Raw genomic sequence first — 56592 nt, 5'->3', positions numbered from 1 at the left:
GTGCACGGGGATGTAGGCCCCGACGGCGGCCAGGCCGTGCCGGGTGAACAGGGCGGCGGTCTCGGCCGGGGTGCCGAAGAACCCGGGCGGGCCCAACTCGCTTCCCGCGTAACCGGCTTCGGCCATCGAGGCGAGCAGGGCCTCGGGCGAGGTGCCGGCGCCGCCGGCGGCTTCGCCGTAGACGCCGTAGCTGACGGGGGCGTTGCCGATCCGCAGGGCGGGGCCGGAGGGTCGGGTCGTGATCATCGGGCGTCACCTTCCACGAGGGCGGCCTCGCCGCCGACGCGCACGTCGGCGCGGCGGGCGATCGCCGCGATCAGCGCCTGGAGGCAGCGCACGTCCTCGGCGGCCCCGCTCGCGGTCGAGCGCACCGGCGCGCCGTGCGTGATCGACGCGGCGAACTCGGCCAGTTGTACGACGAATCCGGTGTCGTAGCCGGAGCGCACGAGCGAGTCGCGGCTGGCCCCGTCGTGGGCGCGCTCGACCCGCAACGTGCTGCGCACGTCCACGAGGTAGGGCGCGGCCATGTCCAGGCGCAGCCGGCCGTCGCGGGCGAGCACGGCGACCTCCTCGCCGTATTCGGGGTGGTCGGGCAGCCAGTTCCAGTTGAGCACCAGGCGCGCGGCCCCGTCGACACCCAGCGGCGCGGACGCCAGCAGGCACGGCGGTTCGCCCTCGACGGGCCACGGCCACAGGTCGGCGGTGTCGAAGGAGGTCGGCAGGGTGAAGCCGAGCGCGCGCAGCAGCGAGAGTTCGTGGATCACCGAGCCGTTGAGCACCTCGCGGTAGTAGCGGCCGAGTTCGGCCGGGACCTCGCCGAGGGCGTCGAGCGTGCGGTCGGCCTCGTAGCGGATCGCCTCGGCGATCACCGCGCCGTCCGCGTCGTCGGCCGGCGGCGGCATCCGCAGGTGCGCGACCTGGGGCTCGTCGGCCGGGTGCAGCACGGTCACGCGCACGGTGCGCGGGGTGTCGAGGGTGTCCAGCTCGGCGGCGGCGAGCGCGGTGATCGGGTCGTACATCTTCATGTAGCCGACCTGGAGCACCAGGTTGCGCTCGGCGGCCAGCGCGCCGAGTTCGTCGGCCTCGGCGACGGTCAGGCACAGCGGCTTCTCGGCGAGCACGTGCTTGCCGGCGAGCAGGGCGGCCTTGGCGTCGCGGGCGTGGGTGCCGGGGGTGGCCAGCAGTACGGCGTCCACGTCGGGATCGGCCAGGACCCGGGCGTAGTCGGTTTCGGCCCGCACGCCGGCGCCGGTCCCGGCGGCGACGGATGCCGCGCGGGAGGGGGACAGGTCGCACACGACCGCGGTGGTGACGACGTCGCCGAGGCGCCGGATCGCGGGCAGGTGCACCGACTGGGTGATCGTCCCGGCACCGACGACGGCGAGACGGACGGGTTCGCTTACCGGCATTGAGGGTTCCTTGCGCGTCGTGGGTGTGGCAGAAGCCGTCCACAGTGGACAGAACATCCATATCGGACGGGCTGCTCGTAACGGACAGGAGGGGGTCGTCGGAGTGACGGGTTCCGCTTGTCGCTTCTTCCCGGATCATGACCTACGGCAGACCAGTTAGTCCAGAGATTGGACCAGATTCGCATCTGGTCTGACTATTGGTTCTTCTGGTATGTTCTCGCGCTGTGACAGTCAGCGACGATCTCCCCGCCGCCGCGGGACCGGCCGTGCAACTCGCCTACCGGGCACTGGCCCAGGCGTTGGACCGGCGCGAATTCCCCGCGGGCAGCCGCCTGCCCGGCGAGCGCGCGCTCGCCCAACGGTTGGGGGTCAGCCGCAGCAGCCTGCGCCTGGCCCTGGCCGGTCTGGAGCGCGACGGCCGGGTGCACGCCTCCGCCCAACGCGGGTGGTACGTCTCCACCGACGTGGTCAGCGAACCGCCGAGCCTGCTGCGCAGCTTCACCGACGTCGCGCGGGACCGCGGACTCACCGCCACCGCGCGGCTGCTGACCCGGCGGGTGCGGCCGGCGAGCTATGAGGAGGCGGTACGGCTGCGCGTCGCGCCCGCCTCCGAGGTGGTGGAGATCACCCGCGTGCGCGGCCTGGACAGCGTTCCCGTCTGCCTGGACACCACCGTGCTGGTCCGCGACCGGGCGCGGGCGCTGGAGACGGCGGAGCTGGAGAACCGTTCGTTGTTCGCGCTCCTGGAGGAGACGGGCGTACACATCCTGCGCAGCCAGTACACCGCGCACGCGGACGCCGCCGACGCGTCCACCGCCGAGCTGCTGCGGGTGCCCGTGGGCTCGCCGGTGCTGATCGGCGAGGAGGTCACCTTCGATCGCGGCGAGGCGCCGGTGTTGCTGGGGCGGGCGGTGTATCGCGGGGACGCGTATCGATTCGAGGCCACGCTGCATCGGGGGACCGAGTAGGGCGGCCGGCGGGACCTCGCGCCGCGTACGACCGATGAGCAAGCCATCGTGGGAGAACCCTTGAGCACCTTCGTCACCGCGGCCCTGGACGTGGGCGGCACCAAGATCGCCGCCGCGCTCGTCACGGCCGACGGAACCGTCCTGCACCGCGACGAGCGCCCCACCGTCACCGCCGGGCGGCTGCGCGACCCCGGGCTCGCCGGCACCCGGGCGGCGGCGGTCGACCTGCTCGCGGCGGCACGACGCCTGGGGCTGACGGTGACCGGGCTGGGCGCCGGTTTCCCCGAATACGTGGCCGCCGACGGGCTGTTGACCAGCCGCGAGGTGTTGGCGTGGGACAAACAACCGCTCGACGTGCTGTCCGCGCTCGCGCTCGACGTTCCGTGCGCGGTGGGGTCGGACGTGCGCTGCGGCGCGCTCGGCGAGGCCCGGCACGGCGCCGGTCGGGAGCTGGACGGCTTCTTCTACGTCTCGCTCGGCACCGGCCTGTCCTCGACGTTCGTGCTCGACGGTACGCCCGTGACCGGCGCGCGGGGTGAGGCGATCGCGCTCGGCGAGTTCGAGGTGCCGGGTTCGGTGGACCCGAACTGGCCGGGGAACCTGGAGAGTTACGCCTCCGGGCGCGGCATCGGCGAGCGTTTCGGGGTGGCCGGGACCCGCGAGGTGCTCGCCGAGGGCGGGCCCGAGGCGGCGGCCGTGCTGGACTCCGCCGGCCGCGCGTTGGGTACGGTCCTGGCGGCGGTGGTGCGACTGCTCGATCCGGCCGCGATCGTGGTGGGCGGTGGGCTGGGCAGCGCCGCCGGACCGGTGCGCGCGGCGATGGAGCGCGCCTACGCCGAACACACGGCCGCGCGCCCGGCGGCCCCGCCGCTGCTGACGGCCACACTCGGCGCGGACGCCGGACTCGTGGGCGCCGCGGCGCTGGTGTGAACACCGGTGCGAGGTGCCCCCGCCCGCGGTCGGGCGCCGCGGGCCGGGGGAGGGGACAGGAGCGGCGGAGCCGGGTCAGGTGGGTTGCTTGGTGGTGAGGTACTCCTCCCAGGTCCGGACGCCCACCGCGTGCTCCCGCGTGACCAGCCCTCCGGCGCGGAACCCGGCGCCCGCCTTGCCCGGGATGCGTACCGGCACGACCCTTCGCCGCCTGCCCATTGCCTTGAGCCAGGAACGTGCCAGGTCAGCCGCCTCGTAGACGCGCGGCCCGCCCATGTCCGGGACCCGCCCGGCCGGCGCACCCAGCGCCAACTCCACCAGGCGGTCGGCCACTTCACCCTGGTCCACGGGTTGGCACTCGGTCTTCGACGGCACGAGGACGACGGGTGCCTTGGCCAGCACGCCGAACGCCCTGTGCAGCAACTCGGGGAACTGCGTCGCGCGCAGGTTCGTCCACGGGATGCCCGACTCGGCCAGCAACCGCTCACCCTCGACCTTGATCCGGTAGTACGAGTACGGGATCCGGTCCACGCCGACGATCGAGATGTTCACGATGTGCCCGACTCCGGCCCGCCGCGCCGCGTCCAACAGGTGTCGCCAGCCGGGGATGTCGTGCTTCGGCCGCCGCGTATCCGACGCGCAGTGGATGATCGTCGCGACACCGTCGAACGCCGCGCCGAGGCCCGTACCCGTCTGCAGGTCGGCGGTCATCCAGGCCACCCCCGGATCGTCGGGCAGCGCCGTCCGGCGGGTCATCGCCCGCACCGGCACGCCGGCCCGCCGTGCCCGGTCCAGCACCTCACGCCCCAGCACACCGGTCGCGCCCGTCACCAGGATCACGTTCTCGCTCATCGGTCCTCCTCGCCACGGGGACGCCGCACCTCCGCGACGTCGCCCTCGTCAGCAAGGAACCGAACGGCTACGCGTTACGTGACAACTCTCGGCATTGTTCTTCGAGGAATTTCAGCTTCTCCGGATTCCGGACCATCCGCACGCCCGCTATGCCCTGCGCGCCGACCTCCACCACCGCGGCCGTCGTGAGCGCTCCGCCCTCCCAGCCCAACAGCGCCGTGTCGCCGTTGACCTCGGCGAAGCCGAACTCCATACCGGAGGCGAATCGGGCCATCAGGCCCAGGAGGAACCGGGCCACCTTGTCCCGACCGAAGACCGGGCGCGTGGACGCGGTGACCTTGCCGCCCCCGTCGGACCACGCCACGACATCGTCCGCGAGCAGCGCCTCCAGTTCGTCGAGCGCTCCCTCGGCCGCCGCCGCGAGGAAGCGCGCCAACAGATCGGACCGCACCGCCGCGGGAGCCTCGAAACGCGGCCGCCCGGACGCGAGGCGCAGCCCGGCCCGCCGATGGGTCTGCCGGGAATGGGCCTCCGACCAGTCCAGCACCTCGGCGATCTCCCGATGGCTGTACCCGAACGCGTCCCGCAACACCACGACCGCCCGCTCCGGCGGCGACAACCGCTCCAGCAGCACGAGCATCGCCATCGACACCGCGTCCCGCTGCTCGGCGGTCTCCAACGGCCCGAGCACCCCGGTGTCCGTCCGCACCGGCTCGGGCAACCACGGTCCGACGTACTCCTCGCGCCGGGCCCGCGCGGACGTCAGCCGGTTGAGGCACAGATTGGTCAGCACCTTGGCCAACCACGCCCCCGGCGCGTCGATGTGTCCCCGCTCGGCCGCGTGCCAGCGCAGATACGTGTCCTGCACCGCGTCCTCGGCCTCGGCCGCCGAGCCCAACATCCGATACGCGATCCCGAACAGCCGCCCCCGCTGCGCCTCGAACTCGGCGGTCGGATCGGGAAACGGGTCGACGGTCACGAAACCCACCGTACAAGCCGCACCCCCACACACCCGCCGGCACCTCGGGACGAGCGGGTCGAGGGAGGTCCGAGCCCGGGGAACATGCGGCGACCCGTCGAGAGCATGTGCTGATGCGCCGTCCCCGAACTGTGCCGGGTGCGCTCCGAAGCCGCGCCGGCCCGGCCCGAGCATCCGCCCCGGGCCCGGGGCGGGCCGTCGGAGTCCCCGGTCAGGTCAGCGCGTCCCGCCGGGCGAGTACGCCGCCCAGGGCGGTCGCCGCGGCGCGCAGCGCGGCCACGTGCGCCTCGGGGCGGAAACGGGTGCTGGGCCCGGCCACGCTGATCGCCGCGACCGGCTCGTCGTCCGGACCCAGGACGGGCGCGGCCACGCACACCAGACCGAGCGCGGACTCCTCGTACTCGAACGCGACACCGCTCTCCAGCACCGCGTCCAGCCGGCGGCGCAACAACCCGGGCGCGACCACCGTGTGCGGGGTACGCCGCTCCAGCACACCGGAGAGCACGGTGCGGCGCAGTTCCTCGTCGCCGTGCGCGAGCAGCGTCTTGCCGATCGCGGTGCAGTGCATCGGCATCCGGCCGCCCACCCGGGAGGGGCTGCGGGCCTGCCGATGCCCGCCGATCTTGGCGACGTAGACCACGTCCGTGCCCTCGCGCACGCCCAGGTGCACGATCTCGTGGGTGCGTTCGTACAGGTCCTGAAGGAACGGCATGGCCAGTTCGAGCAGTCCGCGCTCGACGGACGCCCGCATGCCCAGCTCGAACAGGGTGCCGCTGAGCCGATAACCCCCCGGCAGCCGGTCGAGCAGCCGCAGTGCCACCAGCTCCCCGGTGAGCCGGTGCACGGTGGCCTTGTGCAGGCCCGTACGGCGCACCAGTTCGGCGAGCGCGACGGTGCGGTCGTCGACGGTGAACGCCTCCAGGATGGCGGTCGCCTTGCTCAGGACGCTGTTGCGGTCGGGGGCTTGGTCGAGGGCTCGGTCGGGGGCTCGGTCTGCGGAGTCGGGCACCCGGCCAGCGTATCGCTGAGCGAGACGCTTTGGTTGTGGGTGATCGGCGAGGGTCGCGACGATGCCGCCATGACCAGTACTTCCCCCCACGGCGAGGACGCGGTGCGCGCAGCGGCCGAACGGCTGCTCGACGCCGCCGCGACCGGCGTCGCCTGCGCCCCGGTCCGCGACCTGATCGGTCCGGGCGACCTGGCCGCGGCGTACGCCGTCCAGCGCCGGATCGTCGACGACCGGCTGGCCCGCGGCGCCCGGGTCGTCGGCCGCAAGATCGGCCTCACCTCCACCGCCGTCCAGCGGCAACTGGGCGTCGACCGGCCCGACTTCGGTGTGCTCTTCGACGACATGGGCCATGCCGACGGGGACGTGGTCCCGTACCGTGCGGTGCTGCAACCGCGCGTCGAGGCGGAGGTGGCGTTCGTGCTCGGCGCCGATCTCGCCGACGGGCCGCTCGACCTCGCCCAGGTGCACGATGCCATCGACCACGCGGTCGCGGCCCTGGAGATCTGCGGCAGCCGGGTGCGCGACTGGGACATCCGCTTCGCCGACACCGTGGCCGACAACGCCTCGTCGGGCGCGTACGTCCTGGGCACCGTGCGCAGGGGCCTGGACGAATTCGTGCCGCGCGAGGTGCGGATGACCATGACGGTCGGGGGAGAGGCGGTCTCCACCGGCACCGGCGCCGCCTGCCTGGGCGACCCGATCGAGGCGGTGGCCTGGCTGGCCCGGCAGGCGCGCGACCTCGGCGATCCGCTGCGCGCCGGGCAACTCGTGCTCTCCGGTGCGCTGGGGCCGATGCACCCCGTGGCGCCCGGGGACAGCGTCCGCGCCGACATCACCGGGCTCGGCACGGTCGCGATCGACTTCGGCCCGGACTTCGACGAGGAGGGTTCATGACCAGGACCAAGGTCGCCGTCATCGGATCGGGCAACATCGGCACCGATTTGATGATCAAGGTGCTGCGCACCGCCGAACACCTGGAGATGGGTGCGATGGTCGGCATCGACGCCGACTCCGACGGCCTGGCCCGCGCCCGCCGGCTCGGCGTCCCGACCACCCACGACGGGGTCGAGGGGCTGATCGCGATGCCCGGATTCGACGAGATCGGGATCGTCTTCGACGCCACCTCGGCCAAGGCGCACGCCCACAACGCGGCCCGGCTGCGCCCGTACGGCAAACGGCTGATCGACCTCACGCCCGCGGCGCTGGGGCCGTACGTCATTCCGGCGGTCAACCTCGAACAGCACCTCGACGCCGACAACGTCAACATGGTCACCTGCGGCGGACAGGCCACCATCCCGGTGGTCGCCGCGATCGGCGCGGTGGCCCCGGTCGCGTACGCCGAGATCGTCGCGTCCATCGCCTCGAAGTCCGCCGGACCGGGCACCCGTGCCAACATCGACGAGTTCACCGAGACCACCTCGGCCGCGATCGTCGAGGTCGGCGGCGCCCGGCGCGGCAAGGCGATCATCGTGCTCAACCCCGCCGAGCCGCCGCTGATCATGCGCGACACCGTCCTGGCGCTGGTGCGCGCGCCCGGCCCCGACACGGCGGAGCGGATCCGGGAGGCGGTGGCCACGATGGTCGCCGCCGTCGCCGAGTACGTGCCCGGCTACCGGCTCAAGCAGGAGGTCCAGGTGACCCCCGTCCCCGCCGACCAACCGCTGGAGACCCTGCTCGCCCCCGGCACGGACCGGCCCACGCACCAGGTCTCGGTGTTCCTGGAGGTCGAGGGCGCCGCCCACTACCTGCCCGCCTACGCCGGAAACCTCGACATCATGACCTCGGCCGCGCTCCGCGTCGGCGAACGGATGGCGGCCCGCGACGCGGCCCGCGGCCCGGACGCCGGCAACGACCGCGGCACCACCCGCCCGCACGTGGAGGCCGCCTCGTGAGCACCCCCATCTTCGTCCAGGACGTCACCTTGCGGGACGGCATGCACGCCGTACGGCACCGGATCACCCCCGCCGACGTCGCGCGGATCGTCACCGCCCTCGACCGGGCCGGCGTGGATGCCATCGAAGTGGCGCACGGCGACGGCCTCGCGGGCGGTTCGCTCAACTACGGCCCCGGCTCGCACAGCGACTGGGCCTGGATCGAGGCCGCCGCCTCCGTCCTGGAGCGCGCCCGGCTGACCACGCTGCTGCTGCCGGGCGTCGGCACCATCCACGATCTGCGCCGCGCCTACGACCTGGGGGTGCGCTCGGTCCGCGTCGCCACGCACTGCACCGAGGCCGACATCTCCGCGCAGCACATCGCCGCGGCGCGCGAACTCGGCATGGACGTCTCCGGATTCCTGATGCTCTCGCACATGGCCCCGCCGGAGGCACTTGCCCGGCAGGCCCGACTGATGGAGTCGTACGGCGCGCACTGCGTCTACGTCACCGACTCCGGCGGCCGGCTCACCATGAACGACGTCGCCGCCCGGGTGCGTGCGTATCGGGACGTGCTGCGGCCGGAGACCGAGATCGGGATCCACGCGCACGAGAACCTCTCGCTCTCGGTGGCCAATTCGGTGGTCGCGGTGGAGAACGGCTGCTTCCGCGTGGACGCCTCCCTGGCCGGGCACGGCGCGGGCGCCGGGAACTGTCCGCTGGAGGCGTTCATCGCGGTCGCCGACCTGTCGGGCTTCGACCACGGCTGCGACCTGTTCGCCCTCCAGGACGCCGCCGACGACCTGGTCCGTCCGCTCCAGGACCGCCCCGTCCGGGTCGACCGCGAAACCCTCACCCTGGGCTACGCGGGCGTCTACTCGTCCTTCCTGCGCCATGCCGAAGCCGCCTCCGCGCGCTACGGCGTGGACGTGCGCGACCTTCTCATGGAGTGCGGCCGACGAGGCCTGGTCGGTGGCCAGGAGGACATGATCGTCGACATCGCGCTGACCCTGTCCGCCTGACGGGCGCCGCCGGCGCGCATGCTCGCCCGTGTTGTGCGGGTACCGGTCGTGGAGGGTCTTCCGGGAAATCGTGAGGTGACACCGTGACCACCGTGCAGGACTACAAGGAACTGTGTGGCGGGATCGCCGCGCATCACCGCGAGCGGCTGGACGCGGTGTTCGCGGGCGAGGCCGAGCCGGGCGCGCCGGCACCACCCGAGTGGGCAAGACCGTTGGGCCACGTGCCCCCGGACGGCCTGCCCCCGAACCTCGGGCCCGCGACCGACGCGTACGGGCGGTGCGGGATGCGCGCCCTGGAGGGCCGACGGGCGGACGTCGCGCGGATCCTGGGGGAGTTCCGGGAAAGGAGGATCACCCAGGAGTGCGCGGAGGAGTGGAACAGGGAGTCCGCGACGGCCCGGAAGCGGGAACAGCAAAAAGGGGACGACGAGTACCTCGAGGAGATCGTCCGGGCGATCGACGCGGCCGGTGACGACGAGGACGTCATCGCCAGGACCGTCGAGATCTACACCGCGGCGTCCGACGCACTCGTCGGGGCGTGGGCGGTCGTCGGCGAGTGTCTGCGCGATTGGCTGACGGCACGCGTCGAGGACATCGACTCCTGCTTCGAACGCGCGATCGGAACCGAACCGGAGGCGGAAACCCCGGAGCAGGCCCCTGCGCCCGTCCCGGCCGTGGGCTCGGGGTAGGTGTCAAGTCGGTCGCCGGCCACGGCGACGGCCGACGATTCGTTGAAGCAGCGGGTGAGGCGAACCGAAGCGACGGTGTGCCTCGGGATGCGCAGGTCGAAGAACGCGCCCGAACGCAGCCGGAGTTCGTCCGGGGTGACGACGTGTGGGCGGGTCACCCAGGTGGCGGCCACGGCGACGGCGGTGAATATCGAGTAGACGTCCACGACCAGGAAGGCGCGCCGGAGGATCGGCGGCGCGCCGCGCCGAACGGGGCCCGCCCGCCGTCCGGTGAGGGACGGCGGGCGGGCCTCGGTGCCACGCCGCGCCGTCAGCGCGGAGCGTGCGGTGCGGCCCGGACGGGGGACACGTGGGCACGGGTCCGTTCGGCGTCGTCGGGCGGCGGGCCGTCGGGTGCGGTGGGTCGGCCGTACCAGTCCAGGCAGACGATCAGGGCGTCGTCGTCGGGGATGGGGCGCCCGCGGTGGCCGGTGAGTTCGCGCAGCACCGCGCGGGGCATCTCGGCGGGCGGCAGCAGTCGGGTGGCGCTGATCGCCCGAGCCAGCGCGCGATCGCCGTAGGCTTCGCCGGTCGGCGAGGCGACCGCGTGGACACCGTCGCTGACGAAGACCAGCCGGTCCCCGGGACGGACCCGGAATTCCTGCGCGCTGTAGTCGGTCTCCTCGAACATGCCCAGGGGCAGCTGCGCGTCGAAGTCGATCGGACTCACCGTTCCCGCGCGCAGGAGCAGCAGGCGTGGGGAACCGGCATCGATCACCTGCACCCGTCCGGTGGCCAGTTCGAAGTCCAGCAGCAGGACGGACAGGTAGGCGTCGCCGCGGTACCGGGCATAGACGGCCTGGTCGGCGAGGGCCGCCTGGTCGGCGAGCGGGATGCCGGCGCGTCGGGCGTTGCGCAGGGCGTTGATCGTGAGGTTGCTGAGGAGGGAGGCGTCGATGCCCTCGCCCATGCCGTCGGTCACCGTCAGCGTGAGACGGTCGGCGGTGGCGGACCAGTCGAAGTTGTCGCCGTGGACGGCGTAGGCGGGTTCGAGCTGGGCGCCGATGGCGTATTCGTCGCGTCGGCAGGCGTGACCGGGCAGGAGTTGCCACTGCATCTCGGCCGCGAGGGTCAGCCGGTCCTTGCGTCGGGCCCGGAGGTAGAGGTCGGTGTCGCGTTCGGCGACGGTGACCGCGTGGGCGAGCATCTCGGCGATGTCCACGAGTTCGGACCGGACGGCCGGTGAACAGGCGTCGGTCGGGAGGGTGACGGAGAGGACACCGAGACGGTCGCCGCGTACCGTCACCGGGAGGTGTACGACCGTGTCCGCTCCGCGTTGCTCGTGCGCGGGTTCCTGTGCGCCGAAGACCCGCCCCTGAGGGCTGTTGTCGATGGAGAGGTGTTCGGTGGCCGCAGCGAGCGCGGACACCGACAGCAGGACGGTCAGGCTGTAGTCGGCCATCAGCAGGTCGACGGCTCCTGCCCGGCAGTGCCGCGTGAGCACGCCGCGGATGGCGTCCAGCAGCCCGGGCGCGGGTGCGGAGCGCAGCGCACGCTCGGCTTCCTCGTATACGTTCACAGTTTGTCTTCAGCCGTTCTCTGCGGATGCGGTACGGGGCACCCTCATGGCGTGTTCGGCGAACGGCCGGACGGCCAGTCGAATCAATCGCCTTTATAGCGTCTATTGTGGTGACGGCACGGCTGTCGGAGAGGCGGCCGTATCGGGCGTCGGAGTAAGGCGGTGAGCGGGGTTACCTTCTCTCGACACGACCAGTCGGACGAGACGGCGCGCGTGGCGACCGCGGCGGCCGAGTTGCTCGAGATGTTGTTGGGGCGTGCGTCCACGGCACCCGTTTCGCCGTCACAGCTGCGCGTGCTGTTTCTGCTGGAGCGGCACGAGGGCATCAACCTGCGTACATTGGCCGACGGTCTTCGGTCGACGCCCTCCTCGACCAGTCGCCTGTGCGACCGCCTCCAGGCGGTGGGTTTCGTCGAACGCCTGCCCAGTGCCAACAGCCGCCGTGAACTCCAGTTGCGGCTGAGTGGGCGGGGCTGCGCCTTCCTGGCGGATCTGCGGGCCCGCCGTGAGCAGGAACTGGCGGTCGTCACGGCGCGCATGTCGGGCGAGTCCCGGGCGATGCTGCTGAAGGGCCTCGAATCCCTGCGCAACGCCGCCGGGCCGGTCATGGACGAGGCGACGGGCGACGCGTCCTCCCTCTCCTCGCGTGCGCGAACCGCCTGAGGCGATCGGCCGCTTCGGGTGACAGGCGCGGTGTGCCCGCTCCACCGCGTGCGGGGAGCGCGAGGTACGAGAGCGCGGTCCACGGGAGCGCGAAGTACGTGGGCCGGACACGTGCCGAGCGTACGTCGGCCGACGTCGATCTCCCATGGCGGCGCCCCCTTTCGTCGGATGAGCGAGCGGTGGCGCTCGGTTGCAAGCCGGCGATGCGCGCGTCACGTCGATGTCGTTCCCTGACGTCGACGGCTTTGCCCTGCCCCCGGCGTCCCGATGCGAAGCGTATCGAATTATTGCCTGATGACAAATGTTGCGGCCAGACATGTATCCCGGGGTCGATGTGAACGATCCGCCGTCGTGTCCCGACGCCCGGCCGACGTCCCGCCGACCATCAAGGGGAGGGTGCGGACCGGCCTTCGTCGCCGCTTGCGGCGAAGCCGCGCCCATCCGTGTCGGTGGGCCCGGTGAGGTATCCGCCGACGCCGGTGATGTCGAGCAGGCGGGTCAGTCGCACGGGTTGACGGTGCAGATGCAGGGCGATCCCGGCGGCGTGTGTGCGGCGGCGCAGGCCGATCAGGACGGACAACCCGCCGCAGTCGATGGCGGTCAGGCCCGCCCAGTCCAGGTGCAGATGACGCAGCGCCGGCCCGTACCGCCGCAGATGCGTGTCCAGCGCCGCGTTCACCCGCTCGGTGAACGCGGCGCCGGTGTCGTACTCGAGGTCGCCCCGGATGGCCAGACGCAGCGACCGGGTGTCGCCGGCCTGAACGTCGACGGAGAACTCGACGGGCGTGGGGGAGCTCATGTCGTTCCCGGGCCGGAGTGGGTGGATGCCGTGGGCAGGGTGTCGGTCGCGACGCGCACGAAGCCGAGCGCGCGGGGAAAGTCGCGCAGTTGTTCGGCCAGGATGTCCAGCCCCAGGCGCAAACCGGCCGCGGGCACGTGGCGGGCGGTGAGTATGTCCCTGGTCCAGTCGACGAAGGAGGTGAACAGGTCCGCCTCGTCGACGTACAGGGCTGTCGCGAGAAAGTCCACGATGTGGGCCAGGTCCTCGGCGGTTCGCTCGCGCTGGGCGGCGCTGTACGCGCGCGTGCCGGGCCCGCGCTCGTCGAGGGCGGCCAGGCACTGCCGCACCAGGGTGGCGCGGTTGGACTTGACGAACGTGTACTCCTGATCGGCCAGATGGGGCAGATCGTCGATCTCGTGGCGTCGCTCGGCGTGCCGGGCGGTGATCCCCCGGGCCAGCCGGTCCGCGGCGCCTCGCGCGTCGGGGGCCCAGGCGTCGGCGCCCAACAGACGCGCGTAGCGGCCGTCCGCGCCGAAGGCGGCGCCGCCGACCATGACCGGGACGCCCAGCGACTGCACGGCGGTCACCGCCTGGTGGGCGGTGGGCAGGTGAGTGGGCAGCGAGGCCGAGAGCAGGGCGGCGGCCGGGTTGCTCTGATGCACGTGCGCGACCAGGTGCGGAGTCGGGGTGTGGGCACCGAGGAAGTCCACCCGCCAGCCGCGCCCGGTGAGGGTCTCGGCCAGCAACCGGGCGGGCAGGGAATGCCATTCGCCATCCACACACGCGACCGTGATGCTGCCCCGCGTCGGCGACGGAGGCGGTGCGGGGTGGTGGGCGAGGACGGCGATGACGCGGTCGATGATCGCGGTGGCCGCGTGCTCCTCGGCGACCCCGATCCGGTTCGCCGCCCATTCGAGCCCGACGCGACGCTGCACGGCGGCCACGACGTCCAGCAGCAGGGTCTCACCGTCGGCCCCGGCGTCGGCCGCCGCGGTGGCCAGTGCCATCGCGCCCGGCTCGTCCCGGCCGATCACGGCCGTCCACAGTCGCTCCGCGAGATCGCGGGGTGTGCCCGGGGCCGAGGCGTCCGCCCTCCCCTTGCCCGTCTTCACGGTGCCCGTCGTGACAGTGTTCGCCTTCACAGTGCTCGTCATCACGGTTCCCGCCGTCGTGGCTCGTGGCCCTCGCGGTGGTCCGCGACAGGGAATCCGTCGACACCGCCGGCCGGATTGGTGATCGCCAGCGTGGCCATGTCGTCGTGACGACCGCCACCCAGCCACTGGGTCGCCAGCATCTGTACCCGCTCGACCACGGCCTCCGCCGGCATCCGCGCACACTCCCGCAGAGCCTCCCGCAGCCGCTCCTCGCCGTAGAAGTCGTCACCCAGCGGCCCGCCGCGCGCCTCGGTGATCCCGTCCGTGTACAGCAGGCAGGTCTCGCCGGGTGCCAGCGCCACGTCCACGCTCCGCGTCCGGACGTCGGGCAGCGCCCCCACGAGGGTGCCGCCGGTCGCGGCTTCCTCCACGCGCCCGTCGGCGCGGACGATCAGCGGCGGCAGATGTCCGGCGCTGGTCAACCGCAACAACACCTGCCCCGCGCTGCGCCGCACCGAGGCCAGCACCAGGGTCGCGAACCGGGTGTGGTGGGAGTTCATCAACGCGTCGTTGAGCAGGACGAGGACCTGCTGGTGATCACCGGACAGCGGCACCAGCGCGTGCAGGACACTGCGGATCTTTCCGGTCAGGACGGCGGCCTCCAGGCCCTTGCCCGCCACGTCGCCCAGTACGACGAACGTCTCCCGGGACGCGTCCGCACCGGGATGGACGTCATAGAAGTCACCGCCGACCCGCTCGTGGTCCTGCGAGGCCCGATAGACGCCGGCGTACTCCACGCCGTGCACCCGCTCCAGCCGCGGCGGCAGCAACTCCCGCAGCAGCGTGGTCGTGATCGAGGCCTGCTCCGCGTACAGCCGTGCCGCGGACAGGGCGGCGCCGGCCCGTGCGGCGAACAGCCGCGCGAACACCTCCTCGCCGTCCGTGAACGCCCGGTGCGTGCTCGCGCGCAGCAGGATCAGCACCCCGGCCGGCACTCCGTGTCCGGGCAGCGGGGTGACGATCACCGAGCCGATCGGACCGGCGAAACCGGGCGGCACGCTCCAGTCGGGAATGTCCTCCGGGTCGATCCACCGGGTCGGTACCGGTGGGAATCCCTGCAACGCCTCCGCCAGTCCGGGAACCGTGCGCGGATCGATCGACGCCACCGTACGCGTGATGCCGGCGCCGGCCTGCGCGTAGGTCAGCGCGTGCCGGCGACCCTGGGCCGGGACGATGACGACCGCGGCGTCGGCCAGGTGATCCGCGGCCATCCGCGCCGTCACCTCCGCGCATCGTTCGAGGTTCAGCGACGACAGCAGCGCGCCGGAGACGTCCGCCAACAGCTCGGCGCGTTCACGCTCGTTGCGCAGTGCCTGCTCGGCTCGACGGAGATCGGTGTCCTCCACGAGCCACCACACCACATCCCCGTTCTCGATCCGCGAGGGATGCGCTGCGAATGTCCGACCCACCACGGCGCCCGACACCACCTCCCGCGGCGTCGCGGCCGAGCGCAGGCGGCGGTGGTGCGCCCGCGCGAGCCAGTGCGGCAGGCCGCCCGGGGTCAGACCTTCGCCGACCGCCTCGGCGTGCGCGAACAGCCGGCGCGCTCCTTCGTTGGATCCGATGACGTCCCCGTCGGGGTCGACGACGAGAACGGGACAGGGGGCGCTGTTCCATATCGAGCCGACGTGAACGTCACCATCGCGCGGAATCTTGGGTGTACCCGAAGTACGGATCACAAGCCGGGGAACGCATCGCGCGCACCCCACCACCTCTCTGTCGCTGGACAACAGTTGTCTTCCTGCAACCGTGTCCTATGCTCCAGCCATACGCAACACCAGGAATGAAACGGGCAATTCTCCATCTAAGCCGCATAAATGCCGCCCTGTCGGGCCTGCCCCAGCGTCGAGGAGGTCGACCATCACCGGAAAGGCCGATGCCGGCATGTCCAAAACCACGTGTCCGTGTTCGTCGGGTTCGCCGACCGCATGTCGTCGGGTGAGCGCGTGGCGAGGGTGTGCGGGGGTTCCGCAGAATAGGGGCGAATTCCCGGGGGCCGGCGATCGAGGTGAGGGTGGATCACATGACCGATGACGCGGACACCGGGCTCGTGCCTCCCGCGCGGACGCGACACGAGACGGACGTCGTGGGCAACGCCGAACTGCGCCGCCTGCTGGCCGGTCTGACCGCCGTACGCGACGGCGACTTCGGCGGCCGACTACCCGACGACGGGGACGGCCTGCTCGGGGAGATCGCCGGGGTGTTCAACGGCATGGTCGACCAGCTGGCGCTGTTCACCTCCGAGGTCACCCGGGTGGCACGCGAGGTCGGGTCGGAGGGCACCCTCGGCGGTCAGGCGCTCGTGCCGGGCGTGTCCGGGACGTGGGCCGATCTGACCGACTCGGTGAACGCGATGGCCGGGAACCTCACCACCCAGGTCCGCGACATCGCCCAGGTCGCCACGGCCGTGGCGCGCGGCGATCTGTCGCAAAAGATCGACGTGGACGCGCGCGGCGAGATCCTGGAGTTGAAGGAGACCGTCAACACGATGGTCGACCAGCTCTCCTCCTTCGCCGCCGAGGTCACCCGGGTGGCGCGCGAGGTCGGCAGCGAGGGGCGTCTGGGCGGACAGGCGCAGGTGCCCGGCGTCGGCGGGGTCTGGCGCGACCTGACCGACTCGGTGAACTTCATGGCCGGGAACCTCACCGATCAGGTGCGCAACGTCGCGCAGGTGACGACGGCGGTCGCGCTGGGGGACCTGTCGCAGAAGATCACCGTGGACGCGCGCGGCGAGATCCTGGAGCTGAAGAACACCATCAATACGATGGTCGACCAGCTCTCGGCGTTCGCCGACGAGGTCACCCGGGTCGCCCGGGAGGTGGGTACCGACGGGCGTCTGGGCGGTCAGGCCGACGTCAAGGGCGTCTCCGGCACCTGGCGCGACCTGACCGACTCGGTGAACTTCATGGCCGGCAACCTCACGTCCCAGGTACGGTCCATCGCCCAGGTCGCCACGGCGGTGGCGCGCGGCGACCTGTCGCAGAAGGTCCGGGTGGACGCGCGCGGCGAGATCCTGGAGTTGAAGGAGACCATCAATACGATGGTCGACCAGCTCTCGGCGTTCGCCGACGAGGTCACCCGGGTCGCCCGGGAGGTGGGTACCGACGGGCGTCTGGGCGGCCAGGCCGACGTCAAGGGCGTCTCCGGCACGTGGAAGGACCTGACCGAGTCCGTCAACGTGATGGCGGAGAACCTGACCGCGCAGGTGCGCTCCATCGCCCAGGTGACCACCGCCGTCGCGCAGGGCGACCTGTCGCAGAAGATCCGAGTGGACGCGCGCGGCGAGATCCTGGAGTTGAAGGAGACCATCAACACGATGGTCGACCAGCTCTCCGCGTTCGCCGACGAGGTCACCCGCGTCGCCCGCGAGGTCGGCACCGAGGGCAACCTCGGCGGGCAGGCGACCGTGCGCGGCGCGTCCGGCACCTGGAAGGACCTCACCGACAACGTCAACGTGATGGCGTCCAACCTCACCGGCCAGGTGCGTTCCATCGCCCAGGTCGCCACCGCCGTGGCGCGTGGCGACCTCTCCCGCAAGATCACCGTCGAGGCCAAGGGCGAGGTGGCCGCCCTCGCCGAGGTGATCAACACCATGGTCGACACCCTGTCCGCGTTCGCCGACGAGGTCACCAGGGTCGCCCGCGAGGTCGGCACCGAGGGCATCCTCGGCGGTCAGGCCCGCGTACCCAACGTCGCCGGGACCTGGAAGGACCTGACCGACAACGTCAACTCGATGGCGAACAACCTCACCGGCCAGGTCCGCAACATCGCCCTGGTCACCACCGCGGTGGCCAACGGCGACCTGTCGAAGAAGATCGACGTGGACGCGCGCGGCGAGATCCTGGAGCTCAAGACCACCATCAACACGATGGTCGACCAACTCTCCTCCTTCGCCGCCGAGGTCACCCGGGTGGCGCGCGAGGTCGGCAGCGAGGGACGACTCGGCGGACAGGCCGAGGTCGAGGGCGTCTCGGGCACCTGGAAACGCCTGACCGAGAACGTCAACGAACTCGCCGGCAACCTCACCCGCCAGGTCCGCGCCATCGCCGAGGTCGCCAGCGCCGTCGCCGAAGGCGACCTGACCCGCTCGATCACCGTCGACGCCTCCGGCGAGGTCGCCGAACTCAAGGACAACATCAACGCGATGGTCGGCTCGCTGCGCGAGACCACCCGCGCCAACGAGGAACAGGACTGGCTCAAGTCCAACCTCGCCCGCGTGTCCGCGCTCATGCAGGGCCACCGCGACCTGGCCGTCGTCGCCGAACTCGTGATGGACGAACTCACCCCCCTGGTCGGCGCCCAGTACGGTGCCTTCTACCTCGCCGAGGACGGCGCGACCGGAACGGGGCTGCGCCTGATCGGCTCGTACGGGCTCGGCGCGGACGACGGCCACGCGACGCACATCCCGCCCGGGCGCACCCTGGTGGGCCAGGCCGCCCGCAGTCGGCGCACCATCGCCGTCGACGACGTCCCCACCGACTACGTGGTCTCCTCCGGACTCGGCCGCGCCGCGCCCACCGCGCTGATCGTGCTGCCGATCGTGGTCGAGGACCAGGTGCTCGGCGTCATCGAACTCGCGTCGATCACCGCGTTCACCCCCGCACATCGCGACTTCCTCGACCAGTTGATGGAAAACGTCGGCGTCAACGTCAACACCATCGTCGCCAACGCGCGCACCGACGAACTCCTCGCCGAATCCCAGCGCCTGGCCGGCGAATTGAGCGTGCGCTCCGAGGAACTGCAGCACCAGCAGGAGGAACTCCAGCACTCCAACGAGGAACTGGAGGAAAAGGCCGCGCTCCTCGCGACGCAGAACCGCGACATCGAGGCCAAGAACCTCCAGATCGAACAGGCCCGGCAGGAACTCGAGGACCGCGCCCGCCAGTTGACCCTCGCCTCGAAGTACAAGTCGGAGTTCCTGGCGAACATGAGCCACGAACTGCGCACACCCCTCAACAGCCTGCTCATCCTCGCCCAACTCCTCGCCCAGAACCCCACCCGCAACCTCAGCCCCAAACAGGTCGAATACGCCGGCATCATCCACTCCGCCGGTTCCGACCTGCTGCAACTGATCAACGACGTCCTCGATTTGTCCAAGGTCGAGGCCGGCAAGATGGACGTACACACCGAACGTGTGTCGCTGCGCCGACTCCTCGACTACGTCGAGGCGACGTTCCGGCCGATGACCACACAAAAGAGTCTGACCTTCGACATCACCATCGGCCCCGGCGTACCGGCCGACCTGCTCACCGACGACTCACGCCTGCGGCAGATCCTGCGCAACCTGCTGTCGAACGCGGTCAAGTTCACCGACCGCGGCCACATCGCGCTGCGCATCGAACCGGCCACCGAGCACGAGGTCCCCGCCGGCGTACCGCGCGGTGACGCCGTCGTGGCCTTCCGCGTGCGCGACACCGGGGTGGGCATCGCCGAGCACCAACTCGAGACGATCTTCGGCGCGTTCCAACAGGCCGACGGCACCACCAGCCGCAAATACGGCGGAACCGGCCTCGGACTGTCGATCAGCCGCGAGATCGCCAACCTGCTCGGCGGCGCCATCACCGCCGAGAGCACCCCCGGACAGGGCAGCGTCTTCACCCTGTACCTGCCCGCCGTACACACCGCCGCCGCCGCCGCCACCGCCGCCGTCGGCCCGGCGTTCGTCACACACCCCCCGGCCCTCGACGCCTCCGGTACCGACGCCGATCCGCAGCCGCGCTCCCTCGAACCCGCCGCGCCACCCGCCCGGCGGCGCGTACTCGTGCTGGAGGAACGCCCACAGGGTTTGTTGAGCCTGGTCACGCAAAGCGCCGTGGCCGACATCGCGACCGGCGGACACGACGGTGCCGGCGGGCCGGGCGTCGACGTCCTGACCGTCGTGGACGCCCAGGAAGCCGCCGCCACCCTCGCCGCCGCACCCTGTCACTGCGTCGTCCTGGACCTGGACATGCCCGACGGCCAGGCACTGACCCTCCTGGACGCCCTCGACGCCGACAGCGCCTCCGCGAACGTGCCCGTCCTGGCCCACAACACCCGTCGCCTGCCCCGGGAACAGACCCGCGCCCTCCAGACCCGCGCCGACACCAAACCCCTGGAACTGCTCGCGGGCCTGGACGAACTCCGCGAACGCATCACCCTGCACCTGTCCGCCGAACAGCCCGGTGACGTGCTGCCCCTGGTCCACGCCACCGAACGCACCCACCACGCGGCACCGACCCTCGACGCCGCCCTCGCCGACCGCACCGTCCTGATCGTCGACGACGACACCCGTAACCTGTACGCCCTCAGCAGCATCCTCGAACTCCACGCCGTCAACGTCCTCCACGCCGAGAACGGCCGCGAGGGCATCACCACCCTCGTCGAACACCCCGAGGTCGACCTGGTCCTGATGGACGTGATGATGCCCGAGATGGACGGCTACGCCGCCACCGCCGAAATCCGCCGCATGCCCCGCTACACCGACCTGCCGATCATCGCCGTCACCGCCAAGGCCATGCCGGGCGATCGCGACAAGAGCCTGGCCGCCGGGGCCAGCGACTACGTCACCAAACCCGTCGACACCGACCACCTGCTCGCAGTCCTCCGCCGCCACCTGCTCCCCTCCTGAGAGCACCCCGCCGGTCGACCCCGCCCGACGTCCTCGCCTTCGGGAGTGAACCCATCGTGAGCAACACCGCACCCCCACCCGAGACATCCCACCGGGAGGACGGCGACGCCCCGACGGGCCCGCACACCGTCACCGGGAACGAGATCGCCGCCGTACCACCGCGCGGCGAGAGCGCCCCGGACCACACGTCCGCCGTGGGCCGCCTCGCCGCGACCGTCGAACGCCTGCGCCACGAGATCCGCGCCGCACACGCCCAAGCGGACGGTCGCGCCCTGATCGAGACGGCCAAGGGCATCCTCATCGAACGCCTGCACTGCAGCCCCACCGAAGCCGCCCGACAACTCGCCACCCTGGCCGACCACGCGGGCGTGAGCGTGATGGAACTCGCCGCCGACATCCTCGACCGCACCGCCGCGGACCGCCTCACCGAAGCCGCCTGCGACTTCGTCACCGAAACCGCCGCCCCCGCCACACCCCCCGACGGCAAGACCGTGAGCATGCGCCTGCGTACCGCGGAAAGCGGCGCCTGTGCCGCCGACGACACCCAGGCCGTGGCCCGATCCCTGCTCGAACACGCCCTCGCGCCCCTGGGCGCCACCGCCGTCGCCGTATGGGCCATCGCCTCCGACGCCTCCCTCACCCTCGCGGGCAGCGCCGGATTCACCGACCACGAGGCCACCCGCTGGCGACACGTCCCACCCGGAGTGGCGACCTTCGCCCGCCAGGCGCTCGCCGATCTCGACTGGACCTGGACCTCCGACCTGTCCCGGTCCGGAACACCCTCCATCGGCCGACACGACCTCACCGGCGCCCGAGCCGCCGCCCCGGCGGGCACCGGCGGCCGGATCCACGGCATCCTGGAAATCTGCTGGCCGAATCCGCTGCCCGAACAACCCCCGCGCCTGCGCCGCCAGATCGAGGCACTGGCCGAACTGTGCGCGCACACCCTCGAAACCCACCCGGTCCCCGGCGACCCCACCGTCACACACCCCGCCACGATCGACCTCGTCGAGATCGCCGACTGCCTCCACGACCCCGCCCTGGTGCTCGTCCCGCACGTGGACGAGCACCGGCAACTCGTCGACTTCCGGGTGCACCACGTCAACGCGCGCTTCCTCGACCCCGCCGGACGCCCGGCCAATCTGATCCACGGCGCCCTGCTCCTGGAGGCCTACCCCCTCGCCGCGACCCCCGGCGGGCTGTACGACATCGTCGAGCGTGTCCACGCCACCGGCGAGTCCTACCGCGCCGAAAGCGTCACGCTCACCGCCCTCGTCGACGACGTCCGCCTCGACGCGATCGCCGACGTCGCCGTCAGCCGCCACGCCAACGCCATCCTGCTCGTCTGGCGCATCGAACACGAGGCGGCCCGCCTGGCCCGGCTGCTCCAACACGCCCAACGACTGGGCCGCATCGGCGGCTTCGAGGAAGACCTCGCCACCGGCGCCGTCACCTGGAACGACTCCCTGTTCGCGCTGCACGGCCTACCGACCACCGCCCTCCCCGTGGCTCTGGCCGACCTGCCGAACCACGCACACCCCGACGACACCGCCGCGCTCGCCCGATTCCTGCACACCCTGGTCCACCGCCGCCGCCACGCCACCGTGTCCTTCCGCCTGGAACGCACCGACGGTGTCACCCGACGCATCCGGATCGTCGCCGAACCGGTCCTGGACTCCGACGACCGCCTGCTGGCCATCCGCGGCGCCTACCAGGACGTCTCCGCCCAACACTGGACCGAGGTCGCCCTCGCCGCGACCCGCGACCGCCTTGCGCACAGCGAACAACAGGTGGGCGAACAAAACCGCCTCGCCCGGCAGCTTCAGCACGCGATCATGCCGTCCACCCCCACCCCGCTGAACGTCGAAGGACTCCAGGTGGCCGTGCGCTACCGCCCCGCCGAATCCGACACCGCCGTCGGCGGCGACTGGTACGACGCCCTCGTCCTGCCGTCCAAGAAGATCCTGCTGTGTGTCGGCGACGTCGCCGGACACGGCATCCACGCCGCGACCAGCATGATCGTGCTGCGCAACGCGCTACGCGGCCTGGCCATCACCGGCGCCGGCCCCGCGCAGCTGCTCACCTGGCTCAACACCGTGACGCACCATCTGACCGACCAGGTCACCGCCACCGTCGTGTGCGCCCTGTACGACCCGAGCACGCGCACGATGCGGTGGGCCCGTGCCGGCCACCTGCCCCCGGTGTGGATCCGCGACGACACGACGCAACGCCTGTCCCTGCTCGACGGCCCCCTCCTCGGTGCCTTCGCCGAGGCCGGCTACGCCGAGGAAGAGATCCACCTCGCCCTGGGCGACACACTGCTGCTCTACACCGACGGCCTGATCGAACGCCGCGACCACTGCCTCGAAAGCTCCCTCGACCAACTCCTGGCCGCCGCACGCGCCGTCACCGCCACCCTGGACGAACGCCTCGACCGACTCCTCACCCACAGCCGGGCGGACACCGACGACGACACGTGCGTGGTGGGCATCCAGATCACCTGACCCGACGCGTGGGCCGGGGCGGTCGTGTGGAGGTGCGAATGACTCCCGCATTCTTCACGGCCGTCCCGGCTTGTTTCACTCCTACCCGGAGAGTTGGTTTTCATTTCGGGGTGCGGTGGTGTTTTCAGGTTTTCCGACGGGCGAGTGCCGCCTCGGACGCATAGGGAAAAGGGTGGGGTGTGGGTCGACCCCGATTTATCGGGTCGACCCACACCCCACCCTGTCGATGACACGGTGGGAACCATGTCGTTGCCGGGGTCTACCAGCGGTACCACCGGCCGCGCCGGCCGCCGGTGCCCGCGGAGCGGAATATGAAGCCCAGGGCCCACACGACCAGGACGATCACGGCTATCCACCACAGGGCCTGGAGAGCGAAGCCGGCGCCGAAAAGGATCAGGGCGAGAAGCAGGACGACCAAAAGGGGAATCATTGTTTTACCTCCGCCCCACGTCTGCCCCACCCTGGAGGGCGCATTCCCCGGAATAGGCGCGTTTCGCGGGGTCTTTCCCGGAAAGGATCCGCCGTTCGCTCCGTCTCGTCGGCCCGGCGGGCGGGCGGGTGTCGCGCGGCGTCAGGTGCGGATGTCGACATGGATGCTCTTGCCGTGCGGGTGGTATTCGACGGTCCACCCGGGGGCGAGGGTGTCGAGGACACGCAACCCGTGCCCGCCGTCGGGGCCGGGGGTGCGGCGGACGGGCGGGTTCGAGGATGTGTCGGTGACGGTCAGGCGTACGCCGTGAGGGATGGGCGTCAGGGTGAGCACGGCGCCGGCGTCGGTGTGGCGCAGCGCGTTGCCGACGAGTTCGGAGGTCACCCACATGGCGGTGTGGATACGTTCATGGGCCCAGCCCCAGTCGGTGAGGGAGTCACGGACCGCGTGACGGACCAGGCGTAAGGCGCCCGGTTCGGGCGGCACGTTCCAACGGATCGTCTCGCGAAGGCGGGGTGATGCGGGTGGTTCGTCGACCATGTCGATCTCCGGCGGTGGCCTCGGCGTCGAGGGACGGAGCATCCCTGCCCACAATCGACGATCCCAACTGCCCGGGACGGACGGCCTTCATCCCCCTTCGCCGGCCGCCGTGTCACCGGGCCCCTTCGGGGTTCGTCGCCGCGGTCACGGCAGGGAGGCGCCCTCGTATGCGCACAGCACCGCGCGTACCGACCGCCTCGCGGCGCATCCGCCACGATGCCCGCGCAGCAGGTTCCACGCGAAGCAGACCACCATCGCGCCCGCGATGACGCCCAGGATCGCGACGGCCATCATCGGACTGTAGGCGACGGAGGTCATCGCGCATGCGATGGCGATCGTCACGAGACCCCACCCGCCGGCCCGCAACACCGCCCACCACCCGACGCTTCCGGGATGCCGGCCCCGCCGCTCCTCGGCGAAGACGTGCCGCCCGGTGGCGCACAGCGTGTTGTCGACCCTGTCCAACTGCGTCATGGCCGCTCCCCCTCGCGAGTGCCCGCTGGTACGACCGAGTATCGGCGTGCCCTCCGCCCCGGGACGCACCGCCACAATCCTGTTACGCGCTGTCACACGATCGTGACGAGCGCACCGGACGGTACCTGGCAGGATGCCGGGCATGACGGGAGCCGAGGAGCCGGAAGAAGTTCGTCGGGCACGGTCGTTCGGGGCCGCGGCGGACGCCTACGAGCGTGGCCGCCCGCCCTACCCGCCGGAGGCGGTGGCCTGGCGGGTGCCCCGGGACGCGCGAACCGTGGTCGACGTCGGCGCGGGTACGGGCAAGCCGACCCGGGCGCTGCGGGCCGCGGGCCGGGAGGTCGTCGCGGTGGAGCCCTCGGCCGGGATGCGCGAGCAGTTCTCGCACGTGCTTCCCGACGTGCGGGTCCTGGACGGGACCGGGGAGTCGATCCCGCTTCCGGATTCGAGCGTGGACGTTGGACGAGCGACCGCCGTCAGTGCTCGCCGCTCCTGGTGAGGGGGAGGCCGGCGAGGATGCGTTCGCGGAGGACGGCGCCGCGGACGCCGATGTCGGTGAAGTCGTCGGGCTCCGGTGTACCGGTGACGAGTAGTTCGGGGACCAGGAGGTCGGCGAGCGGGGCGTCGGGGGTCGGGTCGACGAGGCCGCCGATGTCCTCGGCAGCGAGGTCCAGGTAGGCGGGGGCGAGGGTCCGGCCGTACAGGGTGCCGCCGATCAGGTCGGGGCAGAACTCGTTGCGGAAGATCGACACGGTCGCGCGTACGTCGCCGTGGATCATCACGAGTTTGTCGGTCATGTCGCCGGTGACGGAGTCGGCGGTCACGTCGCCGAGGACGATCAGTTTCGTGTCGCCCGCCAGGTAGATGTCCCGTGCCCGCAGATTCCCCAGGACGATCAGGGCGGCGTTGCCGGCATCGATGTCGACTATGGCGCCGTCGACGGTCAAGTCGCCGTCGATGATGTATCCGGTCGCCGCCTCGGGCGCACCCTGTGCCCACGGCGTGCGCTCATGCTCGTCCAGGGGAAGTTCCCCGGTCACCGTGGCGGGGCCCGAGACGAGGATGTACTCCTCCTCGTACAGGTTCTCGTACGTGCTCTCCGGCAGCCCTCGGCGCTCGAACAGGGCCACGGCGTCGTCCCAAGGCAGGTATTCGCATCGCATGCGCCGAACCGTAGTACGGGGTTCCGACAGCCGCGCGCGGGCGCTCACCGTGTGACGAGTGCCCCCGCGCGGCCGTCGCCTCGTCAGCCGGTCGCGCGTACCGCTTCGCGGATCAGGTCGGCGACCTCCTTGGGGCGGGACACGGCCACGGCGTGCGAGGCGCCCTCGATCTCGACGATCGTCGCCCCGGCCCGCTGGGCTCCGAAGCGCTCGACCTCGGGGTTGATCGCCCGGTCCGCGCCGGCCACGAGCGCCCAGGAAGGCTTGGTCTTCCACGCGGCGGCCGAGGCCGTCTCCGTGAAGGCCGAGGTGGCCAGCGGACGCTGCGCCACGGCGAGGACCCCGGTGGCGGCGGCCGGGACGTCGGCGGCGAAGATGTCCGGGAACGCCTCGGCCTTGATGGTGACTTCGACGGCAGGCTCCGCCCCGTCCGTGGGGTACGTCGCCTCCTCGAGGTTGTCGACGAGCGGCGACAGGGGGAAGCGGCCCTGCAACTCGCCCAGGCTCTCGTCCTCTTCGGTGACGTAGGCCGCCACGTACACCAGCCCGACGACGTTGTCCGCAACGCCTGCCACGGAGATGATCGCACCGCCGTAGGAGTGGCCGACGAGCACCACCGGACCGTCGATCCGAGCAACCACCGACGCGATGTACGCGGCGTCGGACGCCAGGCCGCGCAGCGGGTTCGGCGGCGCGAGCACGGGGATGCCGTGGTTCTGCAGTTCCGCGATGACTCCGGTCCAACTGGCGGCGTCCGCGAAGGCCCCGTGCACGAGCACGGCTGTGGGGGTGGGATTCGTGGTCATGTTCGGGTTGTTCTCCCTGTTGTCGGGGGTCGGCGGAGGTTGTCGGCGGTCGACGTCGAGCGCGGTGTCAGCCGCTGTGCAGCGCGGTGAGCAGCGTGCCGGCGGCCAGCGTGATGGCGGCCTGGGCGGCGTGCGTCTCGCGGAGGGCGTTGAGCATCACGAAGTCGTGGATGATGCCCTGGAAGCGGACGGCGGTGACGGGGACGCCGGCTTCGCGCAGCTTGTTGGCGTACGCCTCGCCCTCGTCGCGCAGCACGTCGGCCTCGCCGGTGATGACCAGGGCCGGCGGCAGGCCGGAGAGCTGGTCGACGCCGGCCCGCAGCGGGGAGGCGGTGATCTGCGCGCGCTGCGCGGGATCGGTCGTGTACTGGTCCCAGAACCACTGCATGCCGTCGCGGCGCAGGAAGTAGCCCTCGGCGAACTGGTGGTACGACGCGGTGTCGAAGTTCGCGTCGGTGACCGGGTAGAACAGCACCTGCTGCACGAGCGGGACGTCGCCGCGTTCCTTGGCCATCAGGGTCAGCGCGGCGGTCATGTTGCCGCCGACGGAGTCGCCGGCGACGGCCAGCCGCGAGCCGTCCAGGTTCTTGGCCGCACCCTGCCGCACGATCCACTGCGCGACCGCGTAGTTCTGCTCGATGGCGACCGGGTAGCGGGCCTCGGGGGAGAGGTCGTATTCGGGGAAGACCACGGCGGCGTTCGCGCCGACGGCGAGTTCGCGTACGAGGCGGTCGTGGGTGTGGGCGTTGCCGAACACCCAGCCCGCGCCGTGGATGTAGAGGATCACCGGCAGGATCCCCCGCACGTCGGCGGGGCGCACGATGCGGGCGCGGACGCTGCCCGTCGGGCCGCCGGAGACGGTGATCCATTCCTCGTCGATCCGCGGCTTGTCGATCTCGCCGGACTGCACCTCGTCGACGGTCTTGCGCCCCTCGGCGGGCGGCAGGTCGAACAGGTAGGGCGGATTGGCGGTCGCTTCGGCGAACGCGGCGGCCGCCGGCTCCAGCACCGGCCGCACCGGCTCCACAACGTCGGACATGCGAATCTCCTGAGTTCCATGTGAGGTTCCGACCCCTCCGGACCAGACACGGAGATCTGCGGGGCCGTCGATCCTCACGCTAGAACCGCGAAGTCGCCGGAGATTGACCGTCCGTGCACCGGGTTTGACCTCACAACGCACGCAAACGGCGGGCGGCGGTGCGCCGGTGGTTCAGGAGTCGCTTCCCAGGGCCCGGCCGATGGCCGCCCGGGAGGTGATCCCGAGCTTGGGGAAGATCCGGTACAGGTGAGCCGAGACCGTGCGCGGCGAGAGTTGCAGCCGCTGTCCGATGTCCTTGTTGGACAGTCCTTGCGCGGCGAGTCGTGCGATGCGCAGTTCCTGCGCGCTCAGTGGGGAGTTCGAGCCCCGGACCGCGCCGACCGGGTCGCCGGCGGCGCGCAGTTCCTGTTCGGCCAGTGCCCGCCATGAGTCGGCGCGGAGCCGACGGAACGTGTGATGGGCCTCGCGCAGCACGTCCCGGGCCTCGGCGCGATGCCGACGACGCAGCCACGAGCCGTGCGCGAGGCGCAGACGCGCCATGTCGAATACCCACTGCGCGGCGCCGGGCACCGCATACGCGTCCCGAAAGCGCGCGTCCGCGACCTGGTCCGGCGCGGTCGACGCGGCGGCCGCGGCGAGCAGGAACGCGTGGTGGTCGGAGATCCTCTCCATCCGGGCGGCTTCGCCGGCCGCCACGTGCGCACGCGCCTCCGCGAGCCGGCCGGTGCGTACCGCCGCCTCGACGAAGTCGAAGAAGACGAGATGGAACCACGGCATGCCGCGCGGCAGCACGCCCGGCTCGGTGAGTTCGGTCAGATGCGCATACGCCTCCTCGTACCGGCCGTGACCCAACGCGGCCAGGCCGCGGAGACGGGTGAGGTTGTCCAGGACGAAGCGCATCCGCGCGGTCGCCGCGACGGGCCGGATCCACCGGTCGACCTCGCGCAGCTCCGCCTCGGCGCCGCGACCCGCGAGGAAATGCGCGTAGTAGAAGCGGAACAACAACGCGTTGTTGCGATAGCCGATGTCGTCGGCGGCCTCCGCCTCCCGCAGGCACAGTTCGGCCGTGTCCCAGTTTCCGCGCAGGAAGTCCTGATAGCGCTCGGCCTTCGCGAGCGAGCCCTGGGTGGCGTAGCCGTGCCGGCCGGTGAACCGACGCCGCAGGTCCGCGTCGGCGGCGTCGACCGCCGACGCCGTCCACAGCGCGAGCCAGCCGTCCCCCGCGGCCTGCTCGTCGCTCATGTCCGTCAGCAGCTCCCGCAGTTCCTCGGCCACGCCGTGCGCGGTACGGGGCGGGTCCACCCACGCGCGGTAGCACAGCCGACCGAGGGGCGACGCCATCGCGAGCCGGCGGTCGAGGGCGTCCCAGCCCCGCGGGTCGTTCGTGAGGGACGTGGCGAGCAGCAGCTTGAAATACACCTGCTCGGCCAGGCCCCCGAACGAGTCCGCGCCCGGTTGCGCCAACGCCCGCAGGACCTCGGGCAGCAGCGTGAACGACGATTCGAAGTCGATGCGGTGACTTTGATCGACGTACACCACCGCGTAGCCGAACAGCGGGGCGATGTCGGCGGGGACCGGTCCCTGCTTCAGCTCGCCGACGAGCTGCGCCGTGTGGCACAGTCGGCCTCCGCGCGCGGCCATGACGGCGGCCCACGTCAACCGTCGGGCCCGCCGGTCGGGAGCCGGGCTCAGCGCGGCGGCGCGGTCCAGGAGCAGCGCGCCTTCGGCGTCTCCGCCTCGGCGTGCGAGCCGGTGACCGGCGTGTTCGAGGCGCGCGGCCAGGTCCTCGTCGGGGAGAAGGGCCGCGGCGGCCTCGTGCACCAGGCGCCGCGGATCGTCGGGCAGCAGCGTTTCGGCGATCGTCCGGTGTGCCGCCCGCAGGTCGTGGCCCGGGGCGGCGGCGATCACCGCGCTGCGCACCAGCGGGTGGCGGAAGACCAGCGCCTTCGACGCGTCGAGTCGGGCCAGGCCGCTCGCCTCGATGTGCGCGAGCGTGCGTTCCGCGTCGTCGCCCGATACGGCGCGCAGCCATGCGCCGGTATTGCCTGCCGCGGTGCCGCCGCACAGCGCGCTGAGCAGCAGGACACGCAGGGCGTCGGGCGGCAGCGAGTCGATCCGGCCGGCGAACAGGCGTTCCAGACGTCGGCCCAGGGGCAACATCTCGGGCATCGGAAGGAGCCCCTTGACGTGGCCCTCCGCGAGCTGGAGCGGCAGTTCGACCACGGCGAGCGGGTTGCCGTCGGCGGCGTCCAGCACCCGGTTCGCGGCCGTGGCGACCATGGCCGGGTAGCGTCGCCGCAACAGCTCTCCCGCGTCCGCGTGGGCCAGCGCGCCCACCTCGATGGGGTCGGCCGGCCAACCGTCGTGCGCGTCGGCGTCCGCGTCCGCCTCGGGACGCACGGCGCCCACGATGAGCACCGGCAGGTCGGTGACGCGCCGACGCAGGAACGCGAACACCGTCGCGCTGGACGCGTCCACCCACTGCAGGTCGTCGAGCAGGAGGACGAGCGGGCCCGAACGAGCGGCGTCGGCGAGCATCCGCAGGGCCGCCGCGCCCACCGCGAAACCGCCGGGCGGCATGCCTTCGCGCAGTCCCAGCGCCCGGTACAGGGCTTCGGCGTGCTCCGGTACGTCGTCGCCGCCGTCGAGGAGAGGCCACAGGACCTGGTGCAGTGCCCCGAAGGCCAGTCCCTGTTCCGCCTCGGAACCGACGGCACGCAACACGGTGAAGCCGATCTGCCGGGCCTGGGTCTCCGCCCACGCGAGCAGGGCGGTCTTGCCGATGCCGGCGTCTCCGCGCAGCAGGACCCCGGTGCCTCTCCGATCGACCCTGACCTCGTGCAGACTCCGGGCGAGCAGCGCCTTCTCGCGCTCGCGACCCACGAGGTCGTGGGCGCTTCGCTCCCGGCCGTCCACTGCCCGTCTCCCTTGTCATGGTTTCGCGCCCTCGGGCGGCCGGGACGGTGGTGTGCGCCGAAGGCCGGCGGACTCGGACGATCCCCGAACCCCAACCGCTCCGTCGCCGGTCCACTGTAGTACCCCGCCTCATGGGAGTAGCCCGCCGCACCGGATCGGCTCGACCCGACCTCCAGAACGTACGCCTCCCGTCCGCGTCGCGGAGCTACCCCGTCGCGAGCGGCCGGGCGCGGCGCGTCCCGAACGGCGTGCCGTGCACGGCCGCGAACGCCTCCGTGAAGTGCGCGGTGTCGGCGAACCCCCAGCGACGGGCCACCTCGGTGAGTCGCGGGTGCACGGGGGCGCGCCGGTCGAGGTCACGGACGCACGCGTCGACACGCCGCTGCTCGATGATCCGGCCGAGCGCGGCCCCCTCCCCGTCGAAGAGTCGGTGGAGATGGTCCACCGTGATGCGCTGCTGTGCCGCGATGGCCTCTGGGGACAGTCCGGGGTCGCCGAGGTGGGTGTCGATGTAGCCGAGGACCTGGTCGACGAGGTGTACCCGCGGGAGCGCGCCATCGGTTCGTGCGCCGACGGCCCGGCGCTCCTCTTCGAGGACGGTCGCCAGCAGCTCCGCCGTGTGGCCGGCGAGACGCTCGCCGATCCCGGCGGAGACCTGCACGCAGACGTCGGCGAGTCGTGCGACGAAGTCGACGAAGATCCCGCCGACACCGGATCCGGGCGCGATCACCCGACCCGTCGCGTCTTCCAACGCTCCGCCGAGCCGGGCGACGATGTCGTGTGGCAACCGCACGAGGTTCATCGTGAAGTCGTCGAACTGGCGGACGGCGAAGGGACGGCGCATGTCGATGATGGCGGCCTGACCGCCCCTGAGTACGGTGTCGCGGCCGTCCTGCGCGATGGACGCGACGCCCTGACGCTGGAGGACGACGGTCACCGCGCCCAGTGGGTGACGGTCCGTCATCCGGGCGCTGCGGCCGAACCCCAGGCCGCTCGACGCGACGGTGAGGACGCGTGCGTATCCGATCCGGGTGCCGGTGAATACGGCTCCGACCCGACGCCCGCGCGGAACCGTGACCCCGACCGGCCCGAGGGATCGGCGAAACGCGGCTTCGAGGTGCTCACGCGCGTCGCGTTCGTCGTCGAACGTGGTTTCCAGCAGGATGTCCACACCGCCTCCTCACCAGGCCGCGATCATTCGGGGTGCGCCCGTCGCGTACGCACGGACGCGTTGGATCTGGGGCATCAGGTTACGGTCGTGCCTGCCGCGGGCCGGCGGCCGAGGTGGCATCTCGCCGACCGGGGCCCGTGCTCGTGCCCGTGCCCGTCGTCAGGACTGTTGACGGGTGGGGACCGCCGGGTGCGGCCCCTGACCCCGGTCGCGCCACTTTGTCGGAGAAACGCCGTACGTCGCGCGGAAGGCCCGGCTGAAGTGGGCCGGGCTGACGAAGCCCCAGCGTTGCGCGACCGCCGCCACGGTGGGGCTGGTGCGTCCGCGCCTGGCGAGTTCGCGAGCGCACTCCTCGAGACGGCGGCGCTGGATCAGCCTGCCCACGGTGGTGTCCTCGGACTCGAACACCCGGTGCAGGTAGCGCGGCGAGATGCGCTGCGATCGTGCGACGCGCTCCGGCGTGAGGTCGGGATCGCCGAGGTTCGCGTCGATGTACTCCCGTATACGAAGCGTGAGTTCGTCCGACACCGAGGTCGGCGCCGGCGTCGCCGACGGGGCGAGCTCGGTGATCAGGCTCGCCAGCAGTTCCGTGACATTGCCCGCCACTCTTTCGCCCACCGCCGGTGCGAAGGGATCCGGCGAACACGCCAGCGAGGTCAACACGGCTTTGACCACGGCGGAGACCCCGGTGCCCGGGACGATGGCCTGCGCGGTGACGGCACGCAGGTCACGGTCGGCGATGGCCACGGCCCGGCGGGGCACACGGAACGCGTGCACGCGCACGTGGCTCTCGGGTTCGAGGGTGAACGTCCTGTCCGAGTCGACGACGAAGAGTTCGCCCGGGCGCACGAGCGATCCGTGCCCGTCCTGGGCCACCCGGGAGGTGCCGAGATCCTGGAGCCCGACGCCGAGGTACGGGTCGGCCCGGTCCGCGAAGCGCGTGTGAACCGTGTGCGGCGCGCCCGGGTCCGCCTCGATCGTCGCGACCCGGAGGTAGCCGAGCCGGTTCGTGCGGACCACACGTGGCAACGACGCCTGATCGGTGATGCTCACCTGTCGCTCCCTACCTCAGCCCTCGTGTCCCGTGGCGCGCGACTCGCGCCAGTCCCGGGGGGAGACACCGAAGGCGGCGCGAAAGGCCCGGCTGAAATGCGCCGGGTTGGCGAAACCCCAGCGCTGGGCAACGGTGGCGACCTTCACGGTGTCCCGGCCGGTACGCCCGAGTTCCCGACGGCACTCGTACAGGCGACGCCGTTGGATCCAGCGGGCGAGGGTGACGCCTTCCCCCTCGAAGAGCTTGTGCAGATAGCGGACGGATACGTAGTGCGCCGCCGCGATGCGCTCGGGGCTCAGCCCCGGGTCGCCGAGGTGGCAGTTGACGTACCAGCGGATGTCGGCCATCAGTTCGTCGGCACGAGCCGGCTGCGGACTCTCGGCGAGTTCCGCGATCAGCGTCGAGACGAGGTCCGCCACGTGATGGCTCATCCGGTCGAGCGGTACGTGGTCGGACCCCGAGGTTCGGCACAGGGACACCACGGCCGACGAAACGAGGGCGGCGGTGCCGCGCTCGGCGTCGAGGACACGGCCGGTCGCTCGCCGAATGGCCGGGTCCGGTTCGGTCAGCAGTCCCCGGGCGAACGCCACGAGTGCCGGTTCGCAGGCTCCGACGGAGGTGAACGTCGACGGGCGCCGGCCGTCGACGACGAGGAGGGTGCCCGTCGAGAGAACGTCGTCGCCGTCGTCGGTGGTCACGGCGATCGATCCGGAGATGGGGACTACGACCACGATCGTGTCCGTGTCCGCCTCACCCCCGAGGCCGGGGAGCCCGTCCCCGGCCAGGAGGCATACCGTGCGGGCCCGCAGTCCGGAGCGGTTGGCCGACGGGTGGCCGGACGTCGCCTCGGCCCGCGAGGGTTCCGTCACCGTCACAGGCCGCATCGTCACTCCGCCCAAGTCGCCGTCGTACGGCGCTGGACCGGCCGCTCGACGATCGTGCCGCGGCGTCCATGGGTGACGTTAGGTCAACTGACTCACGGGTGAATACAGCTAGCGCCAGGTGTGCAAGGCGACGTGCAGCGTGTCGACGACCTGGATGCGTGCCGCCCGGGAGGCGTGGCTGTCACGCAGCGCGTCGAGGGCGACGAACGCGTGAATCGTCCCGTGGTAGCGCAGCGAGACGACGGGGACACCGGCGGTGCGCAGCCTGGCGGCGTACGCTTCCCCCTCGTCGCGCAGGACGTCGGCCTCCGCGACGAGGATCAGTGCGGGAGGCAGGCCCGCCAGTTCGTCGACACCGGCGCGCAGCGGCGACCCGGTGCTCTCGTCGCGGAGCCCGGGATCGGGGACGTAGCCGTCCACGAACTCGGCATACCAGGACGTCGAGGCCGAGGCATCGGTGGTCGGGCAGATCAGCACCTGCTGAAGCAGCGGCGGACCGCCGTGGCGCCTGGTGGCCAGGGTCAGGCCGGCCACCAGGTTCGCCCCGGTGGACACGCCGACGGCGGCGACGCGACGCGGGTCGAGTCCCACGTCCGCGCCGTGTTCGAAGAGCCACGCGACAATCGTGTGGAGACGCTCCACCGTGGCGGGATGGCGCTCGCCGTGGGGGTGCGGCGGGTCGAGGACGACGACCGCGGCATCCGCGCCGAGCACGAGGTCGCGCTCGAACGCCTGCTGCGGGGGAGCGCCGGTCCGCGTCCGGGACGGGCCGGGCACATACAGGATCACCGGCAGCGGCTCGTCGGCGTCGACGGGGCGCAGGACGCGGACGACCTGACGATCGTCGTGCGCGACGGGCACCGTCAGCCTCGCCTCCTCGACGTCGGGGTCCGCGGCGTGGGTGCCGGACGTGATGTCGGACGTGATGCCGGACGTGATGCCGGACGTCTCCGGGTGCCGTCCCGGGAGGCGATCGTGGGGCCGCACGGTCGAGCGCCCTCCGTCCGCCCCGGTCGAGGCCACGCGCCGGTGCTCGTCCACGAACGCGCGCACCAAGGGTTCGAGCACGACCGGTTCCCGTCCGGGTTGGCGTTCGTGGTCCACGGAGACTCCTGCTTCGGCATGCCCTCGGCCTCTCGACCGACGGGCGCGGCTTCCGATCCCCACCTTACGGAGCGGACCCGATGCGGGGGCCGCCCCTCCGGGGGAACACGTGCCGCTCCGTGCACAGATTCCTCCACCGACCCCAGGCCGCCCCCGACGAGCGCCGCCCGCAACCCACGGTGGGCCGCGACCGGCGCCCGGGGCGCGGGACGGTTACCCGCCCATGCACGCCTTCCACTGACCGCGGGCGAAGGCCTCGCCGCCGGACCAGTAGTTGTTGTTCCAGTCGATGGTGCACCGCTCCAGCTTGGAGTGCGCGTAGGGCGGGTTCGCGTGTGCCGCGGAACCGGCGGTCAGTACGAGCACCGGGGCCAGGACGGCCGCGCCCGCGATGGCAGTGGCGATGCGACGGATCTTCATGGGATCAACTCGCTTTTCCGGTAGGAGAATCGGTGCCGTGGTGCGGCTACGGTCGGACCGGGGTGAGCACGCTCGGGTCGATGATGATCGGTTTGTCGGGACGGAGATCGCCGGGACGGACGAGGTACGTCTGGCGCTTGGCATCGCAGGCCGTGTAGCTCCGCTCGGCGTGCAGCATCGAGTCGATGTGGCTGTGGCCGGTGGTGATCCAGGAGTAGTAGGCGGTGGTGTACACGACATCGCACCGGTAGGCGGCGGCGACGTTGGGGTCGGTGCCGGCCGGAGCCTCGACGGCGGCGGAGGCCGACGCGGCGCCCACGCCCAGCGTGCCTAGGGAGAGTGCGCCGATCGCGACCATGCGAACCAGCCTGGCGCGCCCCCTGGTTTCGGGCGCCGGGTCGGCTCGTTCGCGGAGAATCGTTACGCTGCGTCTGATCTGCATGTTCGTCCCATCTCGTGCGGAGTGCGAGTGGCGCCGCGTCCCGACGGATCGGGACGTGCTTGGACGGCGCGATCCACCGGACCGGTACGGGTGGCCGACCACCGACTGCACCTGATTCGGAACGCGCTGTCGTTATCCTCGCCGTTGCGCTCGAGCAACGAAATCCCACGGATCTGGGAGGTTTCCGGGACTCGACACCAAGTGACGGCCGATTCGCGCCGGTTGCCCCGGGGACCGGCCCGGCGTCTGCGTGTTGTGTTCGCGCCGTGGCGCTGGTGGGCTCGGGTTCGTCGTCCCCGAGATCCTCCGGCGGCTCTTCACCCGGCCGGGGGTGTGCGGGCCAGGACGACGATGTCGTCCTCGTGCAGGCCGGCTGCGACCAGTGTTCCGTCGTGTTCGGCGACGCCGGTCACGAAGGCGTACGAACCGTCGTCCGTGCGCAGGTCGTGGACGAGGCCGCCGTCGAGGTCGAACGCCATTACCCAGGCGATGGGGGCGGCCTCGGGGCGGAACGCCTCGGGGAGGTTCCACACCAGCAGCCGCAGGAAGCCCGGCAGCGGCAACAGCCGGTCCAGCAGCGCGTTTCGGGGTGCCACGATCGATACCCACACCAACCCGTCCCGGCCCAGGCTCATGTTGTCGGGCAGGCCCGGGAGGTTGTCGACGAAGGGCTCCATGCCGCCGGCGTGCGGGCCGGTGAGTCGGTAGCGGCCCACCCGGTACCCGCTGGTCTCGGCCACGAGCAGGTGGGAGGCATCCGGCGCGAGGACGAGGCCGTTGGCGAACTTGAGGTCGTTACGGAGCACGGTGACGGTGCCGTCGCGGTCGCGGCGGACGAGCAGGCCGGTACAGGAGTGCTCCAGGAAGTCGCCGAGGTGGTGTTCCAGGTCCCAGCGGCGTGTGGACACCGTGAACCAGACGGTCCCGTCCGGGCCTTCCACCACGTTGCTCGCGAAGGTGAGCGGCCGGCCCTCGACCGTGTCGACGAGTACTTCGACCGATCCGTCGGCGGACATGCGCAGCAGCCCCCGATCGTGGTCGCACACCAGGACGCCGCCGTCGGCGGAGGGTTCGAGCCCCAGCGGACGGCCTCCGGTGTTCCCGAGCACCGTGCGGGCGCCGGTGGCCGGGTCGATACGCACGACGGTGCCGTCGTCGAGGCCGGCGAGCAATCGGCCCCGCTCGTCGAAGATCACGTCCTCGGGCCCGCGACCGCCGGTCGCGATGCGGCGGTCGACGACGAACCGGCCGGTGACGTGCGTGCGTCCCCCATCGGCGGGGGCCGGGGGAGGAGTCCAGCGGCGGGGCGAGATGAGGCGGCGGGTCGCGGTCATGGTGGGCTCCGTGGCGGGGGGTCGGCGATGCTCGGGGCGGGGCGGGGCGGTGGGTGACGGACTTGTCGTGGGGGGTGGATAACCTGCGGGAATGAGTGATGTGACGTGGGATGCCCTGGCCGCGACACCCCTCCCCGAAGTGCGGCGCCGCGCGGCCGTCATGGACGACCTCGCCGGTGTCGCACCGGTGGCGGTGACCGGCGCACGGCGCCTGGCCTGGAACGACGGCGGCGGACAGTCCGCGGTCTGGTACTTCGCCGAGGACGGCCGTGTGCTGCTGTTGACGTTCGATCACGAGTCGGCGTTGAACCTGTACGCAGAGGAGGACTTCGCGCTTCAGGAGTCCTTCTACCGGGGCGTCCCCGAATCCCTCGTCGCCCTGGTCCGCGACCGTCCCGAGAACTACGAGTCGCTGAACCTCACGGAGTCCGCGACCGGCCGGACGATTCACTACGCCGGCGGTGTGTTCTGGTACGACGGCACGCGCCGGCACGATCGACTCCTTCGTCGAGACCTGACTCTTCGACGCCGAAACCAGGCACGCCGCCGCCGCGAAGGCGATCGGCGGCGGATCGACGATCGCGCCCTCGCCGGGCAAGAAGATCTTCGCCCACCCACCGCGAAAACAGCGACACCCTGCACACCTACGCGGCGCTGACGAGGCCCCAGGACCGGTTTGCCACCACCGACTTCACCGACGCCGCAGCGGCCACCGCGCGAATCGCGCGAAAGTTCGACGCCCGGCAGCCCGCACCGAAACCCGGGTCAGGGCAGCCCTGCGTAGCGCGACGTCGGGCGTGGCGGCGAAGCGGCGCCGGTCGGGCCAGGGGGCCGCACGGGAACCCGGACGTCCCGGTCGGGGATCGGCGACGGGGTTCGTCTTCGGCCGCCGTCGGGGTCGGTGGGGGTCAGGATGGGGGGACCGGGTGGAGGCGGTGGGTGGTCTTGTGGGTGATGATTCGGCCGGCGGTGGGTGGGGCGAAGTGGGTGCCCAGTAGGAGGGTTTCGGTGTCGGCGAGGCGGGCGAGCAGGGCGCGGCGGGTGGCCTCGGATTGCCGGGGGTCGATGTCGACGCAGGCGCCGATGGCCGGGTGGGCGAGTTGGATCGGGTGGTGTACGCAGTCGCCGGTGATCAGCGCCGTCTCACCCCGGCTGGTCACTTCGACGGCGACATGACCGGGGGTGTGGCCGGGCGTCGGGAGCAGGCGCAGGCCCGGGGCGATCCGCGTGCCCTCGGCGGGGACGTCGACCAGGTGGAGCAGGCCGGCCTGTTCCACCGGGATCACCGAGTCGCGGAACATCTGGCGGCGGGCCTCCTCCATGTCGTACCCGGCCCAGAACTCCCGTTCGGCGCGGGCGGTGACGTAGCGGGCCGAGGGGAAGGTGGGTACCCACGCGCCGTCCACCTCCCGGGTGTTCCAGCCGACGTGGTCGGCGTGCAGGTGGGTGAGGACCACCAGGTCGACGGAGTCCGGCGGGAAGCCGGCCGCGGCGAGGCGCTCCGGGTAGTCGGTGTGCAGGTCGTGCCAGGCCGGGTTGGCCCGTTCCTTGCCGTTGCCGATGCCGGTGTCGACGAGTACGCGCAGCCCGTCCACGACGAACGCGAAGCTGTGGCTGTCGATGTGGAGGATGCCGTCGCCGCCGGCGAAGTCGGGGCGCAGCCAGTCCTGTTCGGCCACCACCTCGGGGGTGGCGTCGGGCAGCAGCCATGGCCCGGTCGCCGGCGGCAGTGCGATCTCGTCGATGCGGCGGACGGTGACGTCGCCGATGGTCCAGGAAGGGATGCCGGTGGCGGAGGGGGTCTGCATGATCGATCGTCTCCTTTGTTCTTCAGTGGAGGTGGCCGGTCGCGGGGTGGGCCTCGGCCGTTCTGCGCCGTGACGCGGTGAGTGCCGCGAGGGCGGCTACGGCGAGGAGGGCGGCGGCGACGGCGTAGGCGTGGGTTGTGGCCCCGAGCCCGTAGTGCCGGGTGGCGGCGCCCGCAGCGATGGCGGGCAGGCTCATGGAGAGATAGGCGAGGACGTAGTAGGCGGCCAGGGTCGCGGCGCGGTCCCGCGCGTCGAGCGAGGCGAGGAGCAGGCGCAGCGCCCCCTGGGAGACGGCGCCGAAGGCTGCGCCGGCCAGGGCCGCGCCGCCGTGGACGGCGGGCAGTCCGCCACCGTGCAGGCCGCTCAGGGTCAGGGCCGTGGCGGGCAGGATCGACAGGCTGCCGCCGACCGCGATGGTGCGGGGCTCGGCGCGGCGCAGCGCCCACACGGTGACCACGGCGGTGGCGCCGAAGACGAAGAACACCATGCCGCGGGCGGCCTGCGGGGCGTCCGGGTCTATCAGGCGTACCAGGGCCGGGCCCAGCGAGGAGTAGAAGCCGCCCAGTGCCCAGATGGCGACGATCGCGGTGCCGGTGGTCAGCAGAGTGCGGCGCGCCCCGGGCGGGACGCCGAGGTGTGGTCGCAGCGAACGCAGCGCGCCCGCACGGCGAGGGGCCGTCTCCGCGGTGAACACGACCGCGATCACCTGGGCGGCGAACAGCGCGGCCATCAGTGCGTAGACGGTGACCGTGGGGGCCGGCGCGGCAAGGACGAGGAGGGTGGAGACCAGGACGCCCGCGGCCATGCCGGCGACGGGAGCGATGGTGTTGGTCAGGGCCGACCGGCCTGGGTACCGGGGGTTTTCCAGGTCGAGCAGGGCCGCGCCCGCGGCGCCGGTGGCCGCGCCGGTGGCCAGTCCCTGGAGCAGGCGCGCCGCCGTCAGGGAGCCCGCGCCGTCCGCCGAGGCCAGGAGAACCATGGAGGCGGCCTCCACGATCAAGGCACCCGCCAGGACGGGGCGCCGCCCCACGTGGTCGGACAGCGCTCCCGTGGTGAGCAGGGCCGCGAGCAGCGCCAGTGAGTAAGCGCTGAACACCACGGTGACCGCGAGCGCGGAAAGGCCCCACCGCTCCTGATAGAGGGGGTACAGCGGGGTCGGGGCGCTGGAGGCGGCCAGGAGGGCCGCGAGGATCGACGTGTCCAGGGCGAAGGACACCGCGCGGTTTTTCCTGCCCGTACGCCCGGCCCGGAGGAGGCAGTGCGCGGGTGCGCCGGATGTGCCGCCGGACATGGGACTGGGACTCCTTCCCATAAAAGCTATGGATTTGCTTTAAGTGACGGTAGGTCCTACCGTCGCACTAAAGCAAATCGTTGGCTTTTGACGCCGGGGTGCATCGCCACTCCGGCCCCGACCGAAAGAGGGATCCGTGTCCTTCGCCGAACTCACGCCGCCCGAGGCCGCCCGCTGGGCCGCCCGGGCCGGACTTGTGCTGCCGGGCGACCGCCACGCCGCGGTCGCGGCCACCGCCGACCACATCCACTCCGTCGTGGCGACCCTGCGCGAGCTGGACTTCGGGGACACCCCGCCCGGCAGCGCGTACCGAGCGGGAGGGGAGCAGCCCGATGCAGCCGTATGAGCTGACCCTCGCCGCCGCCGCGACCGAGATCCGCGAACGGCGACTGTCCCCCGTCGAACTGGTCGACTCGGTCCTCGAACGCATCGACCGGGTGGAGCCGCACGTCGAGGCGTACGTCACGGTCACCGCCGAGCAGGCCCGCCGCACGGCGCGCGAGGCCGAGCGCGAGCCGGCCCGGGGCGGGTACCGGGGGCCGCTGCACGGCATCCCGGCCGCTCTCAAGGACCTGATCGACGTCGCCGGCATGCCCACCACGGCAAGCTCCCGGGTCCGGGCCGACCACCGTGCCGCCGCCGACGCCGCGGTGGCCGCCCGGCTGCGGGCCGCCGGCGCCGTCCTGGTCGGCAAGACCCACACCCACGAGTTCGCCTACGGTCTGACCACCCCGCAGACCGGCAACGCCTGGGACCACGACCGGATCGCCGGCGGCTCCAGCGGCGGGTCCGCGGTCGCGGTGGCCGCCGGCGCGGCGACCTTCGCCCTCGGCACCGACACCGGCGGCTCGATCCGGGTGCCCGCCGCACTGAACGGCGTGGTCGGTCTCAAGCCCACCTACGGGCTGGTGCCCCGTGCCGGCGTCACCTCCCTGTCCTGGTCCCTCGACCACGTCGGGCCGATCACCCGCACCGTCGAGGACGCGGCCCTGGTCCTGCCCGCGCTCACCGGGCGCGACCCCGCCTTGCCGACGGTCGACCCGGACCCGGACCCGGACCCGGGCCCGGACCCCGGCCCGGATCCGGACCTGACGGGCGTGCGCGTCGGCGTACCGAGCAACTACTACTTCGACCACGTCGACTCACAGGTGGCCGCCGCCGTCCACCACGCGATCGCCCGGCTGGAGGCCCTGGGCGCTCGGCTCGTCGAGGTCGACATCCCGATGACCCGCTACATCCAGGCCACCCAGTGGGGCCTGATGGTGCCGGAGGCCACGGCCTACCACGAGCGCACCCTGCGCACCGTGCCCGAGCTGTACCAGGCCGACGTCCGGATCCTCCTGGAGGCCGGCGAGCTGATGGGCGCGGGCGACTACCTGCGTGCCCAGCGCGCCCGCACGCTGATGCGCGACGCGTGGGCCCGCCTCTTGGCGGAGGTCGACGTGATCGCCGCGCCGACGGTCCCGATAACCGCGGTACGGGCCGGCCAGGAAACCGTCACATGGGCCGACGGCACGGTCGAGAGCGTCTCCGACGCCTACGTACGCCTGTCCTCCCCGGCGAACATCACCGGAGTGCCCGCCCTGTCCGTCCCGGTCGGCCACGACACGGGGGGCATGCCCATCGGCATGCAGCTGCTCGGTCGGCCCTTCGGCGAGCGCATGCTGCTGAGGGTGGGCCACGCCTACGAGCGCACACAGCCCGCCCCAACGCTCGCGCCGGTCGGCTGAGCACGGCGTGACCGGCGAGGCCGGAGTGCCCGGAGTGGCCGGCAAGCCCCGGCGCAGCCGTCAAGCACCTCCCTAAACGCAAGAATTGTGCTTTAAGGTGGTGCCATGAGTCGCAGGCAGATGGTGCGCCCCGGCGGGCGCAGCGCCCGGGTCCAGGCCGCGGTGCACTCCGCCGTGCGCGAACTCCTGTCGGAGGTGGGGCGCGACGCGCTGACCGTCCCCCTGGTCGCCCAGCGCGCCGACGTCACCCCGTCGACGATCTACCGGCGCTGGGGCGACCTACAGGAACTGCTGTCGGACGTCGCGGTGGAACGGCTGCGCCCCGACGGCGAACCGGAGGACCACGGCGACCTGCGCGCCGACCTGACGGCCTGGGCCGAGCAGTTCCTCGACGAGATGACGTCCGCCTCGGGCCGCGCCTACATCCGCGACGCCCTGCTCGGCGACCCGGACGGCAGCAACGCCGGCCAGTGCTCGGCCTACGCGGCCGAACAGATCGACGCCATCCTCGTGCGTGCGGCCGACCGCGGCGAGAACACCCCCGACGCCGAGACGGCCATGGACCGCGTCGTCGCCCCCATGATGTACCGCATCCTCTTCCGCCCGGCCGGCCTCGACACCGCGTATGCCCACCGCCTGGTGGCCGACCTCCTCGACGCACGCCCGGAAGCCGACCGGTAACGGGCGACGGCGACCGATCCGGATCATGACGGACACCTCTCACACGGAAGCCGCCCGCCGTGATCCCGTCCACCGTCGTCTACTCGACGGGCGGTCCCGCGACGGCACCGCCGACCGTCGGGATCAGGCGTCCGGCGTCGGAGATTTGCTGCGGCGTGGCGGGGGTTGCCGGTGCGGGTGCTGCGCAGGCGTTTGAAGTCGACGCTGAGCGCGAGGGCGTTGGCGGAGCCCACCCTTCATGGTGGATATGGCTCATGGTGGACCGGACCGGATCGGGTTGGGTCAGGTCAGGTCGATTGTCAGGCGGTCGTCGTCCCTGGTCGGGTGTTCGATGGTGATTGTGCCGGTGGCGGCGATGTAGGTGTCGGTGCCGCCGGTTACCGCGAAGATGTGTGACCACGGTGTGTAGGTCAGTGCGATTTCGGTGACCGACGGCAGGGGGCGTGGGAATCCGGAAGCGGCGGTGATCAGGCCGCCGTTCAGGCTCAGGACGAGGTTCGAGACGACGAAGGCGCCGTCCGGCCCGACCGTCACCGGGACGGTGAACGCGCTTTCCGTGCCCGCCGCCTTCCCGTCCGCGTCGGTCAGGTCGTAGCGCACGAAGTATCCGGCGCCCGGTGTCAGCACGTTCGGGATGTTCGCGCCCGATCGCTTGCCGGTCAGGGTGAACTTCCCGGCCCGGGACGGCGCGGCGCCGGCGGCACCCCCGGCGCCGATGACCAGGCCCGTGCCGACCGCGGCGGCCGAGGTCAGGCGCAGAGCGCTCCGGCGGTCGATACTCGTACGGTCGGCACTCGTCATGTGTACCCCGCGTTCGTCGTGGGACCGGCGCGCGGATCCGCACACCGTGGCGAGGACTTCCTCCCCCATCGGCACGACAACCCCTCCGCCGCTCAGCCGGATTCACCGCAATGGGCGAACGTCCCTCGTGCCCCCGTACAGCGCCCGGCTCGCCTATGTGCCCTCGGGCAGCCCTCGCGTCGACCAACCGGTCCCGATGCTCAGCCATCTGTCGCCCGGCCGGGCCTCGCGGGACCAGCTGACGGTCTCGAAGGAGTGCAATCGGCCACGCAGCAGCGCGTGGCGGGGGAGCGTGACCCCGAATTCGTCGGCGATCGCCCGGAGCATGTGGTCCTCGCCAGGGCGTCGGTCGCGCTCCTCCGACCCGGCGGTCGCGACCTCGGCGAGCATCGTGTCCGGGTCGAACGCGCGGGGCAGCGTGCCGGCGCGGGTCACCACCGGTGTGCGTGCCGGCCCGTCCTCGGTCGCCGCGAGGATTGGCGGCATCGTCACGGTGAGGGCGTACTCGATCTCGCCGTCCCGGGCCATGGAGAGGTGGAACGCAGGCGGTTCCCAGGGCCCGCCCGGCTCCAGGCGGGAGCCGGGGACGCACCACACCGCCACGGCCCGCGCGCCCGAAGCCGATCGTGATGCCCGGGCGGCCGGGCTGCGCAGCCGGTCCGCGTCGGGGGCACCGGACTCGGGAGCGAACGCGAAGGCCCATCCGGGCGAGCCCGCCCGGCCCACCACCATGACGGCGCGGTCGTCCCACGGATCGGCGGAGCACAGGTGTCCCGACGCCATGCGGCGTTCGATCAACTCATCCGAAGTGGCCGAGGCGGCAAGCCCGTTCTGCTCCTCGTGACCGAACAGATCCACCAGACGCGCCGGTTCGACACCTTCGACCAGTACGAAGCGGTGGCCGCCGTGGAAGGGCCAGGTCTGCCCGGCGAGCCAGTCCAGGCCCTCGGGGTCCAGGTCCGGCCCCGGCTCGGGCGGCGCGCCGGTGCGGCCCGCGCGAGGCACCGCAAGCAACTCCCGGCCGCGCTCCGGCGTGATCACCGGGGCGAGCAGTGGATCCGCGAGCAGACCGACCGGCGCCACGATGTCCCGGGTGGGCGGGGTCCAGTGCGCGAGGCCGTCGCGCAGCACCCGCCATGCGCCGTCGGTGTCGCCCCACCGAGCGGCTTCACGCGCCCGCGACACGACGGCGCCGAAGGGGCCGGGGGGTTCGTAGACGAACGTGGCGTCGGCGATGCTTTGGGCCAACTCGCGTACCTCCTCGGGTAGTTCATTGATCACCTCGTGCGGTCGCCGCCACGAGCGGCGGATCTCCAGGGCCACGCACGCCGGCAGGATCTCGGTGGGTTCGTCCGAGCCCCCGTGCAGGCGATACGCCCCCGGCCAGGCATCGAACTTCCCGAGGAACGCGCACAGTTGGCGCCCGAGTTCTCCCGCGCCGGGACGACCGAACGCCCCGGCGCGAGTGAAGACTTCGGCCGCTTGTTCCCATCGCCCGGCAAGCACGTCCTCGCGGGCCTGTTCCACCTCCGCGTCCAGCGCTCGGGTGGTGTCGTTGACCATGCCACTGCCCGCGGCCAGTGCGTGGAACTCCCGGTACTTGTCCTGCATGAAGGCGCGGAAGGACTCGAAACGCTTCGCCGACTCGGCTCTCCAACTGTGCCAGGAGTAGACCGCCCACTCGCCGTCCGGGCCGACGTCGCCCGGATCGAGCATCAGGATGCCCGCATCCGCCTCGGCGTCGATTCGCAGGGCCCGGTGCCACATCCGGGACCGGTGGATCATTTCCTCGGTGGGGTCGTCGTCCTCCCAGAGGTAGCCGTCGTATTCGGTGTACTCCTCGGCTTCCGCCCGGCTCAGCGGGGCGACCTCGGCCGTACCGGACAGCCGCATCACGAAGTTCCCCGCGTTCAGCCAGCCGTCGGTGAGTGCCAGGAACGAGCGGTACGAGGGCGGCAGGCGTCGACCGATTCGCGTCTCCAGGGCGGCCAACCGCTCCTCGTCGGCGCCGGGGAAGCCCAACCACCGGCGCCGCCATGCCGCCAGGTTGTCGCCCGCGAGGTGGTCGGAGTCTCGGGCATCCGCCCACTCGGCACTCCAACGCGCGAGGAAGTCGGGCCAGTCGTCCGCATGATCTGGTTCGGTCATGGTCATGTCCCCGATGGTTGCAGCCCCCACCGACGAAGTGGCTTCGGGCGGGCGGGGATTGCGCTCGATTACAGCCGGCCGGTGGCGAGCCAGATGGTCGCGGCGGCAGCGGTGACGAGCCCGATGTTGAGGGTGATTCGGCGGTCTTCGCCGGTCAAGTGGACGGCGATCGCGCCTATTTGCAGCACGGTGAGCCCGATCGCCACGGCCAGGGCAAGCCAGGGGGCGATGCCGGTCGCCGGCGGGAGGAGCAGGCCGACGGCGCCCAGCACTTCGACCGTTCCCAGTGCCCTGACGGCGGGCAGCGGTATCCGGTCCACCCAAGCCATCATCGGCCGGAGCAACTCGGGGCTGCGGACCATTTTGAGCCCACCCGCGTAGAGGTAGAAGAAGGCGAGCAGGCCGGCGACGATCCAATAGGCGATGTTCATGATCTCCGTTCGGGGTCACCGCATGGGGGTGACCCGCCGGGTCCGGGGCGGCCCGGGGGTCGTGGATGGGCGTGTGTGAGCGATCCGGGCGCCGAAGGGCTGCCGAGGGATTGGGGGCGCCCGGTCACGCCACCGGCTTCAGGCGAAGTCGGTGGTGGCCACGGTGGCGTAGCGGCTCATCGTCTCGAGGCCGGCCCGTGGCGCCGGCGGTTCGCCGTCCGCGGCCAGGGCCTGGAGGTCTCGGAAGTACTGCACGTACAGGTCGGGCGTGAACATGCTGAGCAGGACGGCGGGTTGGTCGGTCGGGTTGGCGAAGGTATGCGGGGCTCCGCGCGGGACGACCACGAGTGTGCCCGCGGTCGCCTCGTGCCGCGTGTCCCCGATGGTGAACACCAGCGTGCCCGAGACGATGTAGAAGCCCTCGTCGTGCAGGGCATGGCGGTGTTGCGGCGGCCCCGAGGTGTGCGGGGCGAGGATGGATTCGGTGACCCCGAGACGGTGCTCCGTGTGGCTGCCGTCCTCGAGGACTCGCATGCGCGTGGTGGCCATGATGATCACCTCGCCGTCGTCGGGGCCGACCACCGAGACACCGGGGTGGGCGGCCTGCGGTTCACCGGATTTCGCTTCAGCGGATGTGTTCTCGTAGGACATGCTCCAAGTGCACCGCCGGGGCTCGGTCGCTGTCCAAGACCCATTCCGGCACGCCGATACCGTACGGGTATCGTTGCAGCGTGGAGCTACGTACCCTGCGCTACTTCGTGGCGGTCGCCGAGGAACTCCACTTCGGCCGGGCCGCGGCTCGGCTGCACATGAGCCAGCCGCCGCTGAGCCGCGCGATCAAGCAATTGGAGACCGAGGTCGGGGCCGCGCTGTTCACCCGCTCGCCCGGCGGTGTCACGCTCACCCCGGTGGGGGCGACACTGCTCGACGAGGCGCGGGCCCTGCTCGGGCAGGCCGACCTCCTCCGCGTGCGCGTGGCGGCGGCGGCCGGCCTGGCGGGCATCACCGTGGGCATCCTGGGGGACAGCAGCGATCCCGACATCACCAGGCTGGCCACCGCCTTCCGCCGCAGCCACCCCGGCGTCGACATCCGCATCCGCGACGCGGACCTGACCGACCCGACCTGTGGGCTGCGCGCCGGGTTGGTCGATGTGGCCCTGACGCGTGCGCCGTTCGACGAGACGGCCTTGACGGTGCGCGAGTTGCGCGCGGATCCGGTCGGTGCGGTACTGCGCGCCGACGATCCGCTGACCCGACGCGACCGTCTGGAGATCGCCGATCTGGGCGACCGCCGCTGGTTCCAGTTCCCACCGGGCACCGACCCGATCTGGCAGTCGTATTGGAACGGCGGCGAGCCGCGCGAGGGCCCGGTGGTGCGCGTCGTCCAGGAATGTGTGCAGGCCGTGCTCTGGAACAGCACCGTCGGTCTGGCTCCGCTCGGACACGGCCTGGCGGGGAACGTGCTGCCCGAGAACCTGACCGTGGTTCCGCTGGTCGACATGGCGCCGAGCCGGGTGGTCGCGGTGTGGAACGACGGCGACAGCAACCCGTTGATCCGCTCCTTCGTCGAGATCGCGACGGCGGCGTACCGCCGCTGAGCGCGCGAGCGGCCATGGCCCGGCTGGGGCGGGTGCTTGCGTGCGGTGCGCGGAGGGTTCGGGCATCGACGCGGCCGAACCGGATCCCGTCGGCGATGGTCCTTCCGGGATTCGGGGTCTGCGGGGCGGTGCTCCGGGCGTGCCGGTGCCGCCCGCCCCCGGCATTGCGGTGCATGCCTCCCGGCCGGGGCAGGCGTTGGCGCCGGCGAGGTGTGTGACCGTGGCGGCGACGTCGTCCGGGGCTGGGAACCGGCCCAGGGCGGTGAGTTCGCGTTGGAGGTTCGCGGCGGCGGTGTCGGCCGGGTTCATGTCGGTGTCGGTCGCGCTCGGGTGTACGACGGTGTCGGTGATGCCGCGGGGTCCCAGGTCCCGGGCGAGGCCGCGGGTCAGGCCGCCGAGCGCCGCCTTGTTCATTGCGTACAGCGTGACCCCCGTGAACGGCGCGCTCGGCCGGCGTGCTGCCGATGCCGATGATGCGCCCACTCCCGTTCGGCAGGGACGCGCCGCCGCCTGCGAGCCGGGAACACCGCGCGTACGTGTACCGCGATCGTGTGGTCCACCTCCGCCGGCGTGACCTCCTCGATCGGGCCGTTGGGGAAGACACGGGGTCGTTGACCAGGATGTCCAGCCGTCCGAACTCCGCCGCCGTACGCTCGACCACCGCCACGACCACCCTCGGATCGGCGGCGCCCGCGCGCAGTGCCGGCGCGCGGCGGCCGAGTGCCTCGACGTCGGCCGCGACCTTGCCCGCCTGCTCCTTGCCGGCGGCACTGACGTACGTGAACGCGACGTCCGCACCGTTGCGCGCGGGCCTGCGTATGATCGCCGCGCCGATTCCCCGGCTGCCCTGCCGCCGGTGACCAGGGCAGTCTTTCCGGGCGGCACGCCGCCGGCGGGGTCGGTCGTGCCGGTTGCGGTGGCGGTGGCGGTGGCGTGGGTTTCGGCCATCGTGGCCCCTTCGCACAGTGCGGGCCGCGCAGGCCGAATGGCGTGGCGGCGTTTGTTGCCGCAGCGCGTGTCGACCGGCGCCGCACCCGCGCCGCCGTCGCCGCGATCCTTCGCGCCAACGCCCGCGTCGCGGACGCCGACGGGCCCGCCGGCTGCATGATCGTGGTCGCCGCCACCAACTGCACCGACGCCAACGCCCCCGTACGCGACCTCCTCGCCACCCGGCGGGACGAGGGGCTGCGCGACTTGCGGCTGCGCCTGGATTGCGGCGTGCGGGACGGCGACCTGCCGCCGGACACCGACACCGAGGCCGTCGCCGCGTACTACACCGCCGTGAACCAGGGCCTGTCCTTCCGCGCCCGAGACGCGCAGCCGCCGTGCAATCGCCGGGCGACCGGGTGGGCCGGGTGTCCTCGACGTGCCGTCCGCGTCGCGCGGGTTCTTCAGCCGCGCAGGTAGGCCAGGACGGCCAGGACTCGGCGGTGGTCGTCGGGGGCCGGTGGGAGGTCGAGTTTGGTCAGGATGCTTGCGATGTGTTTGGCCACGGCGGCCTCCGTCACCACCAACGCACGGGCGATGGCGGCGTTGGAGCGTCCCTCGGCCATGTGGGCGAGGACCTCGCGCTCGCGCGGAGTCAGGCGCCGCAGCGGATCGCGCCGACGCGCCAGGAGTTGGCGGACCACCTCGGGGTCGACCACGGTTCCGCCCCGGGCGACGCGGGTCAGCGCGTCGGCGAACTCCTCGACATCGCCGATGCGTTCCTTCAGCAGATAACCCATGCCCGAGGCGCCACGCGCGTCGAAAAGCTCCTCCGCGAAGGTCTGCTCGACATACTGGCTCAGCACCAGCACGGCCAACGACGGTATCGCCGCCTGGAGTTCGCGCGCGGCGCGCAGCCCTTCGTCGGTGAAGTCGGGTGGCATGCGCACGTCGGCGATCACCACATCGGGGCGATGCTCCCGCGTGGCCGCGATCAACGCAGGACCGTCGCCCACTGCCGCGGCCACTTCGTGGCCGAAGCGCTCCAGCAGGCCCACCAGCCCCTCACGCAACAGCACGGCGTCCTCCGCGAGCACTACTCTGAGGCCGGACACGGGATCTCCACTCGCAGCAGGGTCGGGCCACCCATCGGGCTGGACAACAGCATTCTGCCGTCGAGGACCGCGAGTCGATCGACCAGACCCGTCAGCCCGGTGCCCGCCTCCGGGTCGGCACCGCCCGCACCGCCGTCACGCACCTCCAACGCCAGCAGCCCGTCGGCCACCCGCCCGCGGATCGTGCACCGTTGCGCACCGCTGTGCTTGGCCACGTTCGTCAACGCCTCGCACACCACGAAATAGGCGGTCACCTCCACCGCCGTGGGCAATCGCCCGGCCACTTCGACATCGACGTCGACCGGGACCGGCGAGCGCCCCGCGACATCGCGGACGGCGGCCGGCAGTCCCCGTTCGGTGAGCACCTGCGGGTGCACGCCGCGGATCAGCTCACGCAGGTCGGTCAGCGCCGCCCGCGCCATCGCGTGTGCCTCGCGGACCTCACGGGCGGCGGGTGACCCGGGCGGCAGGTCGAGCGAGGCCAGGCCCAACTTCATGCTCAACGCGACCAGGCGTTGCTGCGCGCCGTCGTGCAGATCGCGCTCGATCCGCCGGCGCTCCGTCTCGAACGCGTCGACCAGACGCGCCCTGGATCGCACCACCTCGATCAACTCCGCCTCGCGAGGCGCGAGCACGGCACGCGTCATCGTCGCCCGCACGCCCGCCCACGCCGCGATCAGGAACAGCGCGACGGGCAGCAGTACGACCCCCACCAACGGCAACACCACCGCCATCCACAACGGCGCCGTGGGTTGCAACGGCGCCGAGACCAACAGCCCCGGAATGACCAACGCCACCGACGCGATGCCCAGATCCACCCACCACAGCGCGAGCAACGAAACCAGCGCGTAGCCCAGTTCGCGCCGCCCCGCGGGCTCGCGCAGCCGCACCCGCACACCGCCCGACCGCTCCGGCGCGGCGAGGGGAGCGCCGATGAGCCGCAGCCGCCACCGCTCGAACGGCGCGGCGGCGACCGCCATGCACGTGAGCGCCACGAGCCCCAGCGACGCGGTGAACACCGGGCCCACCGACGTCTCCCACGTCGCGACGCCGACGGCCACGACCGACGTCACGGTCACCACGACGACCGCCCCGACGACCCAACTCGCCCCGAGATAGGACAGGGCCCGCCATGGCACCGGAGACACCAGGAAACGCACCGGTCGCCGACCGATCGAGTCCCACGAGGCTTGCGCGAACATACGACGACGTTAACCGGCGTGCGACGGCCGCGTCGGTAGTGCCAGGGCTAGTCCCGCTCTCGCCCTGGCACCAATGTGCCGGGCGTTCGCCGACGGTTTCCTGGAGGGCATGACCACAGCGCCATCCACACCGACACCCACACCGACGGGCCCGGCCGTGCGCCTGCTTCGCGTGACGAAGACGCACCACGCGGGTGCCCAGCGGGTCACCGCGCTCGACGGCGTCACCCTCGACTTCCCGCGCGGCACGCTGACGGCGGTGATGGGCGCCTCCGGCTCGGGCAAGTCCACGCTGTTGCAATGCGCGGCCGGCATCGACCGCGCCGACGGCGGCGAGATCCGGGTCGACGGCGTCGACGTGCGCGCCCTCGACGAGCACGAGTCGACGCTGTTTCGGCGCTCGCGCGTCGGCTTCGTCTTCCAGTCCTTCAATCTCGTTTCCGCGCTCACCGCCGAACAGAATGTCGCCCTGCCGCTGCGCCTCGCCGGGCGCCGCCCCGACCCGGCGCGCGTCGCGGCGGCCCTGGCCGAGGTGGGGCTCGCGGACCGGGCCCGCCACCGACCGGCCGAGTTGTCCGGCGGGCAGCGACAACGCGTCGCCATCGCCCGCGCGTTGATCACCCGGCCCGCGGTGGTGTTCGCCGACGAGCCGACCGGCGCGCTCGACTCGAAGGCATCGCGCGACGTCCTGCGCCTGCTGCGCGAGGTCGTCGACGCGCACGGCCAGACGGTGGTGATGGTCACGCACGACCCGACCGCCGCCGCCTTCGCGGATCGAGTGGTACTGCTCACCGACGGCCGCGTGGCCGACGAGATCCATCGCGGCGCCGACGGGGCCGGCATCTCCGCCGAGACCATCGCGGCCCGCATGGCGTGGCTGGAGGAATTGTGCTGACCCTCGCCACCATGCGGGCCCGGTGGGTCTCGTTCCTCAGCTCCTTCGTGGGCCTCGGGTTGGGCGTGACGATCCTCGCGACGACGGGCGTGGTCCTGCTGTCCTCGGGCCCCGAGACCCCGGAGCGGTTCGCGGCCGCGCCGGTGCTCGTACGCAGCGGTGAGGCCCGGCCGCCGGCGCCGCCGTTCGACGACGGCCCCCCGTGGTCGGCGGAACGGGCGCGGCGGCTCGCGGATCGACTCGCGGCCGTACCCGGAGTCGGGCGCGTCGTGGTGGACCGCTCGTTCTACGCCCAGGTGGTGATCGGCGGGCGCCCCGCCGGCGATCCCCGGTCCGACGATCCGCTGGGGCACGGTTGGTCGAGCGCCGCGCTCGCGGCCCACGCGCCGGTCGCGGGGCGGCCACCCGTCGCCGACCACGAGGTGGTGCTCGACCGCCGGCTCGGGCCGCGCCCCGGCGACACGGTCACCGTGCTCACCGCGTCCGGACCCGCGCCCTACACGGTGTCGGGCCTCGTCGACGGCCCCGGCATCTACCTGACGGACGGCCGGGCGGATCGACTCGCGGGCGGTGTACGCGTGTTGGGCCTGCTCGCCGGCGCCGGTGCGACGCCGGACCCGGCGGCGGTGCGGGCGGTGGTGGGCGCGGAAGGGCGGGTGCTCACCGGCTCCGACCGCGCCGAACTGGAACCGGGCCACGCCGCGTTCACTCGATGGGTGGGCCTCCAAGTGCTCTCCGCCATGGCGGCTCTGGCCGCGTTCACGACCGTGTTCGTCGTGGCGTCCACGTTCGCCCTCTCGGTCGCGGGTCGTCGACGCGAGTTCGGTCTGCTGCGCACCATCGGCGCCACGCCGAAGCAGGTTCGACGCGCGTTGTTCGCGGAGGCGGGCGCCGTCGCCGCGCTCGCGGCCGGGCTCGGGGTCGTGCTCGGCGGAGTCCTGTCCCCCACGTTCGCCGGCGTCCTGGTCGATCTCGGGTTCGAGCCCGAGGGCTTCACGGTCGAGGTCGGCGTGTTGCCCCTGGCCGGCGCGTTCGTGCTGGGCATGGTCGTGGCCATGGCGGGAGTGTGGTCGGCGTCCCGCCGCGCCGCGCGGATCGCGCCCCTGGAGGCCCTGCGCGAGGCCGACGTGGACAACCGGCCGATGTCGCGCGGGCGCGTCGTCGGTGGGCTGTTGTTCGTGGCCCTCGGCGTGGTCTCGGCGGCGGTCACGGCGACGGCCGACCCCCGGGCGCTCGCGGATTTCGGGCTGTATCCGCCGATGGCCCTCATCGTCGGGCTGACCATGCTCGCCCCGGCGGTGGTGCCTCCCGTGGTGCGGGTGCTGACATGGCCGTTGTCGCGAGGCGCCGGGGCGATCGGGTTGCTCGTACGCGAGGGCATGCTGACGGCCGTGCGCCGCACCGCCGCCACCGCGGCGCCGGTGCTCGCGACGGTCGGCCTGGCGGTGCTGATCACGGGCATGGTGGCGACCACGGCGCAGTCCTACGAGGCGCGGCGCGCGGCGTCGGTGCGGGCCGAGCGTGTGATCGTGCCCGATGACACCCCGGGCCTGACGGACGCCGCGGTGGCCGAGGTGGCGGGCACCCCTCTGACACCCACGACGGTTTACGGCGACAAGGGCGCGGTCGTCGAGGCGGCGGGTGTGGTCACCGACGAATTCGCCGCCGTCGGCGACCGGGTCGAGGCTCGGCAGGGCTCCTTCGCCGAGTTGCGCGGCCCCACCACGATGGCGGTGTCCGAGAGCGCCGCCGCGCGCCTGGGGTGGCGACACGGCGGCGACGCGCGGGTGACCTTCCGCGACGGCGCCACCGAGACGATGCGCGTGGTTGCCGTGCTGGCCGACCGGTCGACGCCCTACGACGTCCTGTTCCCGCGCGGGACCGTCCGCGCCCACGATCCCTCGGCCCTGACGGCGGCCGTCTTTCGCACCGGCGCCGATCCCGCGCCGGCGCCGCTCGGCGGCAAGGAGGTGAGCGTCGCCGCCTACGCCTCGTCGGCCGACGCCGAGGAGCAACGCCTCGTGTGGATCTTCACCGTGCTGCTCGTGGTGGTCTCCGTCGGTTACACGGCCATCGCGATCGCGAACACCCTGATGATGGCCACCGCCGATCGGCTGCCCGATCTGCGCGTCCTGCGCCTTTCCGGCGCGACCGTCCGCCAGGCGCTGTGCGCCATCGCCGCCGAGTCGGCCATCGTCGTGACCATAGGTACGGCGCTCGGCGCGGTCGTCGCCGTGCCGTCGCTGCTGAGTCTGCGTTCGGCGCTGAGCGATCTCGGCGGCACCTCGGTCCCCTTGGTCGTGCCGTGGCCGCTCGTCGGCGGCGTCATCGCCACATGCCTCACGGCCGCCCTGGCTGCCTCCGTCGGCCCCGCGTGGATGGCCCTCCGCCCCAACCGCCACCGAATACCCGCAGGATGAAGCGACATCGGCGACTTCGCCTTCACCGGTCGGGCCCCGAGATCCTCGCCGCGATCAACCAGGCCGGCAAGCACCACCGGCGACGGTTCGGCGTGTTCTTCCTCGCTCACGACAAGACGCAATGGAGGGGATTCGGGCGGGAGTTCGAGCCTGTGACCTGTCGGTCCATCGAGCCGGACAGTGCCATGGCCGAGCAGGACATGTACCTCGCAACCACCGCCGACACCCCGGCGACCGAACGCCGGCACCGTCGACGGGCGGCCTGGAGGTCTTCGCCCTGCGGCAGCCGTCCCGGTGGCATCGGCCGCCGCCGGTGCGGCAATGGTCGGCGTGCGCAAAGAAACAGCCAACTCACCTTGCTTACTTGTCCCTTGGGTGTCGAAGCCTCAACAATGCGCATGCACCACACAATTGCGCTCCTTCATCGTCCCCACCCTCAAAAGGGGAACCTCACATGAAGAAGTCCCTCGTCGGCGCACTCGGCGTCGTCTGTGCCCTGCTGTTCGCGATCGCGGGCACGGCACCCGCCGTCGGTGCCCCGCCGGCCACCGTCAAGGCGGTCAACTTCGCCGGTACGGTGGCGCTGAGCAACTGTTCGGGATCCGTGATCCGGATGCCCAACTCGCAGCCGGGCGACCCCGCGCTCGTCCTCTCCAACGGCCACTGCCTCGAGACCGGATTCCCCGGTGCCGGGGAGGTCATCACCGACCAGCCGTCGTCCCGTACCTTCTCGCTGCTCGGCGCCTCCGGTTCCAGGGTTGCCACCCTGCGGGCCCACAAGGTCTCGTACGCCACGATGACCGATACGGACATCTCGATCTACGAACTCACCCAGACCTACGCGCAGATCCAGAGGTCGTATGGGATCAGCGCGCTGACCCTCAACGACCAGCACCCGGTGGCCGGTTCGGCGATCAAGGTGGTTTCCGGGTATTGGAAGCGGATCTACAGCTGCAACGTGGACGGCTTCGTGTATCGCCTGAAGGAGGGTGACTGGACCTGGCGGGACTCGGTCCGCTACACGTCGTCCTGCAACACCATCGGCGGTACGTCCGGCTCCCCGGTGATCGACACGACGACCGGCAAGGTCGTCGCCGTCAACAACACCGGCAACGAGGACGGTGCCACCTGCACGGTGAACAACCCGTGTGAGGTCGACCAGAACGGCAACGTGACCATCCATCAGGGCATCAACTACGCCCAGGAGACGTACATCATCGTGCCCTGCATAGGTATCGGCAACAAGGTCGACCTGAGCCTGCCGGGCTGCACCCTGCCCAAGCCCTGACGCCCACCCACGGAGACGGCCGCGGTTCCGGTCCGTCGACACCACCGCACCTCGTGAGCCCCGCATGGCAGGCGGGGTGCGGTGGTCGGGGACCCCGATGGCGATCACGGCCCCGAACTGCCTCCGGGGTGCGGGCGGTTCCGGCCCGGTTTCGGAAGCCGGCGGATTTTCCTGCGGATCATCCACCAGAGTGGACTCGGGTGTTTTCGACGACGGGGGATCGCCATGACGCAGCCGCAGGGGCGTGGATCGACATCCGGGGCGCCGCGAGCGACGGGTGGACGGACGGCGGCGATCGCGGCGGCGGTGATCCTGGTGGCGGTCGCGTTCGTCGTCGGGGGTGTGTGGGCGGCGCTCGGGGTGACGGTGGCCGCCGCGTCGGCGGGGGCGGGGTGGCGGCTGTGGTGCGCCCACCGTGCCGCGCGGGTCGAGGACGAGCGGTGGCGACACCAGGACGCCGTAGCCGCGGGGCGACGGCGGACCCTGGCGGAAGTGGACGCGCTCACCGGCCCGCAATTCGAGGAACTCGTGGCCGAACTGTGTCGCCGCGACGGATGCACGCAGGTGCGTCGGGTCGGCGGCTCCGGGGACAACGGCGCCGACGTACTGTGCCGACTGCCCGACGGGCGCTCCGCGGTCGTCCAGTGCAAACGCTACGCGACCACCCGCAGAATCGTCCCCAAGGAGGTCCGCGACCTCCTCGGCGCCAAGACCCACTTCGGCGCCGACGTCGCCGTCCTCGTCACCACCAGCACGTTCAGCAAGCAGTCCACCGCATTCGCCGTGGACAACGGCATCCTCGCCGTCCACCGTGACTTCTTCGGACTGTGGAACCAGGGAACACCTCTCGCCCGACTCGCAACCCTCAACGGCACCGGCCAGGGCCCAACCCGGCGCCGCTGACCCCGAACCCTCGCCGGTGCCGCCCGACGAGGCGGCGATCACCGTGATCGCCCACCGCGTCGGCCCCGCCGGACACGTCACCAGCACCGAAGCCGACCCGACCCGGCCTGCACCCCCGCCTGCACCCCCGCCTGTACCCGCGCTCGCGGCCGCGCCGATCACGATCGGGTGAGGCCGACAGCTCCTACGGGTTCGACATCACGTAGCCCTCGATGCGTTGGAGGACGTAGCCGGCCGAGATCGCGGAGTCGATACTTGCCTGCGTGGCCACGGTCAGGAAGTCCTGGCGGCCCGCGTGCCAGTACAGGTACAGCGGCACCCTGCCGGGGCCCGGAGTCGCATAGAGCCAGCCCTGGGTGCGGATGTAGGTGTACCCGGTGGCGGCGACCGTGTCGAGGCTGTTGATGTCGGCCACACTGGCGTTGTCCTCGCGGCCGGCGTGCCAGTAGAGCTGGAGCGGGACCGTGCCGGCCTCCGGGTCCGCGTAGACCCACGGCTCGTATCGAATGAGCAGGTAACCGGGTGCGGCGCTTTGGTCGTCGGCCGGGGTGGCGGCGGTGAAGTTGTCCCCGCGCTGCCAC

General features: G+C 72.0%; 52 protein-coding genes and 3 pseudogenes (2 of these 55 only partly in view). 20 read left to right on the top strand and 35 right to left on the bottom strand.

All coding sequences use genetic code 11. From position 1 onward, the window contains the following. Window positions 1–246, bottom strand: the start of a protein-coding gene (locus ACMXN5_RS33700; protein ID WP_439678681.1) for a sugar phosphate isomerase/epimerase family protein. Its footprint begins 699 nt before the window's first position; 246 of the gene's 945 nt are visible here — the first part of the coding sequence; the start codon lies at window positions 244–246; its stop codon lies off the left edge, out of view. Continuing rightward, window positions 243–1409 (bottom strand): Gfo/Idh/MocA family protein, encoded by a 1167-nt coding sequence (locus ACMXN5_RS33695; RefSeq protein WP_439678680.1) that lies wholly within the window; start codon window positions 1407–1409, stop codon window positions 243–245. The genes ACMXN5_RS33700 and ACMXN5_RS33695 overlap by 4 nt, the downstream gene beginning before the upstream one ends. Window positions 1410–1633: 224 nt before the next feature. On the opposite strand from ACMXN5_RS33695, the gene ACMXN5_RS33690 reads away from it, so the two are divergent. Next, window positions 1634–2377, top strand: a complete 744-nt coding sequence (locus ACMXN5_RS33690) for a GntR family transcriptional regulator (RefSeq protein ID WP_395795516.1) — start codon at window positions 1634–1636, stop codon at window positions 2375–2377. 60 nt (window positions 2378–2437) lie between these two features. Then, the gene (locus ACMXN5_RS33685) at window positions 2438–3307 is read left to right on the top strand and encodes an ROK family protein (RefSeq protein WP_439678679.1); all 870 of its coding nucleotides are present in this window, start codon (window positions 2438–2440) and stop codon (window positions 3305–3307) included. Between the two features lie 75 nt (window positions 3308–3382). On the opposite strand, the gene ACMXN5_RS33680 is transcribed toward ACMXN5_RS33685, so the two are convergent. The 3 genes from ACMXN5_RS33680 to ACMXN5_RS33670 all read right to left on the bottom strand — a co-directional run bounded on the left by ACMXN5_RS33680 (window position 3383) and on the right by ACMXN5_RS33670 (window position 6147). Continuing rightward, a complete protein-coding gene (locus ACMXN5_RS33680) occupies window positions 3383–4159 on the bottom strand; it encodes an SDR family oxidoreductase (RefSeq protein ID WP_439678678.1) in 777 nt (258 codons plus the stop codon). Window positions 4160–4226: 67 nt separating this feature from the next. Continuing rightward, window positions 4227–5138: an RNA polymerase sigma-70 factor gene (locus ACMXN5_RS33675; RefSeq protein ID WP_439678677.1), complete on the bottom strand. Its 912-nt coding sequence runs from the start codon at window positions 5136–5138 to the stop codon at window positions 4227–4229. Window positions 5139–5349: 211 nt separating this feature from the next. Next, window positions 5350–6147, bottom strand: a complete 798-nt coding sequence (locus ACMXN5_RS33670; RefSeq protein WP_395795508.1) for an IclR family transcriptional regulator — start codon at window positions 6145–6147, stop codon at window positions 5350–5352. A 69-nt stretch (window positions 6148–6216) separates the two neighbouring features. Here ACMXN5_RS33670 and ACMXN5_RS33665 point away from each other — a divergent pair, with 69 nt between their 5' ends. The 4 genes from ACMXN5_RS33665 (at window position 6217) to ACMXN5_RS33650 (ending at window position 9729) form a co-directional block, all read left to right on the top strand. Continuing rightward, on the top strand, window positions 6217–7041 hold the full coding sequence (locus ACMXN5_RS33665; protein WP_439678676.1) for a 2-keto-4-pentenoate hydratase: 825 nt from the start codon (window positions 6217–6219) through the stop codon (window positions 7039–7041). Further along, window positions 7038–8039: an acetaldehyde dehydrogenase (acetylating) gene (locus tag ACMXN5_RS33660; protein WP_439678675.1), complete on the top strand. Its 1002-nt coding sequence runs from the start codon at window positions 7038–7040 to the stop codon at window positions 8037–8039. The genes ACMXN5_RS33665 and ACMXN5_RS33660 overlap by 4 nt, the downstream gene beginning before the upstream one ends. Continuing rightward, entirely contained in the window at window positions 8036–9040 is a 1005-nt protein-coding gene (gene dmpG, locus ACMXN5_RS33655) for a 4-hydroxy-2-oxovalerate aldolase (RefSeq protein WP_439678674.1), read from the top strand. Before ACMXN5_RS33660 ends, dmpG begins: the two co-directional genes overlap by 4 nt. Before the next feature lie 83 nt (window positions 9041–9123). Beyond that, window positions 9124–9729: a hypothetical protein gene (locus tag ACMXN5_RS33650; protein ID WP_439678673.1), complete on the top strand. Its 606-nt coding sequence runs from the start codon at window positions 9124–9126 to the stop codon at window positions 9727–9729. Between the two features lie 310 nt (window positions 9730–10039). On the opposite strand, the gene ACMXN5_RS33645 is transcribed toward ACMXN5_RS33650, so the two are convergent. Then, a complete protein-coding gene (locus tag ACMXN5_RS33645; RefSeq protein WP_439678672.1) occupies window positions 10040–11287 on the bottom strand; it encodes a PP2C family protein-serine/threonine phosphatase in 1248 nt (415 codons plus the stop codon). A gap of 213 nt (window positions 11288–11500) precedes the next feature. On the opposite strand from ACMXN5_RS33645, the gene ACMXN5_RS33640 reads away from it, so the two are divergent. Beyond that, window positions 11501–11950, top strand: coding sequence for a MarR family winged helix-turn-helix transcriptional regulator (locus ACMXN5_RS33640; RefSeq protein WP_380006597.1), 450 nt, complete (start codon window positions 11501–11503; stop codon window positions 11948–11950). A gap of 385 nt (window positions 11951–12335) precedes the next feature. Here ACMXN5_RS33640 and ACMXN5_RS33635 read toward each other — a convergent pair whose 3' ends face one another. The 3 genes from ACMXN5_RS33635 to ACMXN5_RS33625 form a co-directional block, all read right to left on the bottom strand. Further along, window positions 12336–12749, bottom strand: a complete 414-nt coding sequence (locus tag ACMXN5_RS33635; RefSeq protein WP_439678671.1) for an STAS domain-containing protein — start codon at window positions 12747–12749, stop codon at window positions 12336–12338. Beyond that, window positions 12746–13738: a cobalamin B12-binding domain-containing protein gene (locus ACMXN5_RS33630; RefSeq protein ID WP_439681336.1), complete on the bottom strand. Its 993-nt coding sequence runs from the start codon at window positions 13736–13738 to the stop codon at window positions 12746–12748. Before ACMXN5_RS33630 ends, ACMXN5_RS33635 begins: the two co-directional genes overlap by 4 nt. Before the next feature lie 146 nt (window positions 13739–13884). Beyond that, window positions 13885–15537, bottom strand: coding sequence for a SpoIIE family protein phosphatase (locus ACMXN5_RS33625; RefSeq protein WP_439681335.1), 1653 nt, complete (start codon window positions 15535–15537; stop codon window positions 13885–13887). Between the two features lie 371 nt (window positions 15538–15908). Between ACMXN5_RS33625 and ACMXN5_RS33620 the strand changes: the two genes are divergently transcribed. Further along, window positions 15909–20492 carry a HAMP domain-containing protein gene (locus tag ACMXN5_RS33620; RefSeq protein ID WP_439678670.1) on the top strand — a complete coding sequence of 1528 codons (4584 nt, stop codon included), beginning with the start codon at window positions 15909–15911 and terminating at the stop codon, window positions 20490–20492. Between the two features lie 56 nt (window positions 20493–20548). Then, window positions 20549–22996, top strand: a complete 2448-nt coding sequence (locus ACMXN5_RS33615) for a SpoIIE family protein phosphatase (RefSeq protein ID WP_439678669.1) — start codon at window positions 20549–20551, stop codon at window positions 22994–22996. Between the two features lie 259 nt (window positions 22997–23255). On the opposite strand, the gene ACMXN5_RS33610 is transcribed toward ACMXN5_RS33615, so the two are convergent. The 3 genes from ACMXN5_RS33610 to ACMXN5_RS33600 all read right to left on the bottom strand — a co-directional run bounded on the left by ACMXN5_RS33610 (window position 23256) and on the right by ACMXN5_RS33600 (window position 24440). Beyond that, a complete protein-coding gene (locus tag ACMXN5_RS33610) occupies window positions 23256–23426 on the bottom strand; it encodes a DUF5670 family protein (protein WP_078981957.1) in 171 nt (56 codons plus the stop codon). 141 nt (window positions 23427–23567) lie between these two features. Beyond that, window positions 23568–23966, bottom strand: a complete 399-nt coding sequence (locus ACMXN5_RS33605) for an ATP-binding protein (protein WP_439678668.1) — start codon at window positions 23964–23966, stop codon at window positions 23568–23570. A gap of 144 nt (window positions 23967–24110) precedes the next feature. Next, window positions 24111–24440: a hypothetical protein gene (locus tag ACMXN5_RS33600; protein WP_439678667.1), complete on the bottom strand. Its 330-nt coding sequence runs from the start codon at window positions 24438–24440 to the stop codon at window positions 24111–24113. 142 nt (window positions 24441–24582) lie between these two features. Between ACMXN5_RS33600 and ACMXN5_RS33595 the strand changes: the two genes are divergently transcribed. Further along, entirely contained in the window at window positions 24583–24939 is a 357-nt protein-coding gene (locus ACMXN5_RS33595; RefSeq protein WP_439678666.1) for a class I SAM-dependent methyltransferase, read from the top strand. On the opposite strand, the gene ACMXN5_RS33590 is transcribed toward ACMXN5_RS33595, so the two are convergent. The 12 genes and pseudogenes from ACMXN5_RS33590 to ACMXN5_RS33535 form a co-directional block, all read right to left on the bottom strand. Beyond that, window positions 24917–25603: a hypothetical protein gene (locus ACMXN5_RS33590; protein ID WP_439678665.1), complete on the bottom strand. Its 687-nt coding sequence runs from the start codon at window positions 25601–25603 to the stop codon at window positions 24917–24919. The two genes, ACMXN5_RS33595 and ACMXN5_RS33590, sit on opposite strands and share 23 nt — an antisense overlap. A gap of 83 nt (window positions 25604–25686) precedes the next feature. After that, window positions 25687–26409 (bottom strand): alpha/beta fold hydrolase, encoded by a 723-nt coding sequence (locus ACMXN5_RS33585; RefSeq protein ID WP_439678664.1) that lies wholly within the window; start codon window positions 26407–26409, stop codon window positions 25687–25689. 67 nt (window positions 26410–26476) lie between these two features. Continuing rightward, window positions 26477–27448, bottom strand: coding sequence for an alpha/beta hydrolase (locus ACMXN5_RS33580; RefSeq protein WP_439678663.1), 972 nt, complete (start codon window positions 27446–27448; stop codon window positions 26477–26479). A gap of 171 nt (window positions 27449–27619) precedes the next feature. Further along, window positions 27620–30364 carry a helix-turn-helix transcriptional regulator gene (locus ACMXN5_RS33575; protein WP_439678662.1) on the bottom strand — a complete coding sequence of 915 codons (2745 nt, stop codon included), beginning with the start codon at window positions 30362–30364 and terminating at the stop codon, window positions 27620–27622. 205 nt (window positions 30365–30569) lie between these two features. Beyond that, window positions 30570–31535, bottom strand: coding sequence for a helix-turn-helix domain-containing protein (locus ACMXN5_RS33570; protein ID WP_439678661.1), 966 nt, complete (start codon window positions 31533–31535; stop codon window positions 30570–30572). Between the two features lie 159 nt (window positions 31536–31694). Next, window positions 31695–32588: a helix-turn-helix domain-containing protein gene (locus tag ACMXN5_RS33565; protein WP_439678660.1), complete on the bottom strand. Its 894-nt coding sequence runs from the start codon at window positions 32586–32588 to the stop codon at window positions 31695–31697. 15 nt (window positions 32589–32603) lie between these two features. Next, entirely contained in the window at window positions 32604–32936 is a 333-nt protein-coding gene (locus ACMXN5_RS33560; protein ID WP_439681334.1) for a helix-turn-helix domain-containing protein, read from the bottom strand. A 57-nt stretch (window positions 32937–32993) separates the two neighbouring features. After that, a pseudogene (locus ACMXN5_RS33555) lies at window positions 32994–33518 on the bottom strand (hypothetical protein); the annotation flags it as partial. A gap of 63 nt (window positions 33519–33581) precedes the next feature. After that, window positions 33582–34577, bottom strand: a complete 996-nt coding sequence (locus ACMXN5_RS33550) for an alpha/beta hydrolase (RefSeq protein WP_439678659.1) — start codon at window positions 34575–34577, stop codon at window positions 33582–33584. Between the two features lie 213 nt (window positions 34578–34790). After that, window positions 34791–34997, bottom strand: a complete 207-nt coding sequence (locus ACMXN5_RS33545) for a hypothetical protein (RefSeq protein WP_395795462.1) — start codon at window positions 34995–34997, stop codon at window positions 34791–34793. Window positions 34998–35043: 46 nt separating this feature from the next. Further along, on the bottom strand, window positions 35044–35355 hold the full coding sequence (locus ACMXN5_RS33540; RefSeq protein WP_439678658.1) for a hypothetical protein: 312 nt from the start codon (window positions 35353–35355) through the stop codon (window positions 35044–35046). A 401-nt stretch (window positions 35356–35756) separates the two neighbouring features. Further along, window positions 35757–36773: an SMP-30/gluconolactonase/LRE family protein gene (locus ACMXN5_RS33535; RefSeq protein WP_439678657.1), complete on the bottom strand. Its 1017-nt coding sequence runs from the start codon at window positions 36771–36773 to the stop codon at window positions 35757–35759. Between the two features lie 91 nt (window positions 36774–36864). Between ACMXN5_RS33535 and ACMXN5_RS33530 the strand changes: the two genes are divergently transcribed. Further along, on the top strand, window positions 36865–37431 hold the full coding sequence (locus ACMXN5_RS33530) for a hypothetical protein (RefSeq protein ID WP_439678656.1): 567 nt from the start codon (window positions 36865–36867) through the stop codon (window positions 37429–37431). A gap of 250 nt (window positions 37432–37681) precedes the next feature. Here the strand turns inward: ACMXN5_RS33530 and ACMXN5_RS33525 are convergent, their stop codons facing one another. Then, entirely contained in the window at window positions 37682–38581 is a 900-nt protein-coding gene (locus ACMXN5_RS33525; RefSeq protein ID WP_439678655.1) for an MBL fold metallo-hydrolase, read from the bottom strand. Between the two features lie 22 nt (window positions 38582–38603). Continuing rightward, the gene (locus ACMXN5_RS33520; RefSeq protein WP_439678654.1) at window positions 38604–39872 is read right to left on the bottom strand and encodes an MFS transporter; all 1269 of its coding nucleotides are present in this window, start codon (window positions 39870–39872) and stop codon (window positions 38604–38606) included. Window positions 39873–40008: 136 nt separating this feature from the next. Here ACMXN5_RS33520 and ACMXN5_RS33515 point away from each other — a divergent pair, with 136 nt between their 5' ends. The 3 genes from ACMXN5_RS33515 (at window position 40009) to ACMXN5_RS33505 (ending at window position 42283) form a co-directional block, all read left to right on the top strand. Further along, window positions 40009–40218, top strand: coding sequence for a hypothetical protein (locus tag ACMXN5_RS33515; protein ID WP_439678653.1), 210 nt, complete (start codon window positions 40009–40011; stop codon window positions 40216–40218). Continuing rightward, a complete protein-coding gene (locus ACMXN5_RS33510; protein ID WP_439678652.1) occupies window positions 40205–41602 on the top strand; it encodes an amidase in 1398 nt (465 codons plus the stop codon). The genes ACMXN5_RS33515 and ACMXN5_RS33510 overlap by 14 nt, the downstream gene beginning before the upstream one ends. 105 nt (window positions 41603–41707) lie before the next feature. Continuing rightward, the gene (locus ACMXN5_RS33505) at window positions 41708–42283 is read left to right on the top strand and encodes a TetR/AcrR family transcriptional regulator (protein ID WP_439678651.1); all 576 of its coding nucleotides are present in this window, start codon (window positions 41708–41710) and stop codon (window positions 42281–42283) included. A 282-nt stretch (window positions 42284–42565) separates the two neighbouring features. Here ACMXN5_RS33505 and ACMXN5_RS33500 read toward each other — a convergent pair whose 3' ends face one another. The 4 genes from ACMXN5_RS33500 to ACMXN5_RS33485 all read right to left on the bottom strand — a co-directional run bounded on the left by ACMXN5_RS33500 (window position 42566) and on the right by ACMXN5_RS33485 (window position 46314). Further along, entirely contained in the window at window positions 42566–43153 is a 588-nt protein-coding gene (locus tag ACMXN5_RS33500; protein WP_439678650.1) for a hypothetical protein, read from the bottom strand. An 84-nt stretch (window positions 43154–43237) separates the two neighbouring features. After that, window positions 43238–45232: an SMI1/KNR4 family protein gene (locus tag ACMXN5_RS33495; protein WP_439678649.1), complete on the bottom strand. Its 1995-nt coding sequence runs from the start codon at window positions 45230–45232 to the stop codon at window positions 43238–43240. A 68-nt stretch (window positions 45233–45300) separates the two neighbouring features. Beyond that, window positions 45301–45663 carry a DoxX family protein gene (locus ACMXN5_RS33490; protein ID WP_439678648.1) on the bottom strand — a complete coding sequence of 121 codons (363 nt, stop codon included), beginning with the start codon at window positions 45661–45663 and terminating at the stop codon, window positions 45301–45303. A 138-nt stretch (window positions 45664–45801) separates the two neighbouring features. After that, complete coding sequence (locus ACMXN5_RS33485; protein ID WP_439678647.1) at window positions 45802–46314, bottom strand: cupin domain-containing protein; 513 nt, start codon at window positions 46312–46314, stop codon at window positions 45802–45804. A gap of 95 nt (window positions 46315–46409) precedes the next feature. Between ACMXN5_RS33485 and ACMXN5_RS33480 the strand changes: the two genes are divergently transcribed. Then, complete coding sequence (locus ACMXN5_RS33480) at window positions 46410–47261, top strand: LysR family transcriptional regulator (protein ID WP_439681333.1); 852 nt, start codon at window positions 46410–46412, stop codon at window positions 47259–47261. Between the two features lie 261 nt (window positions 47262–47522). Here ACMXN5_RS33480 and ACMXN5_RS33475 read toward each other — a convergent pair. Further along, window positions 47523–47675, bottom strand: a pseudogene (locus ACMXN5_RS33475) (SDR family oxidoreductase); the annotation flags it as partial. An 85-nt stretch (window positions 47676–47760) separates the two neighbouring features. Beyond that, window positions 47761–48225 (bottom strand): annotated as a pseudogene (locus ACMXN5_RS33470) (SDR family oxidoreductase); the annotation flags it as partial. A gap of 26 nt (window positions 48226–48251) precedes the next feature. On the opposite strand from ACMXN5_RS33470, the gene ACMXN5_RS33465 reads away from it, so the two are divergent. Then, complete coding sequence (locus tag ACMXN5_RS33465; protein WP_439678646.1) at window positions 48252–48668, top strand: TetR family transcriptional regulator C-terminal domain-containing protein; 417 nt, start codon at window positions 48252–48254, stop codon at window positions 48666–48668. Here the strand turns inward: ACMXN5_RS33465 and ACMXN5_RS33460 are convergent. Together ACMXN5_RS33460 and ACMXN5_RS33455 are read right to left on the bottom strand one after the other, a co-directional pair. Further along, window positions 48653–49285 carry a response regulator gene (locus ACMXN5_RS33460; RefSeq protein ID WP_439681332.1) on the bottom strand — a complete coding sequence of 211 codons (633 nt, stop codon included), beginning with the start codon at window positions 49283–49285 and terminating at the stop codon, window positions 48653–48655. The two genes, ACMXN5_RS33465 and ACMXN5_RS33460, sit on opposite strands and share 16 nt — an antisense overlap. Continuing rightward, window positions 49285–50505: a sensor histidine kinase gene (locus ACMXN5_RS33455; protein ID WP_439678645.1), complete on the bottom strand. Its 1221-nt coding sequence runs from the start codon at window positions 50503–50505 to the stop codon at window positions 49285–49287. The genes ACMXN5_RS33460 and ACMXN5_RS33455 overlap by 1 nt, the downstream gene beginning before the upstream one ends. Before the next feature lie 109 nt (window positions 50506–50614). Between ACMXN5_RS33455 and ACMXN5_RS33450 the strand changes: the two genes are divergently transcribed. From ACMXN5_RS33450 to ACMXN5_RS33435, 4 genes are all read left to right on the top strand, one after another. Beyond that, the gene (locus ACMXN5_RS33450; protein WP_439678644.1) at window positions 50615–51400 is read left to right on the top strand and encodes an ABC transporter ATP-binding protein; all 786 of its coding nucleotides are present in this window, start codon (window positions 50615–50617) and stop codon (window positions 51398–51400) included. Beyond that, window positions 51394–53820: an ABC transporter permease gene (locus ACMXN5_RS33445; protein WP_439678643.1), complete on the top strand. Its 2427-nt coding sequence runs from the start codon at window positions 51394–51396 to the stop codon at window positions 53818–53820. The genes ACMXN5_RS33450 and ACMXN5_RS33445 overlap by 7 nt, the downstream gene beginning before the upstream one ends. A gap of 454 nt (window positions 53821–54274) precedes the next feature. Further along, window positions 54275–55108, top strand: coding sequence for a trypsin-like serine peptidase (locus ACMXN5_RS33440; RefSeq protein WP_439678642.1), 834 nt, complete (start codon window positions 54275–54277; stop codon window positions 55106–55108). A 225-nt stretch (window positions 55109–55333) separates the two neighbouring features. Then, window positions 55334–56011: a restriction endonuclease gene (locus ACMXN5_RS33435; RefSeq protein ID WP_439678641.1), complete on the top strand. Its 678-nt coding sequence runs from the start codon at window positions 55334–55336 to the stop codon at window positions 56009–56011. A gap of 184 nt (window positions 56012–56195) precedes the next feature. Here ACMXN5_RS33435 and ACMXN5_RS33430 read toward each other — a convergent pair whose 3' ends face one another. Beyond that, window positions 56196–56592: the 3' portion of a hypothetical protein gene (locus tag ACMXN5_RS33430; protein ID WP_439678640.1), read on the bottom strand. The gene runs 155 nt beyond the window's last position; 397 of the gene's 552 nt are visible here — the last part of the coding sequence; the start codon falls outside the window, past its right edge — the gene reads right to left on this strand; its stop codon occupies window positions 56196–56198.

The organism is Embleya australiensis, from assembly GCF_051903075.1.
Lineage (GTDB): Bacteria > Actinomycetota > Actinomycetes > Streptomycetales > Streptomycetaceae > Embleya.
This window is presented reverse-complemented; position numbering and strand designations above follow the sequence as displayed.

Bases quoted from the DNA above. Each gene is read 5' to 3' on its own strand.
- ACMXN5_RS33695 (WP_439678680.1), bottom strand. From the start codon at position 1,409: ATGCCGGTAAGCGAACCCGTCCGTCTCGCCGTCGTCGGTGCCGGGACG.
- ACMXN5_RS33680 (WP_439678678.1), bottom strand. From the start codon at position 4,159: ATGAGCGAGAACGTGATCCTGGTGACGGGCGCGACCGGTGTGCTGGGG.
- ACMXN5_RS33665 (WP_439678676.1), top strand. From the start codon at position 6,217: ATGACCAGTACTTCCCCCCACGGCGAGGACGCGGTGCGCGCAGCGGCC.
- ACMXN5_RS33660 (WP_439678675.1), top strand. From the start codon at position 7,038: ATGACCAGGACCAAGGTCGCCGTCATCGGATCGGGCAACATCGGCACC.
- ACMXN5_RS33635 (WP_439678671.1), bottom strand. From the start codon at position 12,749: ATGAGCTCCCCCACGCCCGTCGAGTTCTCCGTCGACGTTCAGGCCGGC.
- ACMXN5_RS33630 (WP_439681336.1), bottom strand. From the start codon at position 13,738: ATGGCACTGGCCACCGCGGCGGCCGACGCCGGGGCCGACGGTGAGACC.
- ACMXN5_RS33620 (WP_439678670.1), top strand. From the start codon at position 15,909: ATGACCGATGACGCGGACACCGGGCTCGTGCCTCCCGCGCGGACGCGA.
- ACMXN5_RS33610 (WP_078981957.1), bottom strand. From the start codon at position 23,426: ATGATTCCCCTTTTGGTCGTCCTGCTTCTCGCCCTGATCCTTTTCGGC.
- ACMXN5_RS33605 (WP_439678668.1), bottom strand. From the start codon at position 23,966: ATGGTCGACGAACCACCCGCATCACCCCGCCTTCGCGAGACGATCCGT.
- ACMXN5_RS33600 (WP_439678667.1), bottom strand. From the start codon at position 24,440: ATGACGCAGTTGGACAGGGTCGACAACACGCTGTGCGCCACCGGGCGG.
- ACMXN5_RS33595 (WP_439678666.1), top strand. From the start codon at position 24,583: ATGACGGGAGCCGAGGAGCCGGAAGAAGTTCGTCGGGCACGGTCGTTC.
- ACMXN5_RS33590 (WP_439678665.1), bottom strand. From the start codon at position 25,603: ATGCGATGCGAATACCTGCCTTGGGACGACGCCGTGGCCCTGTTCGAG.
- ACMXN5_RS33585 (WP_439678664.1), bottom strand. From the start codon at position 26,409: ATGACCACGAATCCCACCCCCACAGCCGTGCTCGTGCACGGGGCCTTC.
- ACMXN5_RS33580 (WP_439678663.1), bottom strand. From the start codon at position 27,448: ATGTCCGACGTTGTGGAGCCGGTGCGGCCGGTGCTGGAGCCGGCGGCC.
- ACMXN5_RS33560 (WP_439681334.1), bottom strand. From the start codon at position 32,936: ATGGCCGACATCCGCTGGTACGTCAACTGCCACCTCGGCGACCCGGGG.
- ACMXN5_RS33545 (WP_395795462.1), bottom strand. From the start codon at position 34,997: ATGAAGATCCGTCGCATCGCCACTGCCATCGCGGGCGCGGCCGTCCTG.
- ACMXN5_RS33540 (WP_439678658.1), bottom strand. From the start codon at position 35,355: ATGGTCGCGATCGGCGCACTCTCCCTAGGCACGCTGGGCGTGGGCGCC.
- ACMXN5_RS33535 (WP_439678657.1), bottom strand. From the start codon at position 36,773: ATGACCGCGACCCGCCGCCTCATCTCGCCCCGCCGCTGGACTCCTCCC.
- ACMXN5_RS33530 (WP_439678656.1), top strand. From the start codon at position 36,865: ATGAGTGATGTGACGTGGGATGCCCTGGCCGCGACACCCCTCCCCGAA.
- ACMXN5_RS33525 (WP_439678655.1), bottom strand. From the start codon at position 38,581: ATGCAGACCCCCTCCGCCACCGGCATCCCTTCCTGGACCATCGGCGAC.
- ACMXN5_RS33520 (WP_439678654.1), bottom strand. From the start codon at position 39,872: ATGTCCGGCGGCACATCCGGCGCACCCGCGCACTGCCTCCTCCGGGCC.
- ACMXN5_RS33510 (WP_439678652.1), top strand. From the start codon at position 40,205: ATGCAGCCGTATGAGCTGACCCTCGCCGCCGCCGCGACCGAGATCCGC.
- ACMXN5_RS33505 (WP_439678651.1), top strand. From the start codon at position 41,708: ATGAGTCGCAGGCAGATGGTGCGCCCCGGCGGGCGCAGCGCCCGGGTC.
- ACMXN5_RS33500 (WP_439678650.1), bottom strand. From the start codon at position 43,153: ATGGGGGAGGAAGTCCTCGCCACGGTGTGCGGATCCGCGCGCCGGTCC.
- ACMXN5_RS33495 (WP_439678649.1), bottom strand. From the start codon at position 45,232: ATGACCGAACCAGATCATGCGGACGACTGGCCCGACTTCCTCGCGCGT.
- ACMXN5_RS33490 (WP_439678648.1), bottom strand. From the start codon at position 45,663: ATGAACATCGCCTATTGGATCGTCGCCGGCCTGCTCGCCTTCTTCTAC.
- ACMXN5_RS33485 (WP_439678647.1), bottom strand. From the start codon at position 46,314: ATGTCCTACGAGAACACATCCGCTGAAGCGAAATCCGGTGAACCGCAG.
- ACMXN5_RS33455 (WP_439678645.1), bottom strand. From the start codon at position 50,505: ATGTTCGCGCAAGCCTCGTGGGACTCGATCGGTCGGCGACCGGTGCGT.
- ACMXN5_RS33450 (WP_439678644.1), top strand. From the start codon at position 50,615: ATGACCACAGCGCCATCCACACCGACACCCACACCGACGGGCCCGGCC.
- ACMXN5_RS33440 (WP_439678642.1), top strand. From the start codon at position 54,275: ATGAAGAAGTCCCTCGTCGGCGCACTCGGCGTCGTCTGTGCCCTGCTG.
- ACMXN5_RS33435 (WP_439678641.1), top strand. From the start codon at position 55,334: ATGACGCAGCCGCAGGGGCGTGGATCGACATCCGGGGCGCCGCGAGCG.